Here is a 54,703-nt window from a genome sequence, read left to right as displayed (position 1 = left end):
AACCGCGTGCCCGATATCTTCTCGCGCCCGCATCATCCGTACACCCAGGCGCTGCTTGCGGCGATTCCCGAGCACAACACGGGCGCCGCGCGCCTCGCTGCACTGCCGGGCATGGTGCCGGGCCGCGACGACCGGCCGACCGGGTGTCTGTTCGCGCCGCGCTGCAAATACGTGGTGGACGCGTGCAACAAGCAGCGCCCGACGCTCGACGCCGTGGCGGATGCGAGCGGCTGTGCACTGGTGCGCTGTATCCAGCCGCTGAACGTGGCGACTGAAACCCTGAATGGAGGCGCGCGATGAACGCAGTCCAGCAATCCGCGACTCGCGAAGACCGTCACGACGACGAAAAAGTCCTGGTCGCGCACGATCTGAAGAAGCATTACACGGTCAAACGCGGCATGTTCGGCACGGGCACCGTGAAGGCGCTCAACGGCGTGTCGTTCTCGCTCACGCGCGGGCGCACGCTCGCGGTGGTGGGCGAATCGGGCTGCGGCAAGTCCACGCTCGCGCGTCAGCTGACGATGATCGAGCCGCCCACCTCGGGCTCGCTCACCATCGACGGCGAAGACGTGGCGAGCGCGGGCCGCGAGCAGATCGCAGCGCTGCGCCGCCGCGTGCAGATGGTGTTCCAGAACCCGTTCGCCTCGCTCAATCCGCGCAAGACGGTGGAGCAGACGCTGGGCGAGCCGCTGGCGATCAACACCCGGCTCACGGCGAGCGAGCGCGCGGACCGCATCGCGCACATGATGCGCATCGTGGGCTTGAGGCCCGAGCATGCGAAGCGCTATCCGCATATGTTCTCGGGCGGGCAGCGCCAGCGCGTGGCGATTGCGCGCGCGATGATCCTCGACCCGCAGATCGTGGTGGCGGACGAGCCGGTGTCGGCGCTCGACGTGTCGATCCAGGCGCAGATCCTGAATCTGTTCATGGACCTGCAGGAGCAGTTCCGCACGAGTTATGTGTTCATCTCGCACAACCTGGCCGTGGTCGAGCATATCGCCGACGACGTGATGGTGATGTATCTGGGCGGTGTGGCGGAACTGGGCGACAAGGCCACGGTGATCGGGCGGCCGCGCCACCCGTACACGCGCTCGCTGCTGTCGGCCACGCCCGCGATCTTCGAGCAGGACCGGCGCGCGAAGATCAAGCTCGAAGGGGAGTTGCCCTCGCCGCTGAATCCGCCTTCAGGTTGCACGTTCCATCAGCGCTGCCCGTATGCGATCGAGCGCTGCCGCCAGGAAGTGCCGCAACTTCGCGAAGTGGATGGGCGTCAGGTATCCTGCCATCGTGCTGAGGAGGTGGGGGAATAGGGATGCGTGGGTCCTCGACGCTGCGTGTGCCGGCAGCGCAGCGTAGTGGGGCCGCCCTGTGATGGCGGCGGAATCCAGTCCCGCCTTATTCGCGGGGCTGGATTTCAGTGCAGGAGCGCCCGACGCGACCCACATCGCGGCTCGCCCCCGTTTGTACCATCGCATTTGATCCTGCTGTTCAATACCCCTGACTATCCCGACCCGTTAGTCGCTACCGTCCGGCCGCGCAAAGCCGGGCTGTCCTGCCTGATCCGGCAACTGGGGCACGCGCCGGAAGCGCGAGGTGTCGTAGCCCATCGCGTCGAGACGGGCCAGCAGCGATCGATAGGTTTCCTCACTAATCTGCGGCTCACGCGCAAAGACCCAGCCGAGCGTCTTGCCCGGATATCCCAGGATCGTGTAGCGATAATCGGGGTCCACATACAGGGTCAGTTGCGTCACATGGATCGGCCAGAAGAGCCTGACGCTCCACTCGCCGCCGCCGCTGCCGGGCTTGACCGTGTCGAGGAACTGGTAGCGCCGCTCAGGTCCATCGAAACCGCCTTTAAGCCCGATAAAGACGTCGTCGATACGGCCGTCGTCGCGCAGCGTCCATTCGGCCCGGCTCGCCACGAAGCCTCGCTCGGCCACGTAAGGGATATTGGCGATCACATACCAGCGGCCCATATAGCGAGGCAGATCCACCGGCACGGATTGCAGCGGCACGTCGGCGCGCGGATTCGGATTCGGCGGACTGTTCGTGCATCCCCCATTGAATAAGGAAGCCGATGCGGCGAGCAGCGCTGTCATGAAGACCGGGGCGTATGCAGCGCGCAGCCGCACAACTCGCGCCCGCGCCATGTCAATTGCGTATGCGGCGATAAAGACGATGGGATGCATCCTGAGAACGCTCCGGTTGACGACGTCAACCCGCTAATACGGATCTCAGGGCATAACGGATGCACCAGCAGGCGAACAGGCGCGAATTCGCAGCAAGGCGTCAGCGTGGCTTACTGCTGAGCCTTGTGTCGCGCCATGTACGCGAGGTAGTCGATGACGAGTCCGATCTCGCGATCGCTCAGTTGCTCCGGAGTAAACGCGGGCATGGTGCGCCCGGGCCAGTCACGCACCGAGGCCGGATTGCGGATGTAGCGGCGCAAGGCGGCGGCCTGAAAATACTCGACGGGATTCATCGGCAGGTTGAGATCCGGCCCGATGCTGGCGTTGCCCGCGTGATTGAGCCGATGACAGGCGAGGCATTGCGTGATGAACAGACTCTGCCCGGTGCGGATCGGGTCCGTCGCCGGCAAGCGCGGATCGACGGCCAGCGCCGGCCAGCGCGCGGCAGGCGAGGCTTGCGTGGCGAGTTGCGCGATCTGGTACGGCCACTGTTCGCTGCGCACCGAGGCCGCTTGCCGGCCGACCCAGACCAGATAGAAGGGGCCCGCACTGACGGACTTGCCCGGCAGATTCGGCCAGCGGTGCTCGGGGTCCTCAATGGCGAGCCAGGCAACGGCGGTTGCCGTATCGCGATTGCGTACGAGATCCATCGGCAGCTGTGCGGCGAAGCCGTCGGTCGCGCGCGCTTCGAGCACCTGATCGGCGGGCAGTGCCGCGTTGCCGAGAAGATCGGCCAGCGGCACGCCCCGGAAGGTCATCGCTGTGCCGTAAGCAATGTCCTTATCGACGCGTATCGTCGCGATGTCCGCGCGGGCGAGCAGCGCGCGCTGGCTGAAGGACTGGACCGTGCTGCCAATCCGGAGATCCAGCGTGGGCGACGCGCTTGCCTGCGCGTGCACGTAGGGGGCGCTCAGGCATTGCAGCAGCACCATGATCATTGCCAGCCAAATCCGTCTGAACATTTCCGCTCCGTCGTATCAGAACCCTCACCCTCGATCGTTCGCAGTCGCGCTTCGCGGTGAAATTGCCAGCGCCCGGATCGCTGGTTCGGATTGTCGGCGATTCCCGCGCGCATGTCGAAGATGGTTCATTGAGTGTACTGAACCATCCTATTCCGTTATCTCATGTAAATGGGGGTCAATCAATCTGACGTTAGCTGCGCGCGGGCTCTACGCTCCGATGAAGTCAAATAAGATTATGGTATTCCATAATATTTTCAATTTTTTCGCGTCTATACTATGGCATACCATATTATTTACGGCAGGTTTGCCAACGCAATCTCATCGATAGTCAGCCGATAGGTCCGGCCGTCTGAGCGCCAGACTTCGCACGCTGATCGCTCACGTGCTCCCGCGGATATCGAGGTGGGCAAAACAATCAGGATGCCGAATAAAAATGAAAGCAATGACGGAAAGCCGAAGCGGACAGTAGCGAATTTGACGAGGAGAGGGGAAAGCATGAAGCATCGTTCTATCGGGAAGGCGCATCTCGCGTGCTTGCTGGCGAGCAGCGCGCTGGTTTCACTGAATGCACACGCGCAATCGTCGGTGACGCTCTACGGCGTGATCGACGAAGGGATCGATTACGTCAACAACAGCGGCGGTCATGCGCTGTGGCGCATGCGCGACGGCACCTATGACGGCGTCTATGGCAGCCGCTGGGGTTTGAAGGGCACGGAGGATCTTGGCGGCGGACTGAGTGCGATATTCAAGCTTGAGTCCGGCTTCAGCACGGAAAACGGCCAGAGCCGTCAGGGTGGTCGCCTGTTTGGGCGTCAGGCCTATGTGGGACTATCGGATACGCGCTTTGGCACGCTCACACTCGGCCGCCAATACGATTCGGTCGTCGATTACCTGCAACCGCTTACCGCGCCTGGCCAACTGGGCGGCCCGCTGGTGCACGCCGGCGATATCGACAACACCGACAATTCGTTTCGCGTCGATAACGCGATCAAATACGCCAGCCCGAAGATTGGCGGGCTGACGTTTGGCGGCCTGTATTCCTTCACCAATACGAATGCAGCGGGCCGCGGCACAACGGGACTGTGGAGCCTTGGCGCGAACTACGCCTTTGGCGGCTTCAATATCGCGGGCGCGTATCTGTACGCGAAAGACCCGGCCGTATTGCTCAGCGACGGCGATTTCATCGGCAACACCACGGGCTCGGCGATTGGCGCGAGCGGACCGTTCAGCTACGTGGGCAATCCGGCCAATGAACAGGTGTTTGGTGCTGCGATCAATTACTCGCTGGGTTCGGCCACGCTGGGTCTCGATTACACCAATACCCGGTTCAACGATGCGAACGGTACGCACGGCACGGTGACCTTCACCAACTACGAAGCGTGGGGCCGCTATAACCTGACTTCGGCGTGGTACGTGGGCGCGCAATACGTTTATACGCACGGCAACATCGGCTATAGCCAGCAGGTGCCGATCTATCATCAGGTGGGGCTGACGACGGCTTATGCCTTGTCGAAGCGCACGTCGATCTATGCGATGGGCGTCTGGCAGAAAGCGGCCGGCGCGGCATCGAACGCGGATATCTTCGACTATTCGGTGGCGTCGGCTTCGTCGAACAACCATCAGACGATGGTGCGCATCGGCATGTATCACCAGTTTTAAAGCCGCGCTTTAATGTAGCTTGAAAGCCGTTGATTGGCGCGATCCGGTTTGACGCCGGTTCGCGCGTTTATTTCTTTTTCGCGCTTGCTGACTTGCGCACATGGCTTGCGGTATCGGCGAACAGATCGATCACGACGCCGCGCAGCCAGCGATTGCCTTCGTCCTGCTGAACCCGTTCGTGCCAGAGCAGATGAATCGGTGCGGAGGGCAAGGCGACAGGCAGCGCGCACATGCTCAACGAAAACAGCGGCGCCAGTTGCAGCGCAAGCCGTTCCGGCACGGTGGCGATCAGATCGGTGCGCTGCAGAATGTAGCCCACGCTCATGAAGTGCGGCACCGTTAGCCGTACCCGCCGCCGCACGCCGCGCCGCTTCAGCCATTCGTCCACCTGGCCGTGTCCGGTGCCGGCCGACACCACCACCAGATGCTCCGCCTCGCGCCAGCCGGCGAGCGTCATGGGCGCGTCGTCCAGCGGATGGCCTTGCCGGTACAGGCAGACATAACGTTGATCGAACAGGCGGCGCTGATAGAAGCCACCCTTGAGTTGCGGCAGCAAACCGATTGCCAGATCGACGCGGCCATCGGCCATCTCGTTGCCCAGATTCACGCGGGTGTTGCGCACCGTGTTGAGCGCGACGCCGGGCGCTTCGCGCGACAGCCGCTCGACCAGCGCAGGCAGGAACACCACTTCGCCGATATCGGTCATGCCGATCGTGATGGTTCGCGATGCGCGCAGCGGATCGAAACCGGTCATGGGATTGAGCGCGGCGTGCAGCGTGGCGAGCGCCTGTGAAACCGGTTCGGACAGACGCAATGCATAGGGCGTTGGCACCACGCCGCCCGGCGCGCGCACGAACAGCGGATCGCCCAGCCGACGCCGCAGTTTGGCCAGCGCGTTGCTCACGCCTGGCTGGCTCATGTTCATCTGCTCGGCGACGCTCGCCACGCGCCGCTCCTGCATCAGCCGCTGGAACAGCAGTAGCAGATTGAGGTCGATCTCGCTCAGTTCCATCGCGGTTTTCTCTGTTCCACGCGGCCCCTTTGCGCCACGCGCGCTCATTCATTTGAGTGATGAAGACGATTCATTTCATCTTATTGAGCAATGAAAGTCCAGTGCTGAAAATACGGACACGGTTTGCGTTCCAGCAGGTCCGTGCCCATACATCCAGTACAAGGAGACAATTCATCATGCAGATGGATATGAAGATTGCGATCGTCGGCGCAGGAATTGGCGGTCTGACGCTTGCGCTTGCCTTGCGCGAGCACGGTATCGACGCGCAGCTATATGAGCAGACCGACGCGCTGCGCGAAGTGGGCGCGGCGGTCGCACTGTCCGCCAATGCGACGCGTTTCTACGAACGTATGGGCCTGCGCGCCGCGTTCGAAAACGTCTGTGCCGAAGTGCCGGGCCTGATCTATCGTGATGGCCGCAGCGGCGAAGTCATCGGACATCATCGCGGTACGCCCAGCTATCGCGAGCAGTTCGGCGGCTCGTACTGGGGCGTTCATCGCGCCGATCTGCAGGCGGTCCTCTCCACCGCAGTCGGACTCGAACATATCAAGCTCGGCCATCGACTGACGGATCTCGCGCAGCATCCGGACCGCGTGAGTCTGACGTTCGATAACGGCCAGCGCGTCGATGCCGATCTGGTGATCGGCGCGGACGGCGCGCGGTCGATCACGCGACGCTGGATGCTTGGCTACGATGATGCGCTGTATTCGGGCTGTTCGGGTTTTCGCGGCGTGGTGCCGGCCGCTCGCATGCCGCTTTTGCCCGATCCGGAAACCATCCAGTTCTGGGTGGGACCGGGCGGCCATCTGCTGCACTATCCGATTGGCGATCAAGGCGAGCAGAATTTTTTGCTGGTCGAGCGGCATCCCTCGCCGTGGCCGTCGCGCGACTGGGTGCTCCCCGCAAGCGAGGGCGAACAGTTGCGCCTCTTCAAGGACTGGCATCCGGCAGTCGTGGAGATGATCACGGCGGTGCCGATCAGCCAGCGCTGGGGCCTGTTCCACCGGCCGCCACTTGGGCGCTGGAGCCGTGGCCGCGTGACGCTGATCGGCGATGCCGCGCACGCGCTAGTGCCGCATCACGGGCAGGGCGCCAACCAGTCGATCGAGGATGCCGTAGTGCTGGCCGATCAACTCGCGAAGGCGGGACCGCGCAACTGGCGCGAGGCGCAAGAGGCTTACGAGCGTTTGCGTCGCGGCCGCACGCGCAAGGTCCAGTTTGCGTCGATTACCACCGCGGACATGCTGCATCTGCCGGACGGCGCGGCTGCGCAGGAGCGCAATCGCCGTCTGGGGGCGCGAGAAAGCATGCTGCACCACCTGGACTGGATTCATGACTTCGACGCGCTCAAGGACGAGCCGGACGAGCGCCAGGGCGGCACCTGGCTTTGAATGCTTAGGGCTTGAGGGGCACGACGCGACCCGTCTCGCTGCGCTATACTCGTCCGCATGAATACGAAACCGAACTCGCTGAATTTACATGGTTGGTGGCGCGCCTGAATCCGGCGGCCCGTTTTCTCATGCGTTCTCTCACGCAAATCGCAAACGTGATGCCGCCAGTCCTGGCGGCATTTTTGTTTCTGCGCGCTCAAGACTGGTGGCATCGAAATTTTGAGGCTCCAGTGCATGACTCACGCAAACCGTCACACCATCCTGACCGGCGATCGCACGACCGGCCCACTGCATCTTGGCCACTACATCGGCTCATTGCGCGCCCGGGTTCAATTGCAGCATGAAGCCAACCAGTTTCTGCTGCTGGCGGATACTCAGGCATTGACCGACAACGTCGGGCGGCATCAGAAAGTCACGGCGAACGTTATTGAAGTGGCGCTCGATTATCTGGCCGTTGGCATCGACCCGGCGAAGTCCACCATTCTGATTCAGTCGCAGGTGCCGGAACTGGCGGAACTCTCGCAGTATCTGCTCAACCTCGTCACGGTTGCCCGGCTCGAACGCAATCCCACCATCAAGGAGGAAATCCGGTTGCGCGGGTTTGAACGCGATATTCCTGCAGGATTCCTGACTTATCCGGTCAGCCAGGCGGCGGATATCACGGCGTTCAAGGCAACGCATGTGCCGGTGGGCGACGACCAGTTGCCGATGATCGAGCAGACCAACGAACTGGTGCGCCGTTTCAATCACACCGTCGATCGATCGGTGCTGGTCGAATGCGTGGCCGTGCTGTCGCAGGTTACCCGATTGCCCGGCATCGACGGCAAAGCCAAAATGAGTAAATCGCTCGGCAACGCGATTACTTTGGCCGCGACTCCCGACGAAATCACGAAAGCCGTGAACAACATGTATACGGACCCGCTCCACCTGCGAGTCAGCGATCCGGGACGGGTGGAGGGCAACGTCGTCTTCGCTTTCCTCGACGCATTCGAGCCCGATGTGCAGAAAGTGGACGAACTCAAAGCGCACTATCGGCGCGGAGGTCTGGGCGACAGTGTCGTCAAGCGGGTGCTCAACGAGCGACTTCAGGCGCTCATCGAGCCGATTCGTGCGCGTCGGGGCGAACTGGAGAAAGAGCCGGCAGAGGTGCTCGCGATCTTGCGCAGCGGTACGGAGCGCGCGCGGGAAGTGGCTGGGAAGACACTCTCTGAAGTGAAGGGCGCGCTGGGTTTGAGTTATTTCTAACCGGCACGCCACCAGCTCGGTAGCAATCAGGCCCGAACGTGCGGACGTCGAAACACGGTCACCTCTTTGTTCTTGTAAGTGACGTTGCGATCCGCCTGATAAGAAAACTTTGTCGCCAGTCTGATGGAGGCGGCGTTGTCGGGGGAGATGATACAAACCGTTTCGCTGGCAGGCCAGCGCTCAGCCGACCAGCGCAGCGCGGCCGCGAGCGCTTCTGTCGCGTAGCCTGATCGTTGTGCCTGTCGGGCCAGCATCCAGCCTGTTTCGGGAGCAGCGTCAAAGTCCTCGCCAAGCCCGCGCATCAACCTGACGAAGCCAACTTCGCCTACAAAATCGCCATTGCATTTCTTCGAGACGATCCAATGACCGAAGCCCATCGCCGCCCAATGGCCCACACTGCGAAGTAGCCGCGACCACACGTCTTCCCGCGTGAGCGCGGAGCCCGTCACATGGCGCACGACCTCCGCATCGGACCACATGCCGTAGAGCTGGGCAAAGTCGCTCAGCACAGGCGGGCGCATGACAAGACGTTCTGTTTCAATGAGGGATCCGGAAGCAGGCATATCTGGCGGCGAGAATGAGTGGATTAAGGCGTTGCGCTTGAAGCATAAACCAGGCTGGGAGAATCTTGCTGCAACGCCGGGCCTCGAATCGCCATCGTTCGCAGATGGGCAGTGTCTTTCAATAGGCTACGCGATACACGCGGGCGCTATGCACGCCTTGCACGCTTTTTCGAAAGGCCATCGCCACCCGCGCCGCCGGTACGGTCTCGGAGCCTGGAAAGTACGGAGCAAACCGTCCGATAGATTCCGTCAGCACGGTCGGGCTGACGGCGCTGGAACGCTGCGCAATGGCATCAGCGCCATGCTTCATCAAACGGGACAGCGGATAAAGACGGAGGACTCGATGGACGCGGCGCTACAGCCGCTGGGCCTGCGCCTCAAGGTCCTGATGGTGGTGCCGTCCAACACGGGTGCGATGCAGATCGCGCGTCACTCGGATCTGCTCGCCGTCGTGCCGCATTCTTGTCTGCGCAATCGGTTCGTACCGGATCATGCGGCTTCAATCGGATTGCAGTCGTTCGAACTGCCGCTGACGACGCCGGCCTTCAGCGTGTCGGCGATCTGGCATCCGCGGCTCGACCAGGACCCGACGCTGGATCTTTAGGCGCTGTTCGAGCTGCAAGGTGCCAAAGGAGAAGAGGCGCTCGGAGAATCCGGGATCGATGGTCATGGTGTCCGAAGGTACCGGGAATGACGCGTGGAGGGAGGAAGCGGGAAATGAGGTGCAATGCGCAGCGCCGAATCGTACGTCATTACAGGCAGCGGTGCGTATGAGCGTCGACGCGGCGGCAACCGATAAAATGCCCTGCACGACCCTGAACTCAACGGAGACCCGCCTTCATGGACGCCCCGCATCACCCCCGCCTCGACATCGTTCCCGACGCGCAACGCGAGCACCACGTTCCGCACAACGTCATGGCGCGTTTGCCCGCGCAAGGCGTCACGGTCTTCACGGTGGCCGACGACGCATCCGATACCGCGCAATTCAGCGAGCGCTATGGCTTCGGCCTCGAAGACTGCGCTAACACGCTGGTGCTGCGCTACAAGCGCGATGGCGCGGAGCATCACGCGGCGGTGGTGACGCTCGGCTCGCGCCGCCTCGACGTCAACGGCGCGGTCAAGGCGCGGCTGGGTGCGCAACGCCTGTCGTTCGCGAAGCGCGAGCAGGCGGTCGAACTCACGGGCATGGAGTTTGGCGGCATCACGGCGTTCGGTGTGCCGTCCGACTGGATCGTGCTGGTCGATGCCGCGGTGATGGCGCGCGAGCGCGTCGTCATGGGCGCGGGTGTGCGGGCCACCAAGTTGCTGCTCGCGCCCGCGCTGCTGGAGCAACTGCCCAATGTCGATATCGCGCCGCTCGTTTTCGACGAAGACGCTGGCGGCGAGGCCGCCTGAGCATCCCGGGCAATCAGACGCTTCGCTGCGCGCGTCGCGCCACGCTGTCGATCGCATCGACGATGGCTTGCGGCGCGTCGCGCTGCACGAAGTGTTCGCTGTGCGGCACGCGGATGAGTTCGGCGCGCGACGACAAGCCCAGAAAGCTCGCCTGCATCGCTTCCCATTGATGCTGCAAGCCCGCGCGCCGCTGCTCGTCGAAGAACGGCGAATGCGCGAACGAGTCGGCCACGATCACCGCGAGCGGCAGATCGCCCAGCGTGCCGATCGCACGCACCGCGTCGAAGCTCTTGGGGAAGTCGATGCCCTCGGGCGTCGTGCGCGCATCGCGCCAGCCGTCGCGCCAGAGCGCGCGCATGGCGGTGAGCGCGGTGGAATCATCGGGCGTGGGCTCGACGAACGCCGGGCCAAATACCTCGAACTGATCTTCGTGCATGGCCTCGACCAGCACCAGGCCGCAGGTCTGCGCGCGAAAGCGCTGGGCGAACAGCCGCATCAGCAGACCACCATACGAATGGCCCACCAGCAGCCAGGGGGCGGGCATGTGTGCGGCGTGAAGCAGCTTCGCAAGATCGTCGATCATCGCGTTGGCGTCGCGTGGCCCATCGATGCGATCGCTGGCGCCACGTCCCGCGCGGTCATGGCGGAACACGCGAAACCGGTTTTCGATGGCGCTCTGCACCGGCTGCCATTCGGTGCTTTCGGCGCCCAGACCCGTTTCCAGCACGACAGTCGGCGTGCCGCTGCCCGACGACCACCAGGCAAGACGTCTGCCATCGATATCGGCGAAATTCGGCGGGGCAGCGCACGGCAAGGATTGACAGGGCATGGCGCGTGGAGCCAGGGCAAGGGCGAAAGCACCACTATAGCCGCGTGAGCCAGCCGCAGCCTTCGGCCTCGCGCGCAGGACCCGCGCAGGATTCGCGCAGGACTTATAGCGCGCGCAGTCCTTCGATATCGACGATGCGGATCAGCTTGCCCTGCGCGTCGATCAGATTGCGCTTCTGGAAGCGCGACAGAATGCGGCTCACGGTTTCGAGCGTGATGCCCAGATAGCTGCCCATATCCTCACGCGACATGCGCAGATGGAATTCGGCGTGCGAATAACCGCGCTGCCAGTTGCGCTCCGATACGTCGAGCAGGAAGTTGGCCACGCGTTCTTCGGCGGACAGCGAACCCAGCACCATCATCTGCGAGGCTTCGCGGTTGAACTGGTCGCCCATCAGGCGGTGCAGGCGGTCCTGCATCGTGACGGTTTCGCGGCACAGGTTCTTGAGCGCGGCGTAGGGCAGGGTGCAGATCGAGCTGTCTTCCAGTGCGATCGCGCTGAACGCGTGCGTGTCATTGGCGATGCCGTCGAGGCCGAGCGCCTCGCCCGCCAGCTGCAGCCCGGTGATCTGCTCGCGGCCGTCGCGATGGACGATGAGCGTCTTGAGCGAACCGGAGCGCACGGCATAGAGGTTGTCGAAATGATCGCCCGCACGGTAGAGCGCTTCGCCGCGGCGCACCTTGCGCACGCTGCAGATGAGGGCTTCGAGCTTGGGTATTTCGTCGGACGTGAGTCCTTGCGGCATGCACAGATGGCGCATGGCGCAGGCGGAGCAGCGTGCCGCCGTCTGGCGGACCGGCGCGCTCGCGAGGCTGGCCGGGTTGGCGTGTCGGACTGCGACTGGGGATACCGCGGTAGGGGACAGCATCGAAACACTCCTCTGGTCGGTTCCGGATTATTGTCCCCTTACAGAGTAAGGTTAAATAGGCGTCAAAATGACGCGGCTGCGCGACGAACTTATTGGAGCCTTGTCAGACGGCGCTTTGCGCGAGCGTGCTAGCGCCGCCTTGCATCGAAAACAACATCCATCGTGCATCGATAAAACACGCAGCGGCAGGCTCAGGCCGCTTCCGGCCACGGCAGATCGGGCGAAGCCCAGTCCAGTTCGACCGCAATCAGCACCTGCTGATTACCGACATCGATCGCGATCGAGGCGATCACGCACAGGCAGCCCGTCAGCGGCGAGAGCATCGGACCGGAGTAGACCGCCTGGCCGTTCTTGTGCGTCGCCTTCCAGAAGAACGCCCGATGGTCCCAGCGCCCGCCCGCTGCGTCGCTGCCGTTGTGCAGGCTCATGGGCGGCTCGGTGCGCGCCGCGCCGCGTGCTTCGAACAGCGCCGGACGCCCCGTGGGGCCGAGCGCGAAGGCGCGCACGCATTGCCGCCCGGCCAGCAGCCTGGCAAGCGATTCGGCGTACGGCACGCCGGCCTGCACCTGACGGCTGGCTTCGGCGAGACCGCTGAGCCACGGCTGGATCGCGCAATCGAAGCGGCTCATGCGCACGGCGCGGGCTTCGGCGGCCAGATCGAAGGCGTGGTCGATGCGCGTGGGCGTGGTGCTGGCGGGCGCGGGCGACGCGTTGGGCCGCCCCAGCAGAAAGCCCTGGGCGATATCGACCTTGGCCTCGACGGCCAGCACCAGTTCCTCGGTCGTCTCGACACCCTCGACCACCACGACGATGTCCGATTGATGCAGCAGCGTGACCAGGTCGCGCAGCAAAGGGCGGCCTGAGCGGCGGTTGCGTGCGCGGATCAGTTCGCCGTCGAGTTTCACGAGATCGGGCTGGATGCGCAGCAGGCGGTCGAGATTCGAATAGCGCGCGCCGAAGTCGTCCACCGCGATCAGGAAGCCGCAGTCGCGATAGCGGTTGGCGGCGAGCGAGAGCGCGTCCGGGCCCGCATCGTCGGATTCGAGCAGCTCCAGCACGATGTCGCCCGGCGCGAGGCCCGCCGCGTCCACCATGCTGGCGAGTTCGGCTTCATAGCCCGGGCGAATGAACGTGGACGGCAGGATGTTGAGGAACAGGCGCGCGCCTTCGGGCAAGCGTCCCGCCGCGCTTTGCAGATGGCAGCGATGCGCGAGCACGTCCAACTCGCCCAGTTCGGCCGCCGATAACCCGCCGAACAGCACCGCCGGCGGCACCAGCGCGCCTTGTCCGTCCTCGCCGCGCAGCAGCGCTTCGATGCCGATGAGCTTTTCGCGCGGCAGGCTCCATAGCGGCTGGAAATGCGAGACCAGCGCGACGTCACGCCAGCGCGGACGCAACATGGTTGCGGGTGCAACCGTTTGTGGGAGCGCATCGTTGGCCGCCGTATTGCGCACCGCCACCAGCGATGCGCCGCGCTCGAATGCTACCTGATTGCGCCCGGCCTGCTTGGCGCGGAACAGCGCTTCGTCGGCGCGTTCGAGCAGCGCGGCGAGATCGTCGCCGCCTTCGCCCTGCATGCGCGCCACGCCGATGCTCACGGTCACGAAGCCATCGGGCCGCTCGATCTGTGCAATCGCATGTCGCAGCGACTGCGCCAGACCGGCGATGGGCGTGGGCGGCTGTTCCTCGACCAGCACGACGAATTCCTCGCCGCCCATGCGCGCGATCAACGCGCCTTCGGGCGCGTGCTGCACGATCGCATCGGCCACGTTCTGCAGCGCCTTGTCGCCCGCGCCGTGGCCGAATTGCTCATTGATCGACTTGAACTGGTCGATATCGACGAACAGCAGGGCGACCGCGCGGCCCGACTTGTGGCGCGTGGCGATAAAGCGTGCGGCCTCGTCGAGAAAGGCGCGGCGGTTCATCACGCCGGTCAGCGCGTCGGTGGCAGCGAGCGCGGTGAGCGCCTCCTCCAGCTTGAAATGGCGATATCGAAAGTGATAGAAGCCGAAGTGGAACACCACGGCGGTCGTGAACGCGATGACCACCCACACGCCGAAGATCGCAAGCTGGGCCACATCATGCGGCAGGCTCAGCACGAAAGGGACTGTCGAAGCGTAATAGCACACGCTGCCCAGCAGGAAATGGCGCGGCGTGAGCCACAGCGGCGCGGCGCAGAGGGTGATTGCCACCACGGCGGGCGTCATCCAGACGAGCGGATCGCCGGTGTCGCGCACGAGTGCGTTACCGGCCAGCTGCATGATGACCACGTAGGCCGCGCCGATCAGGCCGAATTCCGCAGTCGAGCGCGAGCGCGGAATGGCCAGCACCAGCAGCACGAGCCCGAGGCCTGCCAGCACGGTGATCCAGACCGGAAAGGGCGCGGCGACCAGTTGCGCGCGCGCGCCCGCGAACAGCGCATAAGCCCCGATCGACAGCGCCATGGTGACGAACGAAAGCGGACGCTGATGCTCAAGCGAGCGCGCATGAAATCGATTTCGTTCGGCCGCACTGGCCGGTAGAGCAAAGACGGAAGACCCCATGACTCGCACTCCGGCGATTTGTCGGACAAAAAATGAGGGCCCAGTATAGCCCCGGGGATGCTTTACGGATATGCACGCCAAAAGGAGCGCTGCACGGGGCGGCGGTGCGCGCGGGAGCGGCGGCCCGGATTTGACGCCGGGATAGCCGTATAGAATGAGCCTGATCTCAACCTGAGCCCATGCGTATGCAACTACTCGACCATGTATCGATTGGCGTGCCTGACCTCGACGCCGCGCGTGCGTTTTATGACGCAATCATGACTGCGCTCGGCGCACGCAAGGTCTACGACCGGGAAACCGCGCTGGGCTATGGCGAGCGTTGCGATGCCAACGACACTGCGTCGACCTGTCTGGCCGTCTATCTGGACCCGGCCGAGATCGTGGAAAACAAACGCCATTGGTGCTTCAAGGCGGCAACGCGCACCCAGGTGGATGCATTCTTTCGTGCCGGACTGGCGGCGGGCGGCCGCTCCGATGGTGAGCCGGGCCTGCGCGAGCACTATCACCGCGACTACTACGCGGCTTTTCTGGTCGACCCGGCGGGCAATCGCGTCGAAGCGGTCTGCCACGCCGCGCAGGCTTAACCGGCGCGGCGCTCCCAGGGCGCGTCGCGCCCGCTGCGCGCGAAATGGGCCAGGCGCTCCTGCGCCTTGAGCACCGCGAACACCGGCGCGCGACGCAATTGCTGCTCGTGCAGATCGAGCAGCCAGGCGGCGAGCGCCTTGTCTTCCTCACGCAGCGCGTATAGATCGAGATCGGTATCGTGCGTCGTGTTGCCGATCATTCGTTCGATATCCTTAAAGTTGGCGTGATCGGTGCAACAGACTCCCGCATCGCATAAGAACCAGGTGAGATAGGCGGTTTCGATCAGCACCGCGAGCTGGTGGCCGTTGCCTTTGCCGGCCAGCAGCGCGGCGAGCGCAAGGTGAATGCGCAGCACGCGATCCTGGACCGACGCGGGGGAAGCGGGCAGCAACATCGACTTACTGAGGGGTTTCTTGCCGTACATGGTGCCGTTCAGTCGATGTCACTTCGTGACGTACCACAGGGCGCTGGTCCCCGCGTTGCCCGTCGCCGGCGGTTTGGCGGGAGCGGTGGGCGACGACGGCTTCGCGCCGGGGATTTGCGCAACGGGCCAGGTGGCGCCTGGCGCCGCGGCTTGCGCGGCTTTATTGGAGGCAGTGGCAGCAGCGGTGGTGCCCACCGCGGCGGGCGTGGGCTGAACCTGGGCCTGCGCTTGGGCCTGAACCGGCACCTGAGCCTGCACCTGAGCCTGCACCCGCGCGCCCTGGCGCGGTACCGATAGATACCAGAGCGCGTCGGTCGACGGCGTCGATGACGCCCCGCGAGCGCCAGCAATCTTTTCCTTCGCAGGCGTCACGCTATTGCCCGGCGCGGCTGCGCTCTGCGCGCCAGCAGGCACGGCGCGGCCGGCGTCGCCGTTGCCGGTCTTTTGCGCGCGCGCCTCGGTCGTGCCGATCTGGAAAATCAGCGTGCGCTCCAGCGACGAAATCACGGCATAAGGCGGCTGCGCCTCCCAGCGCAACAGCACGCGGCCGCGCGGCGTGTCCGCGAAAATCGCGGGCGGGCGCTTCATGTCGCTGAACTGCACGTAGACCTTCGCGCCGTCGTCGAAGACCTGTACGGGCTTCACATCGTCCGCGCCCGTGACTGTCCAGCCGAAGCTGTACGCGCCGGGCGCCGCGCCCTGTGCGATCGCCTGCGAGGCCGGCAAGGCGGCCGCAGCCGATTGCGCGGTGCGCGGTGCGTTCATGCGGACCTGCGTAACCTCAAGATTCGAAAACGGGTTGTAGCCGCCTGCGGGTGGCGTGTAGGAGGGCGGGAGGATAGGCATGGGCGAGTCCGGCGAACTGGTGATGGATTGCGCGGTCGCGTAGACCTTTTGCGCGTAGGCGAGCCGCTTGTCGGGCGACGCGGCGTTATACGCTCCGATCGCATTCCATGTCGGGCCGAACTGGCGGATGTTCTCCGCCAGAATCCAGGCCGCGACATAGGCATTCGTGCAGGGATCGTAGAGACTCTGTTCGGTGATCCCCACCTGCGCGAGGCGCGGCAGCCACGAACTGTTGATCTGCATGAGACCGATATCGACCGTGCCATTGCTGTTGCGGTTGACGACATTGGTCTGGGTGCCGGATTCCACTTGCGCGATGGCGCGCATGAGGCTCACGTTGACGTGCTGGAACGCGGCCGCGTCGTCGATGCAATCGGCGATGGCAAGGCCGGGCGTGGCGCCCAGCAGCGCGGCGAGCGCAAGGAACTGAGGCGGGATAGGGCGTAGCAAGGGCGTGGTCGGGCACTGCATGATGGGTCTGGTCTATGCGTGATATTTCGCCGTGCGACGGCGATGGTTATTCTTGTCGGTGACATTCCCCGGTCATGGTGGTTTTAAATCGCGCCGCTCATTCAACGGGCTGGCGGCGAATCGACGGCACACTGCGCTTTCGTCATTTTTGCCGGTTTGCCGTCGGCAGGTATTTTATGCTGATGCTGTTGTTCTCGCGCGGCGTTAATTCGCGCGGTGCGGTATTTTAATTTGAATTTACCCAATGATGATAGATGGTGAAGCGAATCATATCGCTGATGGATTTTTTTATCGTGCTGGAAGGTTGGGTATACGGCGCGAGCCCCGATCTGGCGCGGCGCGGCCGAGTATTGAGGAGTTCCGGTAAAAAATCCCGTCATATGCTATGTGCATCGCTATAAAGGAATTTTTTTCGCGCGGGTTGTTCGCGGGCGCTTAGGGTTCTTTAAATTAATCGGGATTCATATGGCGTATATATAAAAAGTTCAGGACGAATTTCGTCGTAAACGAAAGCATTCCCGGTGCCGCCCTTCAGGTCTTTCAATATCGCCATTGCGGACGTGACTCGATTCGCCAGGCGCATGTCATGCAAGGTCAAGCGGCGATCGCTTCGAAATCGAACAATGATGCGCATCGCCACACACGGCTTACCCGACCCTGGAGACCCGATATGAACTTTCTCGACGGCCATCTGTTTCCCGAAAACCAGCCGCCCCTCATTATCACGGCCGCGCCCTACGCACCGGGCTGGTTGCCCGCCGATTTCCCCGACGACATTCCCGTGACGATGGATGCGCAAGTCCAGAAGGCGGTGGACTGCTATAACGCGGGCGCGACGGTCCTGCATCTGCATGTGCGCGAGCTCGACGGCAAGGGCAGCAAGCGGCTGTCACAGTTCAACGCGTTGATCGCCGGCGTGCGCAAGGCGGTGCCTGAGATGATCATTCAGGTGGGCGGCTCGATTTCGTTCGCGCCCGAAAACGATGGGCAGGCCGCAAAGTGGCTTTCCGACGATACGCGCCATATGCTGGCGGATCTGGAGCCCGCGCCGGACCAGGTGACGGTCACGGTCAATACCTCGCAGATGAACGTGACCGATCAGGCCGAGGACGCCGACTTCAAGGGCACGTCGCGGGAAAACCCTGCAATATTCGGTGCGTACAAGGAAATGACCGTACCGGCGCAGCCAGGCTGGGTCGAGGAGCACGTGCGCCGCCTGTCGGCCAGGGGCATTCAAAGCGCCTTCCAGTGCTACAACCTCAATAGTTTCGAATCGGTCGAGCGGCTGATGCGGCGTGGTTTCTACAAAGGCCCGCTGGTGATGAACTGGGTCGCCATCGCGGGCGGCATGGATACGCCCAGCATCTATAGCCTCGCCAGTTTCGTGCGCGCCGTGCCCGATGGCGCGGTGCTTACGCTGGAGAGCAACGTGCGCAACGTGCTGCCGGTCAATATGATGGCTATCGCTATGGGCCTGCATGTGCGCTGCGGCATCGAAGACTGTCTGTGGAATCAGTCGCGCAGCGCGAAGATGAGCACCGTGAAGCAGATCGAGCAACTTGTGCGCATTACGCGCGAATTCGGCCGCAACATTGCCACGGCACGCGAAGCGCGCGAACTGTCGCGCATCGGCGTGTTCTACGACTCGGTGGAAGCGTCGCTGCTGGCGAACGGCTTTGCCCCCAACCGTAACGGCGGCAATCAGGGCTTTCTGAGGAAGAGCGCATGAGCGCGGCGACGCAGACGGCACACGTCATCTGCGCGGACGCCGATGTGGCCGAAGGCGAGCGCAAGCTGGCCTTTGTTGGCGGGCGCAGCGTGGTGGTGTTTCGTATCGAAGGCCAACTGCACGCCATCGAGAATAGTTGCCCGCACAACGGAGCGTCGCTTGCGAGCGGCTGCCTGCAAGGGCGCGTGCTGAGCTGTCCCGCGCATGGGCTGCGTTTCGATCTTGGTACGGGGCGCTCACTTACGGGTGGCCAGCTGTGCGTGAAACTGCTGCCGACGCGGGTGATCGACGGTCAGATCAGCCTCGCGACGGCATAGCAAATATGCTTAGTGACCCGAATGATTGGCTGGGTATGGCGCGAGGGAGCCGTTCGTGCCTCGTTCAAAAAACGCGCCGCGCCAGTGACTCGGCGCCTGGCGGAATTCGCCGCTGAACCAGCGCGAGAATGCGCTCAATTCCGAAAATCCCAGCAGATCCGCCACGTCGGAAACCGAATGGCGCGGCTGTGTCAGATAGCGGATCGCAAGCGAGGCGCGCACTTCGTTGAGCAGCGCTGAAAAGCGCATGCCGGTCTGTTCGAGTTGACGCTGCAGCGTGCGCGGTGTGAGGCCGAGCCGGGCGCTCACCGGCTCGATCGCACCCTGGCCGCGCGGCAGCAGGATATGCAGTGTGCGGCGCACGTTGTCGGCTAGCGATTCCTGCTGATAGCGCGGCTGCAGATCGAGCAGTTCGCGCGCGTAGTGCGCAAGATGCGCATCGGCGAGCGGGTTGGCGCGATCGAGATCCTGGCGTGCGAGCACGATGCCGTCGCACTCGCTGTCGAATTCGACGCGCTGGCCGAAAAAGCGCCGATGCACTTCGAGGCTCGCGGGCGCGGCATGCGCGAAATGCACGCTGCGCGGCAGATAGTTTGAGCCGAGCATCGCGCGCACCAGGCTGAAAACCGCGCCCACGGCCAGCTCCACCATTTCAGGGCCGGGATGCGGGCGGCCGGTCAGCAGCGCTACGTGCAGCACCGCCACATCGTCAATTTCCTCCACATGCACGGCCACCGAATCGCTGAGCAGATGCCGGTAGCACTCGATCTGCGCGAGCACGTCGCGCAGCGTCGGCTGATGCTGGAGAAACAGGCTCAATGCGCCGAAATCGGCCAGTTTCCACGCCTCGCCGATACGCACGCCCAGCGAACCGCCACCTTGGTGCGCCGAAACCTCGAAGACGCGGGCAAGGCTCGCTTCGGGAATGCGCAGGTCCGGCATCGACAGGCAGGACGGATCGACACCCGCCGCGCGCAGCGTGCGCACGGGATCGATGCCGATGCTGCGGGCGATCTGGGAATACTTGGTCAGGGAGGCGGTGCGAACCAGGAGGGGCATGGCGTAGGAAACGGGCTTGATTCGCCGAGGCTACCGTTGGGACCCGGCGGCGTCTGTCCGGAATAACCATGAACGCAGGCCGGTGTTCTCCGGCCAGGCGCGCCTGTCGTCCTGCGTCAGGTCGTGTCGCGCGCGGTCAAGCGCGCCGCGCGCACCGTTCGCACAATGGGGCCTCATGACAATGCGCTGCATGGACGCATTGATACGAACAAACGCCGGACAGGCATACAGGAGACAGGCGATGGCACATGCAATCCGTTTTCACGAGACCGGTGCGCCCGAGGTGATGCGCTGGGAGGAGGTGGCGGTCGGCGCGCCGGGGCCGGGCGAAGTGCGCCTGCGTCACGAAGCAGTCGGGCTCAATTTCGCCGATACCTATTTCCGCAGCGGCCTCTATCCCGTGCCGTTGCCCGCGGGCATGGGCGTCGAAGCGGCGGGCGTCGTGGAAGCCGTGGGCGCGGGCGTGACCCATGTTGCGCCGGGCGATCGCGTCACGTACACGGGCTTTGTGAACACGCTGGGCGCATATAGCACCGAGCGGCTGATCGCGGCTGCGCCGCTCATCAAGCTGCCCGACGCGATCGCCTGCGACACGGCGGCCGCCATGACAATGCGCGGTTTGACCGCCGCCTATCTGATGCGCCGCATCTGGCCGCTGGCGGCGGGCGAGACGGTCCTCGTGCATGCGGCGGCGGGTGGCGTGGGGCTGATTCTGTGCCAGTGGGCCAGACTGCTGGGGCTCACCGTCATCGGCACCGTGTCGAGCGAGGAAAAAGCGGCCATCGCACGTCGGCACGGTTGCGATCACGTGATCCTCTATACGCGTGAAGACGTGGCGCAGCGCGTGCGCGAGTTGACCGGTGGCGCGGGGGTTTCGGTGGTCTACGACAGCGTTGGCAAGGACACCTTCGCGGCGTCGCTCGATTCGCTCAAGCGCCGCGGCCTGCTGGTGTGCGTGGGCACCGCTTCGGGCAAGGCTCCGGCCTTCGAACCGCAGATGCTCGCCATGAAGGGCTCGCTCTATGTCACGCGTCCCGCGCTGGCCGATTACATCGCCGATCCGGCGGAAAAGGCCGCGCTCGCGGCAGAAATCTTCGGTCACGTCGCTGCCGGGCGCATCCGCATCGAGATCAACCAGCGCTACGCGCTCGAAGACGCCGTGCAGGCGCATCGCGATATCGAGGCGCGGCGCACGACCGGCTCGTCGGTCTTCACGGTCTGAGGAGGCGCGATGAAAATCGAACCATTGACCTGTGCGATCGGCGCGCAACTGCGCGATGTCGATCTCGCTGATGCCGCGCGCGACGATGGCCTGTTCGCCGCGATCAAGGCCGCACTGCTCGAATACAAGGTGCTGTTCCTGCGCGGACAGACCTTGTCGCGCGCGGAGCATGTGGCGTTCGCGGAGCGCTTCGGCAGTCTGGAGGGGCATCCGGTGGCTGGCAGCCATCCCGATCATCCTGGCCTCGTGCAGATCTACAAAACGCCGGAGCACGCCAACGACCGCTACGAAAACGCGTGGCACACCGATGCAACCTGGCGCGCAGCGCCGCCGATGGGTGCGGTATTGCGCTGCGTGGAATGCCCGCCGGTGGGCGGCGACACCATGTGGGCGAATATGGCGCTCGCGTATGAACATCTGCCCGCGCACATCAAGGCGCAGATTGCCGATCTGCGCGCCAACCACAGCATCCAGTCGAGCTTTGGCGCGGCGATGCCGCTGGAAAAGCGCCTCGCCCTGAAAGCACAGTATCCCGACGCGGAACATCCGGTGGTGCGCACGCACCCTGAAACCGGCGAGAAAGTGCTGTTCGTCAACGGCTTCACCACGCATTTCGTCAACTACCACACGCCTGCGCGCGTGCGCGTGGGTCAGGACCATAACCCCGGTGCGGCCCAGTTGCTGCAATACCTGATCAGCCAGGCGTATGTGCCCGAATACCAGGTGCGCTGGCGCTGGCAACCCGGCAGCGTCGCGATCTGGGACAACCGCAGCACGCAGCATTACGCCGTCATGGACTATGCGCCGTGCCACCGCAAGATGGAGCGCGCCGGCATTATCGGCGACGTTCCGTATTGATCAGGATGCCGGATTAAATATCCGATCCTCACAAGAAAACCCGAACCGGAGCAAGACATGCAATTCCTCGACGATTCGCTGCACCCCGAGAATATGGACAAGGTGGTGATCACGGTTGCGCCCTACGGGCCAGAATGGATGCCCGACGATTTTCCGGAGGACATCCCGGTGACGATGGACGAGCAGGTGCAAAAAGCGGTGGACTGCTATAACGCGGGCGCGACGGTGCTGCATCTGCACGTACGCGAACTCGACGGCCGGGGCTCGAAGCGTCTGTCGAAGTTCAACGAGCTGATTGCAGGCGTGCGCCGTGCCGTCCCCGACATGATTATTCAGGTGGGCGGATCGATCTCGTTCGCGCCGGAAGATGACGGCCAGGCGGCCAAATGGCTCTCCGACGACACGCGCCATATGCTGGCCGATCTCGAACCGCGCCCCGACCAGGTCACGGTGGCGATCAACACCACGCAGATGAACATCATGGAGCTGCTCTATCCCGAGTATCTGCATGGCACCTCGCTGGCGAATCCGGCACTGCAGGCGGCCTATGCGGAGATGACAGTGCCGGCCGGTCCGGCGTGGGTGGAGGAGCATCTGCGCCGCCTGACCCATGCCGGTATCCAGCCGCATTTCCAGCTCACCGGCATCCACGCGCTGGAGACGCTGGAGCGACTGGTGCGCAAGGGCGCCTATCGCGGCCCGCTGAATCTCACCTGGATCGGCATCGGCGGGGGCTTTGACGGCCCGAATCCTTTCAACTTCTTCAACTTCGTGCATCGCGCGCCACAAGGCTGCACGCTCACCGCGGAGTCGCTGCTCAAGAACGTGTTGCCCTTCAACATGATGGCGATGTCGATGGGGCTGCATCCGCGCTGCGGTATCGAGGACACGCTGATCGGGCAGCACGGCGAGCGCATGAGTTCGGTGCAGCAGATCGAACAATGCGTGCGCGTGGCGCGCGAACTGGGCCGCGAGATCGCCACCGGCAAGGAGGCGCGCGCGATCTATCGCATCGGCACCTTCTACGACGACGCGGATACGACGCTCGCGGCCAACGGCTATCTGCCCAACCGCGCGGGCGTAGCCGACCCTGCACGCGTGAAGTCGGCGGCATGAGAGCCGAACCGGTCATCGTGATCGTGCCGGGGCTGCGCGAGCATGTCGAAGAGCATTGGCAGACCCTGCTTGAAGCGCGGCTGCGCAGTGCGCGCCGGGCGGTCGTGGCGCTCGCGCCGATGGGGCGTGACGATCTCGATTGCACCGCCCGCGTAGACGCGATAGAAGCGGTAGTGGCGAAGCTGGCGGCGCAAACTTCACATGCAGCGTCCGCGATCATCGTCGCGCACAGCGCCGGCTGCATTGCGGTTGCGCATTGGGCGCGCCGCCATGCCCGCACGGCGTGCGCTGCGATCCGCGGTGCGCTGCTGGCGGTGCCGCCCGATTTCGATACGCCAATGCCCGCGCCCTATCCGGACATCGCGGCGCTCGCGGCGGCGGGCTGGCTGCCGGTGCCGCGCGAGCCGCTGCCGTTCGATTCGATCGTGGCGGCGAGCCGCGACGATCCGCTCGCCAGCCAGACCCGCGTGTCGGAACTCGCGCGCGCCTGGGGCAGCGAGTGCGTCGATCTCGGCGAGGTGGGGCATCTGAATCCGGCCAGCGGCTACGGAGAGTGGCTGGCCGCCGAAGGCTTGATCGAGGTGCTCACACGGCCGGGCGAGCCCTGAAACGGAAGCTGCCTCGCTTTGCGCACAAAGACAAGCCGAACAGACAAGGAGACGAACGTGGGAATGCAAGCGACCATCGCGATCGGCGAGCCCGACGCGGCCGCGCCGGATGTATCGAGAGCCTATGCCTGGTGCGTCTTCGCGCTGACCTTCGGCCTGCTGCTCGCCGACTATATGTCGCGCCAGGTGCTCAACGCCGTGTTCCCCTTGCTCAAGGCGCAATGGCAACTCACCGACACGCAGCTCGGTTCGCTCAGCAGCGTCGTCGCGCTGATGGTGGGACTGCTCACGTTTCCGCTTTCGCTGCTCGCCGATCGCTGGGGCCGCGTGCGCAGCCTGATCCTGATGGCGGTGCTCTGGAGCCTCGCGACGCTCGCCTGCGCGGTATCGGCGAACTACGGGCAGATGTTCGCGGCGCGCCTGTTCGTCGGCGTGGGCGAGGCCGCCTATGGCAGCGTGGGGCTTGCGGTCGTGCTCAGCGTGTTTCCCGCCCATCTGCGCGCCACGCTTTCCGGCTCGTTTCTCGCGGGAGGCGCGTTTGGCTCGATGCTCGGCATGGCGCTCAGCGGCATCGTTGCAGCGCATCTCGGTTGGCGCTGGTCGTTCGCGACGATGGCGGTGTTCGGCCTGGTGCTAGCGCTGATCTATCGTCTGGTCGTCACGGAACGGCGCATCGCGCCTCAATGCGCGCTTGCCGCGCGTGCCGCGCGGCCTCGCTTCACGCCGCGCAGTCTCGCACGCGCACTATTCGCGACTCGCGCCGTGATTTACGCGTATGTGGGCTGTGGCGTCCAGTTGATCCTGCCCGGCGCGCTGTTCGCGTGGCTGCCCAGCTATCTCGTGCGCGCCTACGACATGCGGCTCGACCGCGCGAGCGTGATCGCGGCGCTGTTCGTGCTGACGTCGGGGCTGGGCATGATCGTGTGCGGCGCTTTGACCGATCGCATCGGCCGCCATCGTCCGTGGCGTCGATGGACCATGGCGATACTGTTCTGCGCAGCCTCGCTTGTTGCGCTGGCGAGTGCTTTTCATCTGCCGCCCGGCGCGCTGCAGCTCGGCTTGATCGGCGCGGGCATGTTCATCGCCTCGGGCGCGTGCGGACCCACGGGCGCACTCGTCGCGGAACTCACGCCGCCGGCGATTCACGGCACCGCGATGGCGCTCTGGGCGCTCGCCAACAATCTGCTGGGGCTGGCGGCCGGGCCGGTGCTCACGGGGCTGCTCGCGGATCGATTGGGCCTGCATGCAGCGCTCGAATGGATTCCTTGCGCGGCGCTGGTTTCGGCGCTGCTGTTCGCAGCAGGCCGACGCACTCACGCGCGCACCGAGCGCAGCTGACATTAACGCGGTTCCCGACAAGAAAAAGCGCGAATAAAGCACATGAATAAAGCGCGCGAATAAAAAATACCGGGCCGGCACGCATCGGCCCAATCAAATCGGCCTTCAAAGGCCAACGGAGATCGAAGGAGACACGATGAAAAAGCAGTGGAGTGCCGTGGCCGCCTGCGCGGCCCTGGCGGGCGCAGCGCACGCGCAATCTTCGTTGACGCTGTATGGCGCTATCGACACCGGACTGTTATATCAAAGCTCATTGGCCGCTTCATTTGCACCGAACGCAAAGAATCTCGGCCACGTCTATGCCTTGAAGGACGCCGGCATCTACGCGAGCTTCTGGGGCATCAAGGGCAGCGAGGATATCGGCGGCGGCTACAAGGTCAATTTCCGGCTGCAAGGCGTGTTCAATAGCGGCAGCGGCAAGCTCGGTCTTGCGGATGCCGCCGGCGCCGCCGCCGTGTTCAACCAGCAGACGACGATTGGCGTATCGGGGCCGTTCGGCTCGATCGATGCGGGGCGTCAGTTCACACCCATGATCTACGCGATGGCCGAAACGGACGTGCGCTCGGCACAGTATTTCGGCAGTATCCTGAGCGCCTGGCTGGGGATGAACCAGGTTGCGGGCTGGTCCGGAACCAGCACCAACGTGCCGGTTGGCGCGCTGTATGACAGCAATGCCATCGTCTGGCAGTCGCCGAAACTGCGCGGCGCTTCCGTCGCGCTGGAGTATGCGCCCGGCGGCGTGCCGGGGCAGATTCAGGGCGGCACGCGCGAATCCGCCGTGCTCAGGTATTCGAATTACGGTTTAAATCTGGCCGCCGTGTACTACAACGCGCACGACACGAATCTGGCCGCCAACCTGCCGGCCACGGGTCTCGACAACAACCGCTTTTATTACTTCGGCGCCAAATATACGTTTCACGGTCTCCTGGTGTCCGCATCGTATGGAATCGGCAGGAATCCGTCGAACACCGGACATAGCGATTTTCAGCTTGTTTCAGGCGGGTTGGGCTATCAGTTCACGCCGTTCTTTCGTATCACCTCGGGCTTCTACTATCTACGCGACCGCAACGATTCCGCGAACCATTCGAGTGAATATGCGATTGGCGCGGAGTACAACGTCTCGAAGCGCACGCTGTGCTACGCGCAGGTGGGCTATGTGGCCAATCGCGGCGCGATGAATCAGGCAATCACCTACGGCGAGCCCGTCGCGCCCGGCATTTCCACGACTGCAGCGATGCTCGGCATCCGGCATACGTTCTGATATTCGCAGGTTTCGATTATGGAGTTGTCGATGAAATATAGAGGAATCCTGTTTATATCGATTCTGTCCGCAGGGCTGGCGTTGCTGTCCGGCGTGTCCGTCGACGCCGGTGCGCAGGCCTTTGCGACGCCGCCCGCCGCTCCGACGGCGAACGAGCAGCGCAAAGCCAATCGCGCGCTGAGCCGCAAGGTCTACGCGGCGCTCGCCCAGCACAAGGAGATCGACGCGGGCAATATCAGCGTGGTGGCGAGGGACGGCACGCTCACGCTCACCGGCACGGTGCAGGAGGCGCGCCAGATCGACGCCGTGGCCGCGATCGCGCAAACCGTGCCGGGCGTGAGAGCCGTCAGGAACCGGCTGGCCGTGCAGCGGCCGATGGGTGAGTAGCGCTACCATCGTCGACATCGCGGCCGCAAGCCTCCACGCTCGCCATCGCAATTAAAAGCGACACGTTAATCCGGGCTGGCATGTAAAGATATTGTTAGTATTGTAATGGTTCAGGCTATACTCGCGCGGGCCCGCGTTCAAGACGCGGGCAGTGCGTGCTCCTTGATCCGGGAGGGCCGGGGGATCACCGGTTTGCGCAGATATCGAATACAGACCGGATTGCCACGGCGGGGAAGAAGTCGCCGCGCTCAAGACGCGGCCGCTGGCAATCGATGCAGTTGGCATAGTCATGAAATTTCAAACTGGCAACAAACTGGCGATCGCGTTACCGCCGCCAATCGGGGATAGCCTTATCGGCATGGTCCTGGTGAACAACCTCGTGCGCAACGGTTATCGGCCCGTGGTGTTCGGCTGGGTCGCGCAGGAGTTGAAGGACTGGTTTCCTGCTGTCGAGGTGGGTTGTGTCGACGATCATCAGGGCGCGTTCGACACGGTCATTGAACTGCGGCCGACGGACTTTGGCAAATCGCTGAGCCGTGACGGCAAGACCCAGGTGCTGGCCGATCTGCCTGAATATAACGGCTCGAAGCATATGGTCGACCGTATCGTCGACATCGCGCACAAGCTCTTCGAGTTGCAGGAAGTCACGCGTGCGAACGGCCTGGTGGTTCCACCGGGTTGCCAGCGTAATCGCCATCCGAATCGGGTGGTGATTCACCCCACGGGAAGTCACCCCGAAAAAATCTGGAGCCGGCACAAGTTTCTCGCGCTTTCGCGGGCGCTCTCCCGACTGCATCTGCGCTCCAGTTTCCTGGTCGCACCGAACGAATATACCGCGTGGCGCGACGCCTGCGCGGCGGGCTTCGACGTGCATGCACTGAACGATCTGGACGAAGTGGCGCGCTGGATTGCCGAATCGGGCTGGTTCATCGGCAACGATTCCGGGCTCGGGCATATTGCTTCGTCGATTGGCGTACCCACGCTGACGCTCTTCATGCGCCGCGGCCTGGCGCGCTCGTGGCGTCCAGGCTGGGGGCCGGGCGATATCGTGCTGCCGCCCAATGTGATTCCGTTCGGGGCGCTCAAGGAACGGTTGTGGAAGCAACTGCTTTCCGTTAGCCGCGTGATGTCCAGATTTCACGCTTTACGCACTACCAGCGCTTCAAACACCTCGGTTCTTCCCCGCTAGACAAGTACATGTTTTTATCTCCCGTAGTTTGCTGGTTTGTTGCACTCCTGCTGTTGCTCGCTCCCGCAGTCAATCTGATCTGGCGAGGTGGCACCGGTTACTGCTTCTTCGCTCTGCTTGCGCTTGCGCTCTTTACCGCTGCCAGCACACGGCGCCCCGCCGGATACTTCGCGGCGCTGAAATGCTACCCGTGGTATGTCGCCGGAATGAGCGCATTTCTGGTCGCCATCGCCATACAGCAAGCCATCTATGGCTGGTGGCTGCCACGGCAGTTCGACGCCATTTCCCGCTTTGCGCTGGCGATTCCCGTGTTTCTGCTGTTGCGCCAACTGCCGTCGCGCTACTTCCGCGCGATCGGCTGGGGATGCGCCGCCGGTGCGCTCGTCATCGGCGCGATTGCGCTCGTGCAGCGCCCGTCCGGAGGATGGACGAACATGAATCGCCTCAACAATGACTACACGAACGCGATTCCCTTCGGCGATACCTCGCTGCTGCTGGCGTTCCTTTCGATTTTCACGCTGGGATGGGACGAGCACTGCAAAAAAGCGTCCCTGGCGCTCAAGCTGGCGGCGCTCGTGGCGGGCGGCTTTGCATCCTATTCGTCGGGCACGCGCGGCGGCTGGATCGCCGCTCCCGTCTTCCTCTGCATGCTTGGAGTCCAGTACGGCGTGTTTGCAACGCGCAAGCGCATCGTGCTGGCCACGCTCACGGCCGCCATTTGCGTGGGCGGTCTGCTGGCGACGCCGCGCATCCAGCAGCGCATCTCCGATTGTGTCAGCGACCTCACGCTGTTCTCCCACGGCAACACCGACAGTTCGACGGGAATTCGCCTGGAATTGTGGAAGGGGGCTACGCGGCTTTTCGTGACGCATCCTGTCTATGGCATCGGCAAGGGCAAGCTGGAAGACTCCTACGGCGTGCTAGCCGATCAGAACTATCTTCCGCGACAGTTCGTCAATGAGCGCGCGCATAGCGACTTCTTCTCCACACTTGCAGAGAGCGGCTCGATCGGCGTGCTGTGCCTGCTGACGTTCTATTACGGCTCGGCCGTCTATTTCTGGCGTAAGCGGCGCGCGGCCGATGCTTTCGTGCGCACGGCCGCGTGGTCCGGACTGGCGGTTGCCTTCAGCACGATGATCTTTGGGCTGACCATCGACGTGCTCGTGCCTGTCATGGTTACGACACTGATTGCCGTGCTTGTAGCAGCGCTGCTCGCCGCGATCGACGCACGCGAGCGGGAAATAAATGAAAAGGCCGCAAAGCGGCCAGCATCGGGGAATGAAGTTGCAATCGAACACCTCTCAAACGCCCGGATTCCGGACCAACCAGGCTGAGCGCCAGCAAGCCGGCTTGCTGGCTGGGCAGGCCGACGAAATCGGTGCGGGCGCACAGGCGTGCGAAGTGCAGCATCAGGTTCGGATCGACGATGTGATCGTGCAGGTGGTTCGGTCAGGCCGCACCTTCGATTGCTGTTTTGCCGTGAGCGTATATGACGCGGCAAACCGGACGATCCGCGTGCAGCGCACCTATACGCCGTCGCAGGGCGAAGCGTGGCTGGTGGGCGCGGCGCGCGACGGCAAGGGACGTCTTCTGCTGCGCTTCATGCAGGGCAGCTACGACCCCGAAGCGGTGCTCCTGCGCGTCGACTATCGCCGCTTCTCGATCCCGCTGCTGCGGCCGCGCCTGCGCCTGGTCAGGATGGATCCTGCGTCGCTGGATCCGGCGCTGGCGTGGTCGCTCCATGGCGCGGCTCGCTAGGCACAGAGAGATTCGTCCTGGGCCGGTTGCGCCAGGCGACCTCCCTGGCCGCCACCGCTACGCAGCGCCGCGATCCCCAAGGCCCGGCGTTTCAGGTTCACCGTCTTCGCCGACAAGCCCACGCGTTTGGCCACCTCGAAGTCCGATATCCTGCCGAGCAGCGCAATTTCCTCCGCCGTCCACCGATGCCTGACAGGCGCAATGCCTAGCTCCGTGCGCTTCTTGTAGACCGTCGTGTTGCTGCAGCCGAGGCGCTCCGCCACGACGGCATCGCTGACCGTCCCCAGCATCGCAATCTGTTCGTCGGTCCATTGGCGGCGCGCGCGCATGGCGGGCAGGCCGCGCTTGACGCGTGCGTAGCGCACGGTGTTGTAGCTCTTGCCGAAGCGCCAGGCCAGTTCCAGGTCGGGCACGACGCCGAGCAGCGCGAGACCTTCCTCATGCCAGTTGCCGGCCGGCTGGCTGCCTTGTACGTCGTGGTCCTGCGGGTGCTGCGCGGCGCCAGGCGGGTTCCGGTCGCACGTCCGGCTGCGTGTCCAGTCGCCAGCCCAGTCGCGCTGCCGCCTGCCGCCGCGGTCGGCTACTGCCGCAAGCCCAAGCTTGCGCCGCTGCAGGCGCACCGATACGGTAGAGAGCCCGATACGCCGCGCGACCCTCGCATCGGGCAGTTTGCCGAGCATCTGCAGTTCCTCGGCGCTCCAGTGGTGCCGCGCGCTGGCGATGCCGAGCCGCCGCCGCTTCTTGTTCACCACCGTCTCCGACAGATCCAGCCGCCGCGCGACCCTGGCGTCGGACATCGTGCCGAGCAGCGCGATCTGCTCGTTGGTCCAGACATGCACGGTCTTGCAGCTGGCAATGCCGCGGGCGAGCCGCGCGCGCTGTATCACGCCAGTGCTCACGCCAAGCTGCCTCGCCAGCGAAGCATCGCTTTGCCTGCCCAGCAGCGCGACGGTTGCGGCGCTGAGTTCGATGGCGCGTGACCTGGGCGCGATGCCGAGTTTCTGCCGCATGGCGCCAACCGTCTGCGGGACGACGCCGAAGCGCTGGGCCGCTTCGGTGTCGGTAATCGTGCCCAGCAGCGCAATTTTTTCGCGGGTCCAGCGATGGCCGATCACACCTTGTTTGCGCGCGGATTCAATGCCGAGCTGCCGCCGTTTGGCGCTGACGGTGGGCAAGGAGGCGCCGGTGATTTTCGCGACCCGCGCATCGGTCATGGTGCCCAGGAGGGCGACGATTTCGGGTGGCCATTGGTATTGCGGCGGGCGCCCGCGCCCGTCGCGGCGGCGGCCCTGACGTGCGCTGCCGGGCGTGGGGGCGGGTTTGGGCGCGAGGGTGGACGCCGATCCGGCCTTCGGACGGCGCGCTGGCGTTTGAATGCTGTGTGGCGCACTGGAAGGGCTGCGAGGCGTCGAGTCGCCGATCAAGGGGAAAATGGGCATTTAGTTTGTCATCCTGATGAATGGAATGGGGCAATGCGCCGACGTTGTTCGACGTGTCGATCATCGTCATCGCCGTCGCCTCATGCGAGGGATTCACACAGGGGACTCACGCTAGCTGGAGCGTGGCGCCGCCGGTTTCGCTAGATTGAGCTAAATCTCGCTTTGTAAATACGCGAAAAATCCGAATTTCAACATTCACCGGGGGCGAGCCCCCCCAGGACGGCCGCGATTTCACCATTGATTGACATTCGACAAATCGTCTAGGCCGCAGATACGCGCTCTGACGCACGTTCGCGGAGCAGAACACGCGGAACTCGACCGCTTCGACGGCTGCCAAGCCGTAGCCGGTGCGGTAGATGCCGGCGAGTTTGCCGCGCCGGATGGCCGCGTTGACGGTGCGATAGCAACACACGTCCAGGTCGAGCGATGGGACGGGCGAGGCGTCGCAGACCAGATGATTGATGTGCGTGGCGATTTCCGTACGGCAACCCATGCTGCTGGAACGCGCCGCGGCAATGGACGCAGACAGTCTTGCGAATCCCGCCGTCAAATTAAAAAGCCTGCTTTACGACGCTCGATGAAAGCCATTTAAAAATATAGGAGTCAAGCTGGGACAGTGCCTGCCCGTCTTTCAATCGCTCTGGGCGATGATGCGCCGTCACACCGATGGTTGCGAACGCACGCTCCAAGAAAGCCTTCGCGCGACCGTGCGGCAACTCGCTCCGTTGCGCGCCCGAAGCTGAAACTGCTCGGCGATATTTCGCATGACCTCGTTGCGCGCAAGTTCGCGTGGCCGCTATCGGAAAAGAACCCTATGCGATCATCGGGCCCGACGGCAACGATACGACGGATCGTTGGGCTGAATATTTGCTGCTAAAAAACTGGATCGAGACGCTCTCGCGCGAGCGTGATCAAGCATGTGCGCTGCTTTTGCGTCATTGGCGCGTTGCTTCCACTTCAGGGCATTACCACACAGGCTGCAATAAAGCCGGGGCCGCAAACGTTGTCACCGCAACCGGATTGCACCAGCCTGAATGAAAGAATTTACGCTCAAGAATCATTGCGTGAATGTAACGAAAATGACATAAAGAGTCTTTAGCGTGCTGATTTTCTCATCCGACGAATCAGTTCGCCATGCACCCAGCGCTTGCGCAATTTCACCGTTCCGGTCCGACCGGAGGTCCACGTTGCGCCGGCGATCTGTGTCAGTCCGCGCCGGCCATTGACGCCTCGGATTCCAATTCGCGCGTGATGGAAGTGTTTTATTCGCGCCGCGATCTGATCAGCCTTGCCGTCATCGAAGGCGACCGTCCCATTGGTCTGATCAACCGCGATATCTTTCTTTCGCAGATGAGCAAGCCGTTCCACCGCGAGCTCTACGACAAGAAAAGCTGTATCGCGTTCATGGACAAGGAGCCGCTGATCGTCGACGCCGACATGAGCATCGAGGCGCTCACGTTCAAGACCGTCGAGGTGGGTGAAAAAGCGCTGGTGGACGGCTTTATCGTCACGCGCGAAGGGCGCTTTGCGGGCGTGGGCAACGGCCTGCAATTGCTGGGCGCGGTGGCGGAAACCCAGGCCGAGAAAAATCGCCAGATCATGCAGAGCATCGAATATGCGAGCGTGATCCAGCAGGCCATGCTGCGCGCCTCGCGCGAAACGCTCTCGACCATGCTGCCCGACGCCGCACTCGTGTGGGAGCCGCGCGATGTGGTGGGCGGCGACTTCTATCACTTCGCGGCGTTCGCGGACGGCTGGTTTGGCGCCGTGGCCGATTGCACGGGCCACGGCGTTCCCGGCGCGTTCATGACGCTGCTGGCTTCGGCATCGCTTTCGCAGGCGCTCGAACGTCTGGGGCCGCGCGATCCGTCGAAACTGCTGGCGGCGGTCAATCGCAACGTCAAGGGCCTGCTTGGCCAGGTCAAGGGCCCGGGCGACGCGCCGCAGTCGAACGACGGGCTGGACGCCGCGTTCTTCTGGTACGACGCCGCACAGCAACAACTGCTGTTCGCCGGTGCGCGCGTGGCGCTGCATGTGCTGCGCCCCGATGCGCAGCAGTTCGAAACCATCGCCGGCGAGCGCGTGGGCGTGGGCTATGTGGACAGTCTCGCGGAATACACCTGGCCGCTCCACGCCGTGGATCTGCCCGAAGACAGCCTCCTGTTCGTTTCGACGGACGGGTTGACCGACCAGATCGGCGGTGCGCGCAAGATTGCCTTTGGCAAGCGTCGCTCGCTCGATCTGATTCTTGCGAATCGTGCGCAGACGCCTTCCGCTATCTGCGCGCGCCTCGTGGATGCATTGACCGAATGGCAAGGCGCCCAATCGCGCCGTGACGACGTCACCTTATTTTTTGCACGCGTTTAAGATTGCTGATCAAACTTATGTCTGAACTCCTGGAGCAGAACAGCGCCTTTCTAGAGCTTGCGCAGAAGCGCAATCTGATTTTCTATCATAAAGGCTACTTCTCCCAAAACATCGTCGCGGCCATGAGCGAAGTGGTGAAGCTTCAGCTCGAAGTCGCGGGCGTCAATGGGCCCACGCGGCGCAAGCTCTTTTCGTCATTTATCGAACTGTCGCAGAACATCGTGCATTACTCGTCAGAAACGCTGCCGGCGGATCAGACGCAGGGCGGTATCCGCGAAGGCGCGATGTGCATCACGAGCGACGGCGAACGCCATCTGATGGTGTGCGTCAATCCGATCGCCACCAACTCGGTGGACGAACTGCGCGAAAAACTCGAACCGCTGCGCAGCATGTCGGTCGATGAAATCAAGCAGGCCTACAAGAATTCGCTGCGTGCCGAAACGCCCGCGCAAAGCAAGGGTGCGGGCATGGGGTTTTTGACGATGGCGCGCGACGCCAGCGCGCCGCTCGAATTCGCCTTTCACCCGCGCGAGGACGATCCCGCGACCACGTTGTTTTGCCTGAAGACCATCATCTGAATTCCGCGACTGCCATGGAAAACCTACATATTGCCGCCACGGCGACTTCGCCGGAAATCGAATTCCAGTTTGACCAGAACACGCTTTCGCTGCGTGGCGAGTCCTACCCGGAAAACGCCGCCGCGTTTTACGCACCCGTTATCGAACGGCTGGGCGCGTGGCTCGCGCAATGCAACGATGTCGCCATTACGGTGGATGTGACGCTCACGTATTTCAACAGCTCCAGCACAAAGATGCTGTTCAGCATTTTCGACGCACTCGATCGCGCCGCCGCCGCGGGCAACCGCGTGCAGGTGAACTGGTATCGCGACGAGGAAGACGAAACGATCCAGGAATTCGGCGAAGAATTGCAAACCGACTTTACGGCGATCAAGTTCACCGATTGCCCGGTGGCGATCTAAGGATAGCGATGGTGGTGACGACTTCCTCCGCGCACGCATCGGCCGGTGACGCGCCGGACCTGTTTCAGAGCGAGAGCGAGGCGCTGGAAAAGGCGCGCGCGATCCTCGCCGAGGCCAACGCGGATGCCCAGCGTTACCGTCACGCACTGGGCGAATTGATCGGCCACTATGAGCGCCTGATGCGCGAGACGCGCCGCCTGATCGGCCGCAGCGACCGCGCCGAGCGCGAGATGCATGCGCTGACGCAGCAACTGCAATATCGCGCGACTCACGACGCTCTGACCGACGTGTTCAATCGCAGCGCCGTGATCGAGCGCGCGACCAAGACGTTGCGCACCGATCGCGCGGTCATGGTCCTGCTCGACATCGACGAATTCAAGAAGGTCAACGACGATTACGGCCATCCCGCCGGGGACGCCGTGATTCTCGGCATCGTCGATTGCCTGCGCCGCATCGTCGGCAACAAGGGCATCATCGGGCGCGTGGGCGGCGAGGAATTTACCGTGGTGCTGCCGGGCTACGATCTGGGCGACGCGCTGATGCTGGCCGAGACCATGCGATCGAGCATCGAAGCCCATGTGTTCGGCGCGCCGGTGAACCGGCGTATCACCAGCAGCTTCGGCGTGAGTGCCAACGAGGTCGGCACGAGTTTCGATACGGCCTATGGGCTGGCGGATGCCGCGCTCTACAAGGCCAAGCGCAGCGGCCGCAACCGGGTGGAATTCGCCTGAGCCAATCGCGGGGCGGATGATTTACCGCCCGCTTTGCTAACTGCTTTGCTGCCTGCTTTGCCGCCGGACGCGTGCGGCCCGCGATAACGGTAGCGGCGTCATGGCATCGGGTCCCAGTCCGGGCCTGCTCCTCGCGAAATGGCGTCGATCACGAGCGCGAACAGACCAGCATGGGAAAGCCGGTGCGCCGAAGTATCGCAAGCAAAACTACGGCCGGCGGAGCCGCATGTCCGTGGTTCGGATTTTGCGCTGCACAAGGCCCAAGGACCGCGTATGGACATCCGGAAGGAGCGCGAGTCCGTTTCGGCGTACTTTACGTATCTCGACCCGTGCGCAATGAACAAGAAAGGCGCGCGTCCCCCGTCGATCACCTGGAGACTGTCATGAAGACGGTAACTTTTCGCCTTGCTTTTCGCTTTGCGGCTGCTCTGACCCTTGCACTATCGGGTGCGGCTTATGCACAATCCGACGCCATGCCGGCCAGCATGCCGATGTCGAACGACGCGGCCCCGGCTGCCCCTGCCGCGCACAGCGGCCACGCAACCAAGGCTGACCGGGCGCTGGGCCGCGCGGTGCGGCGTGCGCTCGGCAAGGCGCAGGGATTCGACGTCTCGGGCGTGTTCGTGCGAGCACGTGACGGTGCGGTGACACTGAGCGGCACGGTGCGCAGCGGCGATCAGATTCGCCAGGCCGAGGATGTGACGCGTTCGGTTGAGGGCGTCACGTCGGTCACGAACAAGCTCACGCTTTTTCATGGAGGCAATGGCTGACGAAGGACGCTTGCCGGGCGCACTTCGTTAGTGATGCCAGGGATCAGGCTTTGAGGTTGAGGGCAGGCGCGCCCTTGCGGCTGCTCGACCAGCGTTTGCCGGGACCGAGCCGGTCGACGTGATGTTGCAGATCCTGGCCCCATGCGTGGCCGCTGGCCGCGCCCAGATCGCGTACGAGTTTGACGACCTTCACGCGCGTGCAGTGGGTCAGCAGGCGGTCGAGCACTGCTGGCCGCAGGTCGTGCAGCCTTGCCGCGATGGCCATTGCCTCGTCGAGCGCCTGACCTTTGCCGCCGCGCTTGCCGATATCGCTCGCGAGTTCGAGCAGCGCGCGCTCGGGCCGCGAAACGAGAATCGACGGATCGAGGTTGGGCAGCGGCGCGACGCCGTGGCCGGGCGGCAACGCGTCGTCGAAAAGACGCGTGGTCTGCAGCGTATGGGGCAGATGCGCGCCGGCCCATTCGGGCATGACGTAGGGGCGCTGGGCCCAGAGCGCGAAACGCGCGTGCGCGTCGATGCTCAGCCGCCCGCCTTGCCAGTCGAGCGCGGTCTTGCCGCCGATATGCAGGCCGCTGACGTGGCGGCCCAGATACGCGAGCACTCCCGCACGCGTGGGCATGTCGCCCGCGAGCAGATACGCGCCTTTGGAGAGACGTTGCAGCCAGCCGGCGCTAACGAAGTAGGTGGTTTGCTGGGCGCTGACGCCGCAATCGCGCAGCATCTGCGGGTCGAGCGGTTGCCCGCGCGGGACGCCTTCCATGAGGCGTAAAAGTGTCTTGCTGGCCATGTGTTCGAATGAGGTTTTTGCAGGCGAACCGGCAGGCCAGAGGCTCGGTTGCGCATGATTTATTTTAGTCGATCCCGGTAAAATTTGTATTTGGTGAGAAAAAAGAATGAATCGCGCGACGCGGTGGGATCGCGCCGTTAGTCGCGCCGTTAGTCGCGCCGGTGGCGCGTGCGACGGGCTGGAGGGCGTTCATCTGCGTGCGAAGTTCGTCAGTGCGACTCGCCAGTCTACCGGTCGATGGCCGTCTCCGATGCCCTAAACGCGCGCACCCCGTAGCGCATCGATGGCTTCCAGCACCTCCCGCGCGCCACCTTGAATCCCGACGCCTTTCGCAGGATCGATCTGCGGCTCGCGCGGATTGATGCGAATGACGCGCGGCCCGTGGCGTTCACTAAAGCGCCGCACGGTCGGCAGGCTGGTGCCCGCACCCATTTCGATCACAACGGGCCGTCGCACCTTGCCGAGCCATGTCTGCAGGCGCTCAAGCTGCGCATCGGTGCGTTCAGGCAGCCAGGCCGCGTCGCCGAACATCAGCACATTGGGCCGCGCCATCTCGCCGCAATGCGGGCAGCGCGGCAGGGCGCTCACGAGCCGGCACGCCACGGCGTCGATCTGCGGATCGAAGGCGTCGGCGGGCCAGATGTGTTCGCAGCAGGGTATTGAGCACTGCAGATGATGGATCGAGCCGTGGTATTCGACGATGCTCTGGGCGTCGAAACCGGCGCGCTGGAACTGCCCATCGACATTGCTGGTGAAGACGAACGCGCCATGCTCGGGATCGCGCGCCCAGCGTTGCAGGATCGCGAAACCGCCATGCGGCTGCGTCTCGCGATAGCGCTTGAGGCGATGCCCATAGAAGCCCCAGGCGAGTTGCGCATTCGCGCGAAACGCGGCGGGATTCGCAATCGATTCGAATGCGAGCCTGGCGGACCTGAGCGCCGGGTAGGCGCGCCAGAGGCCCTCGTTGCCGCGGAAATCCGGCAGCCCCGAATCGACGCCCATGCCTGCGCCCGCAGTGACGAGCAGGCCGTCCGCTGCACCGATCCATTGCGCGGCCTGCCCGATCGCGTGTTGCTGTTGTGCGCTCATACCTGTCCTGTTGCGCATCGCCGTGATGCGGTTCGATCAGTATGAACGGGGATCAGGACATTGCGTGTCCGGATTCAGGCTCACTCACGCGGCGGAGGCCATGAAATCGAGCACCGCCTTGAACCAGCCCGAGCTTGTATCGATCACGAGCAGCTTGCCTGTGGACGGATCGATCTGGCCGCTCGAAATCCACAATATGCAACCGTCCGCGCCGGCGGTTCGCAGCGCCTTGAGGCGATACATCATCTGGTCGTAACTGAGGAACTCGCTCACGCTGCGGCTATCGGTCCAGACCGGCGTGATGTAGGGCAGCACTTTCTTCGATGTGCCGTTGAGCGTGTCGAAGGCGTGCGACTGGCCGACGGCATAGACCGCCGCGCTGTTCCAGTTCGCGTCGCCGGTGGCCGTGCCGTCGTAGCCGTAGTTGTAGAGCGAAGGACTGTAGTAATCGACCAGCGCCGCGACCGATGCATATTGCGCATTGAGCGCGTCATAGGTTGCGGTGGTGGCTGCGCTCCAGCCGAAGGTGTTTTGCGGCACTTCCGCGTAGAGGCCCACGCTGGCGCCGGGGTTGTCGGCCTTGAACGCCGTGAGCGCTGCGCTCAGATTCTGCACGATGCTCTGGCCATTGCCTGTCGCTGCCGTGGGGTAGAAGCGCCTGGTATCCCACACTTCCAGATCGAGCGAGACCGGCGTGCTGCCGGTGCGGTCGGCGCTGGCAGCCGCCGTGGCGATCTTGCTGGAATCGACGATGTATTCGTCGGTGCAACTGCTGAGCGGGCAGGTCACCAGCTTGCTGGAGTAGATCAGATCGAGCGGGGTGATGCCCAGGCCGCGAAACCAGCTATCCGAGATCGTATACACGCCGCTTGCGTCCTGATACGACTTCAGCTTGAGGAATTCGTAGACCGCGAACGGCTTCACGCACGTCACGCTTGCGGTGCCGTGCTGCCCGTTGCTGGCCGATGCCGTGATCGTCGCGCTGCCTGCTGCCGCGCAGGTGACGGCGCCGCTCGCTATGTTCGCGATGCGGGTATCGCTGCTGCTCCAGGTGAGGGCGGAATCGGTAGCGTCGCCGGGCTGGACGCTGGCCGTCAACGTGGACGACTTCGCGACGGTGAGCGAAAGCGTGCTGGGCGAGAGGGTGATGCCGGTGACGGCCACTGTAGCCGTGGCTCCCGATGTGAGAACGGCTGCGTTCGAGCCGCCGCTACAACCAGCCAGGCCGACAAGCGCCAGAAATGCGCCCAGGCCGCCTGCCAACGCGATCGAATAATGGCGGCGTGTTTTAAATCCCAACAAAGCTTTGCTGCTCCTTTCAATATTTCCGCTTCTTTCAGTTTCCGGCGAATTCGATGGGCGGGTGATTCGATTGATTTAAATGGCAAACGTTTGCTTTGAAAGCCAATATCGTTTTTTCAATTAAATCGATCGGAATTTTTTACTTGTTCGCCATCGGATAGCAATGCGCCTGCTTTCGTCTTATCGGACGAAGGGCGGAAAAATTGAGGGGCAAAGCGTCGCACGAAGCGTCGCACAAAGCGTCATACGCAGCAATTGCCCGCATCGGTTGACGCTTAAGCGGTCACTCTGCCGCGCAGTTTGTTGAGCAGTTTGAGCCCGCGCCGCGCAATCGCGGAGTAGAGTTCCGCGCCCTTGAGCGCCGCATCGAAGTGCCGCTCGTAGCGCTGTACCTTGATGGGGAAATACGGGGACAGCGTCTCGACGACCTGCTCCAGCGGAATGCGTGTGTTGCTCTGGACCACGGCAAACAGGCCGTCGCTGTCTTCGGCGAAGTGCTGCGCGGCGTTCCATTCCTTCATTTCGTTGGCGAACCAGACGCTTTCGGCAGCGTGCAGCGTACGCTGGCCCGGTTGTGCCCACGTGTGATATTGATCGACCAGGCCTTGCTCGCAGGCGTTGAGCCAGTACAGCGTGTATTCGGTCCAGTCCACCGCATAGTTGGCGAGCAGCACGCGGCGCCAGTCGGTGCCGTGGATCTGCGCGAGGCGCTCGTGCAATTTCAGGCAGAGCGTGCGCGAAAGCATGGTCGGGGTCCACCAGAGGCCGTCGAGGTCGAGGCCGGGGTCGACATTGAGCAGTCTGGCCGACGCTTGCCAGATATCCGGGTGAAGCCTGCGCGCGCCGCGATGCGTGAGCGCGCGGCCGCCGGGCACCAGCGTCTGTGCGGTGAACGCATGCGTGGCGAAGCAGTCCGGGTCGAACACCATGAAATATTCAGTCTCGATCCACTCGGGCGCGTTGAGCTTGATGATCTGCTGGCGGTGCCAGTTGCGGATCTGATGGCGCTGCGAGAACTCCGCGAAGATGCCCATATGGAGCGATTCGTCGATCACCACGATCGGGAAGTCCGACCACGCCTTCGCATAGCCTTTGACTTCCTCGACTTCTTCGTGCGGCACGACGAGCACGATGCGATGAAACGTAGCGGGCGTGGTGAAGTGGCGTAGCGACGAAAACAGGATGTCGCAGCGGCCGATGTTGTCGGCGTAGTGCCGCCCCCGGGTCTTGATCGGCAGGATCGCGCTGATTTGGTCCATGGTGTTCCGGTCTGGCGCCGGTATTTAGAAGAAGCGGTAGATGAGGTCGGGAATATAGCCGCGACGATGCGTGAGCGCGAGACCCACCAGTCGGCCGCCCGCATCCAGCACCTGCGTTTTCAGGCCCAGCGCCACGGGCTTGCGGGTCGATTCGGCGCGCACGGCCATGATGGTGGCATCGGCCAGCGCCGCGTTTTCGATGCCGGCGAACGACTGGCTCGCGGGCGGCGCGTGCAGCACGATGTAGTCATGCCTGGCGCGCAGCGCGTCGAACAGTTCGCGGGTCTGCTGCCACGAGGCGGGGAACATGCCGCTGCGCGGGCGCGCCACCACGATATTGTGGCCGTCGACGCGCTCGTAAATCAGGCCGTCCGTGCTCAGGGCGTGCGACCCGGCCGCGCTATCGGTGCTATCGGCGCTGGCGTTCGCGGCGCGATCGCGCGCGGCGGCGTGACCCGGCCAGCCCAGCAGGCCTTGCTCGTCGGGCTGGCCATAGAGCGGCGTCGCGTCTGGCGCGGAAGCCATGTCGAGTACCAGCACGGGCCTGGCCGAACGGTGTTCCAGTTCGGCGGTGAGGCCGCGGATCACGGCCTGCAGTCCATCGTTCTTGCTGAAGGACAGCGCCATGACGATCTTCGAATTCGCGTCGGTGCTCGCGTTGATCGCGGCGATCATGCGGCCGTAGGCCAGATGCATGGGGCGGCTCCTGACCGGCGGCTCGACCGTCGCGAGGCCTGGCGCGCCGGCGCCCCGGCGGGTAGCGGTTGTGCCGCTGAGCATGAGCGGCGCGGCCAGCACCGGCAGCAACAGCGAGCGCTCGACCTGCTCCGGGCTCAGGAAGGTTTCGCGCGTGCTGGCAAGCACCAGCACGACGAGCGCCGAGATCACCAGGCCCGCGGCCACCGCCGACATGACGATCAGGCTGGCCGGAATGCTGCGCACCGATGGCGGGAACGGCGCCTGGATCACGCGCACGTTGGTGCTGTTGACCTGGCTGACCTGGCCCTGCTGGATCTTTGCCTGCTCCACCTGGCGCGAACGGTCCTTGAAGCTGTCCGCGAGGATGTCGCGGTTGGACAGCAACTGGCGCATCTGGCTCGAAATATCGCTGAGGTTTTTCAGGCGCGTGCGTGCGTCGCTGATCTGCTGGTCGAGCGCGTGCTGCAGCGCGAGTTCGCCCGCAATGCTCGCATTCAACGAGGACAGTTTGCCCTGCACCACGTCGTAATAGTCGTTGTGACCCAGCCGCGTGGTCGTGGTCATTTCCTGCTTCTGGCGCGCGATATTGGCGCGCATGTCGTTGACCTGCTGGTCGAGCTGCTGCACGAACGGCGAGTTCGGCAGATAGCGCGCGGCGAAATCGGCGCGGCGCGTTTGCAGTTGCATCAGCGAAAGCTGCATCGTATCCAGCGCGTGCGCGGCTTCGGAATCGTCGGTGTAGATCGGGATGGTCGCGTGCACGCCCTTGGACGAAGCCTGCATGGATTGCAGCTCGCCCCTGTCCTGCGCGAGTTTTGTGTCGTTATCCAGTTTGTGCTGGACGAGCTGGCTTTCGAGCTGCACCGCGCGCGAGATCTGGTCGTCGACATCGACAATGCCGTGTTGTTTCTGGAACGTAAGCAGGTCGGCGTTGGCGCGATCGAGCTGGGCCTTGACGTCGTCGCGCTCGCCGGTCAGGAAGTCGACGCGACCCGAGGTAAAGATCGTGGCGCGGCGGCGGAAGTATTTGTCGAGCAGGCGCGCGAGAGCATCGGCGGCGACCTTCGGGTCGGCGTCCGAGTAGTTCAGCTGGATGGTGTTGGCGAGGTCGTTCTGTTCGATGTGCAGACGACGCTCGAAGTCGCCCAGTTGGGCGTTGATTTCGCGCTCGCTTGCGTTCGGCCCCAATTTCGAAATGATGACGTCGCGATGGAGTTCAGGGCTGCTGAGGATCTGCGCTTCGACACTGTCGAGCTGGCCGGCCGCGGGCTGGAGCCCCGCCGAACCGTTGGTATTGTTGGACTGGTCGTAGTAACCGGCGAACAGCACGAGCAGCGTCGCCTGAGCGCGATAGGGCATCGGCACCACCAGTGCCACCACCACCCCGATTGTGACAATGGTAAGAAATACCGCTGCTGCAATCTTGCGGTAATAAAAAAAGGTGTTGAGATAATCCCGGATCGTCAAATCAACAACTGCAGCAGTGCGCTCAGGCCTGGTTCTAGTTGTAATAACCATGTGCTGTGGTTCCCGGCCCACAAGTTAGATACCGAAGGCGCATATAATACGTAAGAAAACATGCCTCAGCCTGCATTTCTATAAATTTAGGGCGGTCCCTGTCGTTCCCTGATGACACTTTTCGGCGTCGATCCGATCTTGATCGTTTGCGCCGCGGGAATCGCCAGTCAGCGCCATCCATGACACGCACTACACGCTCGATGAAGACTTTTCGCCCGGCTCTTGCTCTGGTGCTGCTGACGCTGACCGCCTGTTCCCAGACGTGGGTGCAGCCTCAATACCAGCAGCGCGCCAGCTTCGCCAAATGGGTCGATTCGACCCCTTCCGTCTACCGCATTCAGCCCGGCGACGAACTTTCCGTCTTGCTGCCGTTCAATGGCGAGCTCAACTATCGCGGCCCGGTCGCGCCGGACGGCACGCTGACGATGCCGTTCGCGGGCACGATGCCGGCCGCGGGCCTGTCGGTCGCGCAACTCGGCGAAAACATCAACAAGGCGCTCGCCGCCAACGGCGTCACAGGCAATGCGCACGCCGCGGTGGCCATCACGCAGACCTCCTCGCACATCTATGTGGGCGGGCAGGTGGGCAAACCCGGCGAAGTCGAATTGCGTCCGGGCATGAGCGTGCTGCAGGCTGTAATCGCCGCGCAAGGATTGCTCGACACGGCGCGCACCAATGAAGTCGTGCTGATCCGCCGCAGCCCGGACGGGCGCCCGATGCTGCACACGATCAACCTGGATTCGCTCACGCATCAGGGCGATTCGAATCAGGACGTCGTGCTGCAGTCGTCGGACACGATCTTCGTGCCGAAGTCGTCGATCGCCGAAGTCGATCAGTGGGTCGATCAGTACATCGACAAGGTGTTGCCGTTCAATCGCAGCCTCGACTACTCCATCACGAACAATCACGTTCTGTATTGACGGTATCGAGGGGACAGTAAGCATTCCCGGGCAGAACACCTTGTACGAAATGGAAACCGCCTCTTCGAAGGCCGCGCTCTCCCCGGTCTTTTCCGCCGAACCGGCGAGAGCGCGCGTCATGCTATGGCTGCTCGCGCTGCTGCCGCTGTTCGGCCAGACCTTCCACTACATCAGCGCGCTCGCGCCGTTGTGGGCATTGTCGAAGGCGTTTCCGGTCCTGTCGCTGCCCGCCGCTTTCCGGCTTGCGGGCTATCCGCGCTTTCCGGTGACACGGCAGATTCTCATCAGCTTCGCGTGGCTCGTGCTGTTTCCGAGTTTCGCCGCGATGTTTTATTTCCACGAAGGCTTTTTCACCAGTATTACCGCGCAGGTGAAACTCCTGCCCTTACTGTATTTTTTTTCCTTCCTCGCGCTGCTGCTGACACTCGAACCGACGCTGCACGAACTCGAACGCAGTTTCATCGTCGCGGGCGTGATCGTGATCTGCGCGCTGATCGTGATGGCGGCCATCGTGCCCGACAGCTGGTACAGCGGCAGCTATGTGGTCGGGCAGGCGTCCTTTTTCACCAACGATTCGCGCGGGCATCGCATTCGCATGTCGATGTACTTCCCGATCATCCTGCTGTTTTTCTGCTACCGGCGCACATTCTTCGAGCGGCATCTGGGTTATTTTTTCGGCGTGGCAGTGGCGTTCGCCGTGACGCTGCTGATCGTCAAAACGCGCGCGATGATTATCGGCATCATGGGCGTGCTGCTCATCAATGCCTTCGTCTGGGCGCGGCCGATGGCGCGTCTTGGCCTGCTGGTGTGCGCGCCGTTCGCGCTCGTGGGCGTTTTCTCGGCGGGCTATCTGGCGACCACCTTCAATCTGAGTTCGGAAAACGGCTTCGACACACGGCGTATTTCGATCCAGCTCGCTTCGGGTTTTCTCGGCAGCGATCCCCTGCGCTGGCTGTTTGGCGTGGGCACCATCAGCCCCACGAGCAGCGACAGCCTGATCGACTATTTTCACCATTTCTTTTTTCTGGCCGACATCACGTGGCTGGGCATCGTGTTCGAGTACGGCGTTATCGGCGCGGCGATCCTGCTGTTGTTCCAGCTGCGCGGACTCTTGCTCTACCGGCGTCTGCGCGCGAAGGTGGAGGACGATTTTCTCGGCGCGCTGTTCGATTACCTCATCTATATCCTGGTGATTTCGTTCTTCTATCCGCCCACGCTCACGCCTGGCGAAACCGCGGTGATTCTCGCGGTATTCGTCTATGTCTGGCACGCGGGCAATCTGAATGAAGACGGCGATCAAGCCATTCCTGTTCATGACGCCGATTCCCGGAGCGACCATGCCGCGCACGCGACGCCCTAGAACCCTCATCGCGCCGCTCGCGGCCGCGTTGCTGATTGCGGGCCTGGCCTCGTGCACCGAAGCGACCTCCGGCACTGCGCCGGTCGCCATTGCCGTGGATGCGGCGGCGAACCGCCATCCCATCAGCCCGCTGATCTACGGCATCAACTTTGGTAACACGGCAACGCTGCGCGATCTGCGCGTGCCGATCAACCGTTCGGGCGGCAATAGCGCGTCGGCCTATAACTGGCGGCTCGACGCGCGCAATGCGGGCAAGGACTGGTATTTCGAAAGCGTCGGCGTGAGCACGACCGATATCAACGACCAGTTCGGCGATCGCTTCGTGACGCTGACCCAGGCGGGCGGCGCCACGCCCATCGTGACCATTCCGATGCTCGGACGGGTGGCGAAACTCGGCCCGCAGCGTCAGTCGCTGGCGAGCTTCTCGATTGCCAGATATGGTCCGCAGCCCAACCACGACGTCGACGGCCTGACCGACGCGGGCAATGGCATGGCCATGGGCGACGTGCCGATCACGGGCAACGATCCCAACGACGCAACCGTGCCCGACGATGCGCAGAATGAGCAGGCGCGCGTGGCCGCGCTGGTCGCGCAATTTGGTAGCGCCAATGCGGGCGGCGTGCGTTATTACGCGATGGATAACGAGCCCAGCCTTTGGCACGAGGTCCATCGCGACGTGCATCCGACGGGCGCGCACGCGCGTGAAGTCGCCGACAAGGTCGTGACATATTCGCGTGCCGTGAAGGCGGCTGACCCGCATGCGAAGGTGCTGGCGCCGGAGGAGTGGGGCTGGGCCGGCTACTTCCATAGCGGTTTCGATCAGCAGAATGCCGCCGCGCACGGTTACGATCACGCGCCCGACCGCGAAAACGAGACCCAGGGCATGGACTATGTGCCGTGGCTGCTGTCGCAATGGAAGGCGGCAGGGCATCCCGTCGATGTATTCAGCCTGCACTTTTATCCACAAGGCGGCGAATACGCGGATGGCAACGGTGCCAACGCGTCGCCGGATGCGAACGAGCTCGCGCTCAGGCGAAACCGTTCGACGCGCGATCTATGGGACCCGCACTACACGGACCCCACGTGGATCAACAGCGTCGTGGCCTTGATTCCGCTGATGCGCCATTGGGTCGATACGTACTACTACCCAGGCACGCCGATCGCGCTGACCGAATACAACTGGGGCGGCGAGACCCTCATGAGCGGTGCGACCGCGCAAGCGGATCTGCTCGGCATCTTCGGGCGCGAAGGGCTCGATATCGCCACGCGCTGGGGCACGATCGATGCGTCGATGCCGGTCTACAAGGCGATCAAGCTCTATCGCAACTATGACGGCAAGGGCGGGGCGTTTGGCGCGACCAGCGTTGCCGCAAACGTGCCCGACCCGGATACGGTCGCGGCGTTCGCGGCCTTGCGCAGCGATCACGCGCTCACCCTGGTCGTCGTCAACAAGCAACTGGATCATTCCGCCGAAACCGCGATTTCGATCGCTCACTTCGCGGCAAACGGCGTGGCGCAGAGCTGGCAGCTCGCGAACAACCAGCTCGCGCGCGGGCAGGACGTGAATTACACCCATGGCATGCTGCACGCGACGCTGCCGCCGCAAAGCGTGACCCTATTCGTGCTGAGCGGCGCGGCGTCCTGATGTTCTGTTCCTGCCTGTTCACTTTGACCTTTTACGATCCTTGCCACCGGAAAAACCGCACGTGAGCGACATCCAAACCGCGCCCGCATCGAGCGGCGCTTCGATCGTCCGCGGCTCGCTGATCAGCCTGGGCGTGCGGCTGATGGACCTGCCCAGCCGCTACGGTTTCCATCTGCTGGTCGCCGCCGCGCTGGGTGTGACCCAGGCCGGCAACTTCTATATCGTGTTCAGCACGATGGTGGCGCTGGCGGGTTTCGGGCGTCTGAGCATCGATCAGGCGCTCACGCGCCAGATCGCCATGGACATGGCATCGGGCCGCGCTCACGCCGTGCGTCCCGCGATCCGCCGGGCGCTGACGCTGATCGTGCTGGCGTCGGTGGCCGTGTCGGTGTTGCTGGCGGCAAGCTCAGCGCTGCTCGCGCAGCATGTGCTGAAGAAGCCCGATCTGGCCTGGCCGCTCGTGCTGGGCTCGCTGGTGTTCGTGCCGCAAAACGTGGGCGGTGCGTTTGCCGGAGCGCTGGCGGGGCTGCAGCGCGTGGGCTTGAGCCAGATGATCTATTCGTGGCTGTGGCCGGCGATTTTCTGCGTGGTGGCAATTCCGCTTCAACTTCTGGGCGTCTTGAACGTTGCGCACGCACTGATGTTGATTGCGGCCAGCTTTGCCTTGACTGCGCTGGTGGGGGCGGTGCTGCTCAAGCGCGCGCTTGCTGTCGTGCCCGCGGGCAGCGTATCGGCCAGCGATGCTGCGCACCTCGTCAAGCCAGGGCTGTCGCTGTTTGCACTGGAATTCACCAAGCTGTTGATCACGTCCGCACCCGCCATCGTGCTGGGCATCGTCGCGACGTCACGCGAGACGGGGCTGTTCTCACTCGCATGGCGGCTCGCGCTGGTCGTCAACCTGTTGATCAGCGGCGTGACGGGCATGGCTGCGCCCCGCTTCGCGAGCCTCTACGCGCGCCACGATATCGAAGGCCTGCAGCGTAGCGCGGCGCAGGCGGTGGGGATCGTGCTGTGCCTCGCGTTGCCGTTCACGGCCTGCATGCTGGTGTTTCCGGAGCGCCTGCTTGCGCTGTTCGGCGCAGGTTACGGCGCGGGCGCCAGCGCGCTGCGCGTGCTCGCACTCGGCCAACTGGCGGCGGCCTGCTTCACCGCGATGCCCGAGTTGCTCGGCATGACGGCGCACACGTCCGTGCTGTACCGCATCAACATCTATTCGGTGGCGGTGCTACTGATAGGTCTTGCGGTGCTCGCGCCGCTGGGCGGCGGCGTGGGCGCGGCGGCTGCAGCGTCGCTTGCGCTCGCCGTCAATGGCGCGATCGCCGCATGGGCCGCACACCGGCTGCTGGGTGTCGCGCCGCTTGCGGCGCTGTGGCGCAAGCTCAGCGCCCGGCTGAAACCCGCCATCAACCCCTGATCGGTTGCCGGAGTAGCGGTGCAATCGGGCGCTGCATCGCGCTATGTCCCGATTTGTCGCGCCGCGAAACGGGGCGACAATTGAAGTGCGCGCAAAAGAAAAACAGCGGATTTATTGCGCGCGCAAACGTTAGCGAGTTTATTTTCTTCGGATATTAAAGCGACTCGGTCGATATTGCCGGACTCGCCTCGCGCCGCTCCGTGTTTTAAATCGCGCCAATCGTTTGCGTGTTGCCGACGCTATAAGGAAATTCCCTTTCAGTACATTTCCCGACCGCTGCGACGTTAGCCGATTCGTGCTGCGCATACGACGGTTACACTGGTTTTTCAGGGGTTTTTGCGTATTTACCGTTGCGAGCACAGAACGATTGCTGGGCGCTTCTTGTGTTTCATCTGACGAATTGAAATATGTCCCGTCATGTTTCATCGCGCGCGCCGATCATTTCTTTTGAGTTTGTCGTTGAAAAAACACGACAGGCCGCGCGTATTTTGAGATGCGCTGGTACTATTCGTTTGCAGATTTTCTGCGAATAAAAACCAGACGCTTCTTGGCATCGCCAGGAGACCAAACAACATCACGTCGGACGAATCGCGCCTCAAGTCGTGAGCCCGCTTGGCGGGCGCGCGTGCGCGTCGCATCCAGGCGGGAAGTCGGGGTTGCAAAAACAATGAGCACTGCGCTCTATCAGACGGCGGCGCCCGAGGCGGCCGCGCGGGCGGGTTGCCTGCCCAGTATCGCGTTGTTCGGACTCGATATCGCTGCGGTTTCGTTCGACACCGCGCTCGACGTGCTGTGTGAGGCTGCGCTCAAACGCGATGGCCGCGCGCGCGTGGCGGTGACGCCGAATGTCGACCACCTCGTGCGGCTCGACCGGCAACCCGAACTCAAGACGCTGTATCGTACCGCCGACTTTCTGTTCGCCGACGGCATGCCCGTGGTGTGGGCGAGCCGCATGTTCGGCATGCCGTTGCCGGGCCGCGTGACGGGTGCGGACCTGCTGCCGGGCTTGTGCGAACGTGCGCGCGTGAATGGCTGGAAAGTCGTCGTCGTAGGTGGTATGCCCGGTCACGAGCAGACGCTGATCGACGGTATCGCCGCGCATTATCCGGGCCTCGAAATGGAAGTCATCGCGCCGTCGATGAATTTCGATCCGACTGGCGCAGAAGGCGATGCGATCGCACAACGGGTGCGCGAGATGGCGCCCGATATCATTTTCGTGTGCATCGGCATGCCGAAGCAGGAGCGTTGGGCCCTGCGTCACGCGGCGTCGATGCCGGGCGGCCTGATGCTGTGCGCAGGCGCGGCGATCGAATTCGCCGCTGGTCTGCAAAGGCGCGCACCGGTCTGGATGCAGCGTACGGGCGTCGAATGGTGCTGGCGTATCCTGCAGGACCCGGCGCGTCTGTGGCGCCGCTATCTGGTCGACGACCGCCGCTTTCTCCGCATCTGCTGGCGTCAATGGCGTCTGAGCCGTTCGTAATCGCGGGTCGCTCCAAAAAACTGCTCACAAAAAAACGCCGGTGCCTTTTCAGGGACCGGCGTTTTGCATTTGAGGCCGTGTTTGAGGCCGAATTTAAGGCCTCGTTCCGTTCGTCAGATGGCGTTGCGTCCGGAGATGATCTCGGGAATCGTGCGCATCAGGATCTGCAGATCGAGCCACAGCGACCAGTGCGTGATGTAGTAACGGTCGTATTCGACGCGGCGCTGCATCTTGTCGGGCGTATCGGTGATGCCGCGCAGGCCATTGATCTGCGCCCAGCCGGTGATGCCAGGCTTGACGCTATGGCGCAGCATATAGCCGGGAATCAGGCGTCGATACAGTTCGTTGTGCTCGGCCGCATGCGGGCGCGGGCCCACCAGACTCATCGAACCGCCCAGCACGTTGAGGAATTGCGGCAGCTCGTCCAGCGAGCTGCGGCGCAGAAACCGGCCGACCGAGGTGATACGGTCGTCGCCCGCGACGGCCTGCTGCACAACCCCCTGGTTGGCCGCTTCTTCGTCGTGCGTGAAGGCGCGCATCGAGCGGAACTTGTGCACCACGATCGGCTCGCCGCGTTCGCCGTAGCGCAACTGACGGAACAGGATCGGGCCCGGCGAATCGAGGCGGATCAGGATCGCGATGACGATCATGACCGGCGAGAGCAACAGCAACATGACGAAGGCGCCGATGAGGTCGACCGCGCGCTTGAGCAGGCGCGAGAGGCCGAGGATCGGCATGTCGTGCAGGGCGAGCAGCGGTACGCCCGCCAGATCCGTGCTGTACGTCGCGAGATCTTCGACAAAGCGCGATTCGGGCACGAAGTAGATCGCCGCCGTCGAATCGTAAAGTTGCTGGACGATCTCGTTGGTGATGTTTTCGGCGTCGAGCTTGCCGGTGGCGATAAATACCACTTCGAAATCGTTGGCCTGGATGCGGGCGGTGGCGTCGGCGAAGCGGCCCAGATACGGCGGCAGCGTTTCGCCGGCGCGCGGCACCACGGGCGCGTCGTTGTAATAGCCGATTACGCGCACGCCGAGAATCGGCGAGCGGCGCAGGCGCAGGTTCAGCTTGCGCGCTTCGCTGCCCATGCCGAAGAACACGGCGTCGCGCTGGTTGCCGGGCGCATTGTTGATGCTGTGGGCCACGCCGCGCAGCACCGCGAGACCGACCAGTTGCAGGGGCAACGCAATCACCGCCCATTTGGCGAGCAGCACGAGACCGTTTTCGCCGCCCGGGCGCGCAAGAAGCGCAAGCAACGCGATTGCCGCGAACAGGCGCGTCCAGCGCAGTGCGCCGCGGCCGAGCATCCACCACAGATCGCGCGCGCTGGACAGCAGATGAAAGCGCGCGAACAGAATAAACGCAACAACGGCCAGCAGGCCCGCAAGCACGCGCAAATAAAGCAGCTCGCCGCCAGCAATGTGCGGCGGCAACAAGGCGAGCAAGGCGCCCGCATTGAGGGTCGCGCTTAGGCCGCCGGCCAGCGCCATGAAGAGGCGATGATGGTGGCTAGACTGGGTGGACATGGCAGCTTCGGCTGGTTCGTGCAGCTAACGACTCGACAGCGTTCATCGGGCCCGGCAACGAAAACGCAGCCGGGGCTCAAGTGGTGCATGGGGAGTACGTCTGCGCGAAGCAATCGCCAGAAGCCGCAAGCGGTGGCAGGGCGTTTCGCCTGCACGACACGGCTTGAGCCTGAACGACTTGCGCTCGGATGTATGGTGCGAACGGGCGCACTCTTCTTGATGGTGCGCCTTGTGTTCTCCCATACGGGCGGATGGCCTTTCCCCGATGGCCGATGGCGCATGCTGTTCTATCCGGCAACCCGAGCGGTCTGGATTCGGGCCGATATTCCGGAGCAGCACGCTGCCATCCAATATTCGCGCTCATCTTACCAGCGACTTATGTGTTTTGCTTAGCTCAATTGGAGGCTTCGATAAAAAGACTGGTATGTGTATCCAATTCGTCACGACGCGTCACCGTGCGTAATTTCAGCGCGTGGAAATCGGAATGGGCGCGTGTCGTTTTTTTGAAAAACCTGCGCGGTTTGGGGCGAATCATTTATTCATTCAGGCATGCGCAAACGTTTTTCTTTCGAATCCAAAGTGTTTTATTCCGACGAATGGATTTGCGCCGGAATGCAGATGCGCCAGACGCGCAGGAGGCCACCAGGGTGCCCGTCAAAAAGGGCTCAAGTTACAATGCAACGCGCCGTTATTAGAGGCGTCGAGCATCTGAATCATCCGCGGCCCACCCTGTTGCCGCGCCCCTTCGCCGGAGCCGTAATTGAAGCGTATCGCACTGAGTCTTTGCATGGCCGCCATGGCCTGCGCTTCAACGGCGAACGCCGCTGCGCCCGAGACGTCCGCTGTTTGCTCGGGCAACCGCGTGATTCAGGATTGCGTCGACGAATCCGGCAATAATTACACGGTGCAGCATTTCGGCAATACCACGCCAGTCAACGAAAAGCCGCCGAGGACGGGCGCCCAGTCCGACGGCATTCCGACCACTGCCGGCAGCACCACATTCCTGAGCGGCGTGACACCGGATGGCGCCAACTGGAACGAAACCATCACCGATTACGGCAACGGCACGCGCACGATTTCAGGCATGGCTGGCAATGGCGTGGTTTATACCCACTATTGCACGGTAATGGGCTGTAACTGATTGCCGGGTCAATCAGGCGAAGGGTTCGCGCTTCAATATCAATAAAGCCTGATTGAAACTGGCGGGCTTGCCATGTTTCGTATTCCTGTATGAAACGCACCTAGGGCAATGAGCGGATCGCTGCCATCAGATCGTCGGTATGGACCATGAGGTCGCGAACCTGACCCAGCATCGGATATTGATGCAGTACCGAATGCCAGTGCGGCGACTCCAGCAGCGCCTGCCAGATGGGTGCGAGCGCGTGGGCGTTGGCGCTGCGATGCTCGGCCAGTGCGTTCGCGTAACCGACGCTTGGATGGGCCGATAAAAGCTGCATTCGGCTGGCGGCGCCCAGCAGGCGCGCCGGCGTTTCCGCGGGCGCGTCGCAGCAGTACAGCACGGCATGGCGCAAGGCGTCGTCGTCGGTCGATAGCGCGTGCAGCGACGCTCCGCTCAGTTTCACGTGGCCTTGCTGCGTTTCGAATCCATAGATCCGGTCGACATCGGCGTGCGCGAGCAGACGCAGGCCGCGCAGCAGACGAGGCAGATCGGTCGTGGCAGCATCGACCGACGCCTTGGCTTCCAGCAGCAGGCGGATGTTCCAGACTTCTTCGCCCCCGTGAGCGGCGGCGGCCGGGGCGCGTTCGAGCAGCACGGCGTCCCATTCGGTCTTGGCGCGTTCGTGGCTGCCGGGAATGGCGGAGGGCACGCGCATCGAGCTCACCACGCGCCAGGGCGGCCCGGCCGGGGCGGCGGCGTTCATGCGCTGGGCCAACGCGTCGAGCGCCTGCATGGCGAGCATCTCGACCGCGGCGCCGCGCTGCTGCGAACGCGTGCCTTGCGCGATGGCCTGCGCGCTGCCGGGCCGTGGGCCGTTGCGATCGAGCAAGGCGCGGTACTGGCGCACGCGCTCGTTGGCGGCGAGAGTATCGAGCCGCAACAGATGGGCGAGCGCGGGTTGTGCCGCAAGTTTGGCGATGTCGCGCGCGAGCGCAGGCGATGCCGCGATTTCGGGGCTTGCGTGCAGCGCGTCCAGTTCACGCTTCAGATCGGACCACGCAGCGGCCGATGCCGCCGCCTGCAGACGCGTGAGCGCCTCGCGCTGCGCGCCCGGAGGCTGGCGCTCCAGCTTGGCCGGATGGGCGATCGCATTGACCGACGCATGAATCGTGCGCCGATCCTGGTCGGCGCTGGCGGCGAGTTCCGCGTATTCGCGCACTTGCGCCTCGCGGTGGCGCAGCACGGTGGCTTGCAGCATGGCGTCGCCGCCTTCTTCGCGCATCGCCTGGCGGATCGTCTGCGCGAGCGCGTCGACGAACAGGCGTTCGAGCGCCGCCTCCGGCACATGGGCGCTGGCTACCGCCTTACGGGCCGCTTCGATGGCGACGGCGAGCCTCGTGGCCGGGGTGTCGGCTTCGGTCAGCGACGCGGGCGTGGCGAGCGGCGGCAGGCGATAGCGCCGCTTGACTCGGAGCAGCGTTTCGGCGAGCAACAGAGGCGGCGGAGGCAGCGTCATGCGGGTGCGCACGTAAATTCCGGCATATGGCGAAGCCGGCGATGCAACGATGGTATAAGAATTGCAAGATTCAAGCGGCTGAATCTGCGCCCGCTTTCAAGGTTACCGCAGATGCGGCGCGCCAACCTGGAGCGACTTCATCGATGTTGAACACCGCGGACCTGCTCGACCTGCTCAATACCTGTGGCGACCCGATCGAACTGCGCACGCATCGCGCGGTGCTCAGCGTCGACGAATTCCATGCGCTGGAGTCGGGGCTTGTCGGGGCGATCTGCAAAAACCTGCTGATCCGCGATCGAAACGGCTTGTATCTGCTCGTTGTGCCCGCAAGCAAAAGCGTCGATTTGAAGGCTTTGGCGCGGCATCTGGAATCCTCGCGGCTGTCGTTTGCCGATGCCGTTCAGCTGGAGGCGAAGCTCGGCACATGGTCGGGCGCGCTCAGCCCGCTTGCCCTCGCCAACGATACGGAGGAGGAGATCGCGCTGGTGATCGACACGGCCCTGCAGGCCGAGGAGCGTGTGCTGTTTCATCCGCTCGACAATGCGGTGACCGTGTCGCTCACGCGGCGCACGCTGGAGGCCTTTTGCCAGCGAGTCGGGCACGCGATCCGCTGGGTCGACGTGCCGGCGCGAGAGCCTTGAGTGACGAAACCCGGCGACCAAAACGCACGACAGCGCCGCGCGCGAAAGCTTATTGCGCCTGCGCGGCGCGGTCTTCCAGAAACCCCTGGCGCGTCGCCGCGAAACCCGCGATGCCGATCAGCACGCCGGTGGCCGCCATCAGCCAGCAGGGCGCGAGCCAGCCGCCGCTGAGCGCATGGAGCTTGCCGGTCATCCACGGTCCCGACGCAGCGATCAGATAGCCGATTGCCTGCATGACGCCGCTGAGCGCCGTGGTGCCGCTTTCGGTGCGGCTGCGCAGATTGATGAGCGTGAGGCCGATGGTGATCGCCATCGCG

Annotated in this window: 55 protein-coding genes (1 of these 55 cut by a window edge); 33 read left to right on the top strand and 22 right to left on the bottom strand. The window is 63.6% G+C overall.

Features of this window, described 5'->3' with window-relative positions; all coding sequences use genetic code 11:
- Positions 1-300, top strand: a 300-nt coding sequence (locus F4827_RS20125; protein WP_409258821.1) for an oligopeptide/dipeptide ABC transporter ATP-binding protein, incomplete at its 5' end; no start/stop codon positions are given.
- Positions 297-1,310, top strand: a complete 1,014-nt coding sequence (locus tag F4827_RS20120; protein WP_184123827.1) for a peptide ABC transporter ATP-binding protein — start codon at positions 297-299, stop codon at positions 1,308-1,310. The genes F4827_RS20125 and F4827_RS20120, both read left to right, overlap by 4 nt.
- Before the next feature lie 204 nt (positions 1,311-1,514).
- Here F4827_RS20120 and F4827_RS20115 read toward each other — a convergent pair whose 3' ends face one another.
- The 3 genes from F4827_RS20115 to F4827_RS34955 form a co-directional block, all read right to left on the bottom strand.
- Positions 1,515-2,099 (bottom strand): lipocalin family protein, encoded by a 585-nt coding sequence (locus F4827_RS20115; protein ID WP_260175318.1) that lies wholly within the window; start codon positions 2,097-2,099, stop codon positions 1,515-1,517.
- Positions 2,100-2,299: 200 nt separating this feature from the next.
- On the bottom strand, positions 2,300-3,151 hold the full coding sequence (locus tag F4827_RS20110; protein ID WP_183726308.1) for a cytochrome c: 852 nt from the start codon (positions 3,149-3,151) through the stop codon (positions 2,300-2,302).
- Between the two features lie 293 nt (positions 3,152-3,444).
- On the bottom strand, positions 3,445-3,648 hold the full coding sequence (locus F4827_RS34955; protein WP_221303735.1) for a hypothetical protein: 204 nt from the start codon (positions 3,646-3,648) through the stop codon (positions 3,445-3,447).
- On the opposite strand from F4827_RS34955, the gene F4827_RS20105 reads away from it, so the two are divergent.
- Complete coding sequence (locus F4827_RS20105; protein WP_183726306.1) at positions 3,647-4,810, top strand: porin; 1,164 nt, start codon at positions 3,647-3,649, stop codon at positions 4,808-4,810. The two genes, F4827_RS34955 and F4827_RS20105, sit on opposite strands and share 2 nt — an antisense overlap.
- A gap of 67 nt (positions 4,811-4,877) precedes the next feature.
- On the opposite strand, the gene F4827_RS20100 is transcribed toward F4827_RS20105, so the two are convergent.
- Positions 4,878-5,822 (bottom strand): LysR family transcriptional regulator, encoded by a 945-nt coding sequence (locus tag F4827_RS20100; protein ID WP_183726304.1) that lies wholly within the window; start codon positions 5,820-5,822, stop codon positions 4,878-4,880.
- 176 nt (positions 5,823-5,998) lie between these two features.
- Between F4827_RS20100 and F4827_RS20095 the strand changes: the two genes are divergently transcribed.
- Positions 5,999-7,213: an NAD(P)/FAD-dependent oxidoreductase gene (locus F4827_RS20095; protein WP_183726302.1), complete on the top strand. Its 1,215-nt coding sequence runs from the start codon at positions 5,999-6,001 to the stop codon at positions 7,211-7,213.
- Between the two features lie 234 nt (positions 7,214-7,447).
- Entirely contained in the window at positions 7,448-8,458 is a 1,011-nt protein-coding gene (gene trpS / locus F4827_RS20090; protein ID WP_183726299.1) for a tryptophan--tRNA ligase, read from the top strand.
- Between the two features lie 26 nt (positions 8,459-8,484).
- Here trpS and F4827_RS20085 read toward each other — a convergent pair whose 3' ends face one another.
- Positions 8,485-8,979 carry a GNAT family N-acetyltransferase gene (locus F4827_RS20085; RefSeq protein WP_260184615.1) on the bottom strand — a complete coding sequence of 165 codons (495 nt, stop codon included), beginning with the start codon at positions 8,977-8,979 and terminating at the stop codon, positions 8,485-8,487.
- Between the two features lie 385 nt (positions 8,980-9,364).
- On the opposite strand from F4827_RS20085, the gene F4827_RS20080 reads away from it, so the two are divergent.
- Positions 9,365-9,625, top strand: coding sequence for a hypothetical protein (locus F4827_RS20080; protein WP_260175317.1), 261 nt, complete (start codon positions 9,365-9,367; stop codon positions 9,623-9,625).
- A gap of 236 nt (positions 9,626-9,861) precedes the next feature.
- Positions 9,862-10,416: a YbaK/EbsC family protein gene (locus tag F4827_RS20075; protein WP_183726295.1), complete on the top strand. Its 555-nt coding sequence runs from the start codon at positions 9,862-9,864 to the stop codon at positions 10,414-10,416.
- A 13-nt stretch (positions 10,417-10,429) separates the two neighbouring features.
- On the opposite strand, the gene F4827_RS20070 is transcribed toward F4827_RS20075, so the two are convergent.
- The 3 genes from F4827_RS20070 to F4827_RS20060 all read right to left on the bottom strand — a co-directional run bounded on the left by F4827_RS20070 (position 10,430) and on the right by F4827_RS20060 (position 14,656).
- A complete protein-coding gene (locus F4827_RS20070; RefSeq protein WP_183726293.1) occupies positions 10,430-11,245 on the bottom strand; it encodes an alpha/beta fold hydrolase in 816 nt (271 codons plus the stop codon).
- A 103-nt stretch (positions 11,246-11,348) separates the two neighbouring features.
- Positions 11,349-12,005, bottom strand: a complete 657-nt coding sequence (locus F4827_RS20065) for a helix-turn-helix domain-containing protein (RefSeq protein WP_183726356.1) — start codon at positions 12,003-12,005, stop codon at positions 11,349-11,351.
- A 299-nt stretch (positions 12,006-12,304) separates the two neighbouring features.
- Entirely contained in the window at positions 12,305-14,656 is a 2,352-nt protein-coding gene (locus F4827_RS20060; protein WP_183726291.1) for a bifunctional diguanylate cyclase/phosphodiesterase, read from the bottom strand.
- Between the two features lie 185 nt (positions 14,657-14,841).
- Here F4827_RS20060 and F4827_RS20055 point away from each other — a divergent pair, with 185 nt between their 5' ends.
- Positions 14,842-15,240 (top strand): VOC family protein, encoded by a 399-nt coding sequence (locus F4827_RS20055; RefSeq protein ID WP_183726289.1) that lies wholly within the window; start codon positions 14,842-14,844, stop codon positions 15,238-15,240.
- On the opposite strand, the gene F4827_RS20050 is transcribed toward F4827_RS20055, so the two are convergent.
- The 3 genes from F4827_RS20050 to F4827_RS20040 form a co-directional block, all read right to left on the bottom strand.
- Positions 15,237-15,665, bottom strand: a complete 429-nt coding sequence (locus F4827_RS20050) for a hypothetical protein (RefSeq protein ID WP_183726287.1) — start codon at positions 15,663-15,665, stop codon at positions 15,237-15,239. The two genes, F4827_RS20055 and F4827_RS20050, sit on opposite strands and share 4 nt — an antisense overlap.
- Positions 15,666-15,683: 18 nt before the next feature.
- Positions 15,684-16,961 (bottom strand): transglycosylase SLT domain-containing protein, encoded by a 1,278-nt coding sequence (locus F4827_RS20045; RefSeq protein ID WP_260184613.1) that lies wholly within the window; start codon positions 16,959-16,961, stop codon positions 15,684-15,686.
- A 122-nt stretch (positions 16,962-17,083) separates the two neighbouring features.
- Positions 17,084-17,362, bottom strand: coding sequence for a hypothetical protein (locus F4827_RS20040; protein WP_183726283.1), 279 nt, complete (start codon positions 17,360-17,362; stop codon positions 17,084-17,086).
- A gap of 290 nt (positions 17,363-17,652) precedes the next feature.
- On the opposite strand from F4827_RS20040, the gene F4827_RS20035 reads away from it, so the two are divergent.
- Together F4827_RS20035 and F4827_RS20030 are read left to right on the top strand one after the other, a co-directional pair.
- Positions 17,653-18,711, top strand: a complete 1,059-nt coding sequence (locus F4827_RS20035) for a 3-keto-5-aminohexanoate cleavage protein (protein WP_183726281.1) — start codon at positions 17,653-17,655, stop codon at positions 18,709-18,711.
- Positions 18,708-19,028 carry a Rieske 2Fe-2S domain-containing protein gene (locus F4827_RS20030; RefSeq protein WP_183726279.1) on the top strand — a complete coding sequence of 107 codons (321 nt, stop codon included), beginning with the start codon at positions 18,708-18,710 and terminating at the stop codon, positions 19,026-19,028. The genes F4827_RS20035 and F4827_RS20030 overlap by 4 nt, the downstream gene beginning before the upstream one ends.
- A 9-nt stretch (positions 19,029-19,037) precedes the next feature.
- On the opposite strand, the gene F4827_RS20025 is transcribed toward F4827_RS20030, so the two are convergent.
- Complete coding sequence (locus tag F4827_RS20025) at positions 19,038-20,087, bottom strand: AraC family transcriptional regulator (protein WP_183726277.1); 1,050 nt, start codon at positions 20,085-20,087, stop codon at positions 19,038-19,040.
- A 241-nt stretch (positions 20,088-20,328) separates the two neighbouring features.
- Here F4827_RS20025 and F4827_RS20020 point away from each other — a divergent pair, with 241 nt between their 5' ends.
- From F4827_RS20020 to F4827_RS19975, 10 genes are all read left to right on the top strand, one after another.
- Positions 20,329-21,309, top strand: a complete 981-nt coding sequence (locus F4827_RS20020; RefSeq protein ID WP_183726275.1) for a quinone oxidoreductase — start codon at positions 20,329-20,331, stop codon at positions 21,307-21,309.
- Between the two features lie 9 nt (positions 21,310-21,318).
- Positions 21,319-22,167, top strand: coding sequence for a TauD/TfdA family dioxygenase (locus F4827_RS20015; RefSeq protein WP_183726274.1), 849 nt, complete (start codon positions 21,319-21,321; stop codon positions 22,165-22,167).
- A 57-nt stretch (positions 22,168-22,224) separates the two neighbouring features.
- Positions 22,225-23,283, top strand: coding sequence for a 3-keto-5-aminohexanoate cleavage protein (locus F4827_RS20010; RefSeq protein ID WP_183726272.1), 1,059 nt, complete (start codon positions 22,225-22,227; stop codon positions 23,281-23,283).
- Complete coding sequence (locus F4827_RS20005) at positions 23,280-23,891, top strand: alpha/beta hydrolase (protein WP_183726270.1); 612 nt, start codon at positions 23,280-23,282, stop codon at positions 23,889-23,891. The genes F4827_RS20010 and F4827_RS20005 overlap by 4 nt, the downstream gene beginning before the upstream one ends.
- A 63-nt stretch (positions 23,892-23,954) precedes the next feature.
- A complete protein-coding gene (locus F4827_RS20000; protein ID WP_183726268.1) occupies positions 23,955-25,229 on the top strand; it encodes an MFS transporter in 1,275 nt (424 codons plus the stop codon).
- 136 nt (positions 25,230-25,365) lie between these two features.
- On the top strand, positions 25,366-26,490 hold the full coding sequence (locus tag F4827_RS19995) for a porin (RefSeq protein WP_183726266.1): 1,125 nt from the start codon (positions 25,366-25,368) through the stop codon (positions 26,488-26,490).
- Between the two features lie 30 nt (positions 26,491-26,520).
- Positions 26,521-26,877, top strand: coding sequence for a BON domain-containing protein (locus F4827_RS19990; RefSeq protein WP_260175316.1), 357 nt, complete (start codon positions 26,521-26,523; stop codon positions 26,875-26,877).
- A gap of 289 nt (positions 26,878-27,166) precedes the next feature.
- Positions 27,167-28,066, top strand: coding sequence for a glycosyltransferase family 9 protein (locus tag F4827_RS19985; RefSeq protein ID WP_183726262.1), 900 nt, complete (start codon positions 27,167-27,169; stop codon positions 28,064-28,066).
- An 8-nt stretch (positions 28,067-28,074) separates the two neighbouring features.
- Positions 28,075-29,400: an O-antigen ligase gene (locus F4827_RS19980; protein ID WP_183726260.1), complete on the top strand. Its 1,326-nt coding sequence runs from the start codon at positions 28,075-28,077 to the stop codon at positions 29,398-29,400.
- On the top strand, positions 29,345-29,824 hold the full coding sequence (locus tag F4827_RS19975; protein WP_183726258.1) for a hypothetical protein: 480 nt from the start codon (positions 29,345-29,347) through the stop codon (positions 29,822-29,824). The genes F4827_RS19980 and F4827_RS19975 overlap by 56 nt, the downstream gene beginning before the upstream one ends.
- Here the strand turns inward: F4827_RS19975 and F4827_RS19970 are convergent.
- Positions 29,821-31,263 carry a hypothetical protein gene (locus F4827_RS19970; RefSeq protein ID WP_183726256.1) on the bottom strand — a complete coding sequence of 481 codons (1,443 nt, stop codon included), beginning with the start codon at positions 31,261-31,263 and terminating at the stop codon, positions 29,821-29,823. The two genes, F4827_RS19975 and F4827_RS19970, sit on opposite strands and share 4 nt — an antisense overlap.
- A 106-nt stretch (positions 31,264-31,369) precedes the next feature.
- Positions 31,370-31,756, bottom strand: coding sequence for a hypothetical protein (locus F4827_RS19965; protein WP_183726254.1), 387 nt, complete (start codon positions 31,754-31,756; stop codon positions 31,370-31,372).
- A 296-nt stretch (positions 31,757-32,052) separates the two neighbouring features.
- Between F4827_RS19965 and F4827_RS19960 the strand changes: the two genes are divergently transcribed.
- From F4827_RS19960 to F4827_RS19935, 6 genes are all read left to right on the top strand, one after another.
- Positions 32,053-32,301 carry a hypothetical protein gene (locus F4827_RS19960; protein WP_183726360.1) on the top strand — a complete coding sequence of 83 codons (249 nt, stop codon included), beginning with the start codon at positions 32,053-32,055 and terminating at the stop codon, positions 32,299-32,301.
- A gap of 213 nt (positions 32,302-32,514) precedes the next feature.
- Positions 32,515-33,630 carry a SpoIIE family protein phosphatase gene (locus tag F4827_RS19955; RefSeq protein ID WP_260175315.1) on the top strand — a complete coding sequence of 372 codons (1,116 nt, stop codon included), beginning with the start codon at positions 32,515-32,517 and terminating at the stop codon, positions 33,628-33,630.
- A 17-nt stretch (positions 33,631-33,647) separates the two neighbouring features.
- Positions 33,648-34,208 carry a SiaB family protein kinase gene (locus tag F4827_RS19950; protein WP_183726251.1) on the top strand — a complete coding sequence of 187 codons (561 nt, stop codon included), beginning with the start codon at positions 33,648-33,650 and terminating at the stop codon, positions 34,206-34,208.
- A gap of 14 nt (positions 34,209-34,222) precedes the next feature.
- Positions 34,223-34,609 (top strand): DUF1987 domain-containing protein, encoded by a 387-nt coding sequence (locus F4827_RS19945; protein WP_183726249.1) that lies wholly within the window; start codon positions 34,223-34,225, stop codon positions 34,607-34,609.
- A 14-nt stretch (positions 34,610-34,623) separates the two neighbouring features.
- Positions 34,624-35,340, top strand: coding sequence for a GGDEF domain-containing protein (locus F4827_RS19940; protein WP_409258820.1), 717 nt, complete (start codon positions 34,624-34,626; stop codon positions 35,338-35,340).
- Between the two features lie 383 nt (positions 35,341-35,723).
- Entirely contained in the window at positions 35,724-36,110 is a 387-nt protein-coding gene (locus F4827_RS19935) for a BON domain-containing protein (RefSeq protein ID WP_260175314.1), read from the top strand.
- 43 nt (positions 36,111-36,153) lie between these two features.
- On the opposite strand, the gene F4827_RS19930 is transcribed toward F4827_RS19935, so the two are convergent.
- From F4827_RS19930 to F4827_RS19910, 5 genes are all read right to left on the bottom strand, one after another.
- Entirely contained in the window at positions 36,154-36,897 is a 744-nt protein-coding gene (locus tag F4827_RS19930; protein ID WP_183726245.1) for a type IV toxin-antitoxin system AbiEi family antitoxin domain-containing protein, read from the bottom strand.
- A 255-nt stretch (positions 36,898-37,152) separates the two neighbouring features.
- A complete protein-coding gene (locus F4827_RS19925) occupies positions 37,153-37,986 on the bottom strand; it encodes a Sir2 family NAD-dependent protein deacetylase (protein ID WP_260175313.1) in 834 nt (277 codons plus the stop codon).
- An 84-nt stretch (positions 37,987-38,070) separates the two neighbouring features.
- Positions 38,071-39,285 carry an Ig-like domain-containing protein gene (locus F4827_RS19920; RefSeq protein WP_221303734.1) on the bottom strand — a complete coding sequence of 405 codons (1,215 nt, stop codon included), beginning with the start codon at positions 39,283-39,285 and terminating at the stop codon, positions 38,071-38,073.
- A gap of 278 nt (positions 39,286-39,563) precedes the next feature.
- Positions 39,564-40,547 (bottom strand): DUF6492 family protein, encoded by a 984-nt coding sequence (locus tag F4827_RS19915; RefSeq protein WP_183726241.1) that lies wholly within the window; start codon positions 40,545-40,547, stop codon positions 39,564-39,566.
- 24 nt (positions 40,548-40,571) lie between these two features.
- The gene (locus F4827_RS19910; RefSeq protein WP_183726239.1) at positions 40,572-42,713 is read right to left on the bottom strand and encodes a hypothetical protein; all 2,142 of its coding nucleotides are present in this window, start codon (positions 42,711-42,713) and stop codon (positions 40,572-40,574) included.
- A 230-nt stretch (positions 42,714-42,943) separates the two neighbouring features.
- Between F4827_RS19910 and F4827_RS19905 the strand changes: the two genes are divergently transcribed.
- The 5 genes from F4827_RS19905 to F4827_RS19885 all read left to right on the top strand — a co-directional run bounded on the left by F4827_RS19905 (position 42,944) and on the right by F4827_RS19885 (position 49,583).
- A complete protein-coding gene (locus F4827_RS19905; RefSeq protein WP_183726237.1) occupies positions 42,944-43,684 on the top strand; it encodes a polysaccharide biosynthesis/export family protein in 741 nt (246 codons plus the stop codon).
- 49 nt (positions 43,685-43,733) lie between these two features.
- Entirely contained in the window at positions 43,734-45,044 is a 1,311-nt protein-coding gene (locus tag F4827_RS19900; protein WP_183726235.1) for a hypothetical protein, read from the top strand.
- The gene (locus F4827_RS19895) at positions 44,968-46,689 is read left to right on the top strand and encodes a glycoside hydrolase family 44 protein (protein ID WP_260175312.1); all 1,722 of its coding nucleotides are present in this window, start codon (positions 44,968-44,970) and stop codon (positions 46,687-46,689) included. Before F4827_RS19900 ends, F4827_RS19895 begins: the two co-directional genes overlap by 77 nt.
- 61 nt (positions 46,690-46,750) lie before the next feature.
- Positions 46,751-48,103: an oligosaccharide flippase family protein gene (locus F4827_RS19890; protein ID WP_311673925.1), complete on the top strand. Its 1,353-nt coding sequence runs from the start codon at positions 46,751-46,753 to the stop codon at positions 48,101-48,103.
- A gap of 667 nt (positions 48,104-48,770) precedes the next feature.
- Complete coding sequence (locus tag F4827_RS19885) at positions 48,771-49,583, top strand: WecB/TagA/CpsF family glycosyltransferase (protein ID WP_183726233.1); 813 nt, start codon at positions 48,771-48,773, stop codon at positions 49,581-49,583.
- Positions 49,584-49,696: 113 nt separating this feature from the next.
- Here the strand turns inward: F4827_RS19885 and F4827_RS19880 are convergent, their stop codons facing one another.
- A complete protein-coding gene (locus tag F4827_RS19880) occupies positions 49,697-51,109 on the bottom strand; it encodes an undecaprenyl-phosphate glucose phosphotransferase (protein ID WP_260175311.1) in 1,413 nt (470 codons plus the stop codon).
- A 787-nt stretch (positions 51,110-51,896) separates the two neighbouring features.
- On the opposite strand from F4827_RS19880, the gene F4827_RS19875 reads away from it, so the two are divergent.
- Positions 51,897-52,250, top strand: coding sequence for a hypothetical protein (locus F4827_RS19875; protein ID WP_183726231.1), 354 nt, complete (start codon positions 51,897-51,899; stop codon positions 52,248-52,250).
- A 100-nt stretch (positions 52,251-52,350) separates the two neighbouring features.
- On the opposite strand, the gene F4827_RS19870 is transcribed toward F4827_RS19875, so the two are convergent.
- Entirely contained in the window at positions 52,351-53,745 is a 1,395-nt protein-coding gene (locus tag F4827_RS19870; RefSeq protein WP_183726229.1) for a 3-deoxy-D-arabino-heptulosonate 7-phosphate synthase, read from the bottom strand.
- A gap of 143 nt (positions 53,746-53,888) precedes the next feature.
- Here F4827_RS19870 and F4827_RS19865 point away from each other — a divergent pair, with 143 nt between their 5' ends.
- The gene (locus tag F4827_RS19865; RefSeq protein WP_183726227.1) at positions 53,889-54,386 is read left to right on the top strand and encodes a YbaK/EbsC family protein; all 498 of its coding nucleotides are present in this window, start codon (positions 53,889-53,891) and stop codon (positions 54,384-54,386) included.
- 49 nt (positions 54,387-54,435) lie between these two features.
- On the opposite strand, the gene F4827_RS19860 is transcribed toward F4827_RS19865, so the two are convergent.
- Positions 54,436-54,703, bottom strand: the 3' end of a protein-coding gene (locus tag F4827_RS19860; protein WP_183726225.1) for a CynX/NimT family MFS transporter. Its footprint extends 965 nt past the window's final position; only the last 268 of its 1,233 coding nucleotides appear in the window; the start codon falls outside the window, past its right edge — the gene reads right to left on this strand; it ends in the stop codon at positions 54,436-54,438.

This window comes from Paraburkholderia bannensis, assembly GCF_014200455.1.
Taxonomy (GTDB): Bacteria; Pseudomonadota; Gammaproteobacteria; order Burkholderiales; family Burkholderiaceae; genus Paraburkholderia; species Paraburkholderia bannensis_A.
Note: the sequence above shows the minus strand (reverse complement) of the source record. Positions and strands in the feature narration are given on the sequence as shown.

Excerpts from the sequence above, each read along its gene's own strand:
- F4827_RS20005 (WP_183726270.1), top strand. The coding sequence starts at position 23,280 with ATGAGAGCCGAACCGGTCATCGTGATCGTGCCGGGGCTGCGCGAGCAT.
- F4827_RS19880 (WP_260175311.1), bottom strand. The coding sequence starts at position 51,109 with ATGTCCACCCAGTCTAGCCACCATCATCGCCTCTTCATGGCGCTGGCC.
- F4827_RS19895 (WP_260175312.1), top strand. The coding sequence starts at position 44,968 with ATGAAGACGGCGATCAAGCCATTCCTGTTCATGACGCCGATTCCCGGA.
- F4827_RS20055 (WP_183726289.1), top strand. The coding sequence starts at position 14,842 with ATGCAACTACTCGACCATGTATCGATTGGCGTGCCTGACCTCGACGCC.
- F4827_RS20070 (WP_183726293.1), bottom strand. The coding sequence starts at position 11,245 with ATGCCCTGTCAATCCTTGCCGTGCGCTGCCCCGCCGAATTTCGCCGAT.
- F4827_RS20060 (WP_183726291.1), bottom strand. The coding sequence starts at position 14,656 with ATGGGGTCTTCCGTCTTTGCTCTACCGGCCAGTGCGGCCGAACGAAAT.
- F4827_RS19975 (WP_183726258.1), top strand. The coding sequence starts at position 29,345 with ATGAAGTTGCAATCGAACACCTCTCAAACGCCCGGATTCCGGACCAAC.
- trpS (WP_183726299.1), top strand. The coding sequence starts at position 7,448 with ATGACTCACGCAAACCGTCACACCATCCTGACCGGCGATCGCACGACC.
- F4827_RS20040 (WP_183726283.1), bottom strand. The coding sequence starts at position 17,362 with ATGACGGGATTTTTTACCGGAACTCCTCAATACTCGGCCGCGCCGCGC.
- F4827_RS19935 (WP_260175314.1), top strand. The coding sequence starts at position 35,724 with ATGAAGACGGTAACTTTTCGCCTTGCTTTTCGCTTTGCGGCTGCTCTG.
- F4827_RS20095 (WP_183726302.1), top strand. The coding sequence starts at position 5,999 with ATGCAGATGGATATGAAGATTGCGATCGTCGGCGCAGGAATTGGCGGT.
- F4827_RS19985 (WP_183726262.1), top strand. The coding sequence starts at position 27,167 with ATGAAATTTCAAACTGGCAACAAACTGGCGATCGCGTTACCGCCGCCA.
- F4827_RS19870 (WP_183726229.1), bottom strand. The coding sequence starts at position 53,745 with ATGACGCTGCCTCCGCCGCCTCTGTTGCTCGCCGAAACGCTGCTCCGA.
- F4827_RS19955 (WP_260175315.1), top strand. The coding sequence starts at position 32,515 with ATGGAAGTGTTTTATTCGCGCCGCGATCTGATCAGCCTTGCCGTCATC.
- F4827_RS20030 (WP_183726279.1), top strand. The coding sequence starts at position 18,708 with ATGAGCGCGGCGACGCAGACGGCACACGTCATCTGCGCGGACGCCGAT.
- F4827_RS20035 (WP_183726281.1), top strand. The coding sequence starts at position 17,653 with ATGAACTTTCTCGACGGCCATCTGTTTCCCGAAAACCAGCCGCCCCTC.
- F4827_RS19945 (WP_183726249.1), top strand. The coding sequence starts at position 34,223 with ATGGAAAACCTACATATTGCCGCCACGGCGACTTCGCCGGAAATCGAA.
- F4827_RS19925 (WP_260175313.1), bottom strand. The coding sequence starts at position 37,986 with ATGAGCGCACAACAGCAACACGCGATCGGGCAGGCCGCGCAATGGATC.
- F4827_RS19990 (WP_260175316.1), top strand. The coding sequence starts at position 26,521 with ATGAAATATAGAGGAATCCTGTTTATATCGATTCTGTCCGCAGGGCTG.
- F4827_RS20100 (WP_183726304.1), bottom strand. The coding sequence starts at position 5,822 with ATGGAACTGAGCGAGATCGACCTCAATCTGCTACTGCTGTTCCAGCGG.
- F4827_RS20075 (WP_183726295.1), top strand. The coding sequence starts at position 9,862 with ATGGACGCCCCGCATCACCCCCGCCTCGACATCGTTCCCGACGCGCAA.
- F4827_RS19875 (WP_183726231.1), top strand. The coding sequence starts at position 51,897 with ATGGCCGCCATGGCCTGCGCTTCAACGGCGAACGCCGCTGCGCCCGAG.
- F4827_RS20000 (WP_183726268.1), top strand. The coding sequence starts at position 23,955 with ATGCAAGCGACCATCGCGATCGGCGAGCCCGACGCGGCCGCGCCGGAT.
- F4827_RS19970 (WP_183726256.1), bottom strand. The coding sequence starts at position 31,263 with ATGCCCATTTTCCCCTTGATCGGCGACTCGACGCCTCGCAGCCCTTCC.
- F4827_RS20065 (WP_183726356.1), bottom strand. The coding sequence starts at position 12,005 with ATGCGCCATCTGTGCATGCCGCAAGGACTCACGTCCGACGAAATACCC.
- F4827_RS20010 (WP_183726272.1), top strand. The coding sequence starts at position 22,225 with ATGCAATTCCTCGACGATTCGCTGCACCCCGAGAATATGGACAAGGTG.
- F4827_RS19900 (WP_183726235.1), top strand. The coding sequence starts at position 43,734 with ATGGAAACCGCCTCTTCGAAGGCCGCGCTCTCCCCGGTCTTTTCCGCC.
- F4827_RS19865 (WP_183726227.1), top strand. The coding sequence starts at position 53,889 with ATGTTGAACACCGCGGACCTGCTCGACCTGCTCAATACCTGTGGCGAC.
- F4827_RS19915 (WP_183726241.1), bottom strand. The coding sequence starts at position 40,547 with ATGGACCAAATCAGCGCGATCCTGCCGATCAAGACCCGGGGGCGGCAC.
- F4827_RS20080 (WP_260175317.1), top strand. The coding sequence starts at position 9,365 with ATGGACGCGGCGCTACAGCCGCTGGGCCTGCGCCTCAAGGTCCTGATG.
- F4827_RS20020 (WP_183726275.1), top strand. The coding sequence starts at position 20,329 with ATGGCACATGCAATCCGTTTTCACGAGACCGGTGCGCCCGAGGTGATG.
- F4827_RS19995 (WP_183726266.1), top strand. The coding sequence starts at position 25,366 with ATGAAAAAGCAGTGGAGTGCCGTGGCCGCCTGCGCGGCCCTGGCGGGC.
- F4827_RS19930 (WP_183726245.1), bottom strand. The coding sequence starts at position 36,897 with ATGGCCAGCAAGACACTTTTACGCCTCATGGAAGGCGTCCCGCGCGGG.
- F4827_RS19980 (WP_183726260.1), top strand. The coding sequence starts at position 28,075 with ATGTTTTTATCTCCCGTAGTTTGCTGGTTTGTTGCACTCCTGCTGTTG.
- F4827_RS20015 (WP_183726274.1), top strand. The coding sequence starts at position 21,319 with ATGAAAATCGAACCATTGACCTGTGCGATCGGCGCGCAACTGCGCGAT.
- F4827_RS34955 (WP_221303735.1), bottom strand. The coding sequence starts at position 3,648 with ATGCTTTCCCCTCTCCTCGTCAAATTCGCTACTGTCCGCTTCGGCTTT.
- F4827_RS20110 (WP_183726308.1), bottom strand. The coding sequence starts at position 3,151 with ATGTTCAGACGGATTTGGCTGGCAATGATCATGGTGCTGCTGCAATGC.
- F4827_RS19965 (WP_183726254.1), bottom strand. The coding sequence starts at position 31,756 with ATGGGTTGCCGTACGGAAATCGCCACGCACATCAATCATCTGGTCTGC.
- F4827_RS19885 (WP_183726233.1), top strand. The coding sequence starts at position 48,771 with ATGAGCACTGCGCTCTATCAGACGGCGGCGCCCGAGGCGGCCGCGCGG.
- F4827_RS20115 (WP_260175318.1), bottom strand. The coding sequence starts at position 2,099 with ATGACAGCGCTGCTCGCCGCATCGGCTTCCTTATTCAATGGGGGATGC.
- F4827_RS20050 (WP_183726287.1), bottom strand. The coding sequence starts at position 15,665 with ATGTACGGCAAGAAACCCCTCAGTAAGTCGATGTTGCTGCCCGCTTCC.
- F4827_RS20120 (WP_184123827.1), top strand. The coding sequence starts at position 297 with ATGAACGCAGTCCAGCAATCCGCGACTCGCGAAGACCGTCACGACGAC.
- F4827_RS19905 (WP_183726237.1), top strand. The coding sequence starts at position 42,944 with ATGACACGCACTACACGCTCGATGAAGACTTTTCGCCCGGCTCTTGCT.
- F4827_RS20085 (WP_260184615.1), bottom strand. The coding sequence starts at position 8,979 with ATGCGCCCGCCTGTGCTGAGCGACTTTGCCCAGCTCTACGGCATGTGG.
- F4827_RS19950 (WP_183726251.1), top strand. The coding sequence starts at position 33,648 with ATGTCTGAACTCCTGGAGCAGAACAGCGCCTTTCTAGAGCTTGCGCAG.
- F4827_RS20105 (WP_183726306.1), top strand. The coding sequence starts at position 3,647 with ATGAAGCATCGTTCTATCGGGAAGGCGCATCTCGCGTGCTTGCTGGCG.
- F4827_RS20025 (WP_183726277.1), bottom strand. The coding sequence starts at position 20,087 with ATGCCCCTCCTGGTTCGCACCGCCTCCCTGACCAAGTATTCCCAGATC.